This window comes from Rhodococcus sp. IEGM 1381 (assembly GCF_030056795.1).
Classification (GTDB): Bacteria; Actinomycetota; Actinomycetes; order Mycobacteriales; family Mycobacteriaceae; genus Rhodococcoides.
In genome coordinates this window covers 1-54,515 of record NZ_JASHKQ010000022.1, presented here as the reverse complement: position 1 = coordinate 54,515, position 54,515 = coordinate 1, and the positions used below count along the sequence as shown (strand labels likewise).

Sequence of the window (54,515 nt, the reverse complement as noted above, 5' to 3'; positions counted from 1 at the left end):
CCACTCGAGGAGTACAACAAACGACTGCTCGTTGCGACGACCACGTGAACCCGTCTCGAGTTTCTACTCACGACCCGCGGCTATCCACAGCCTGTGGATAGATTCTGACGCGGAGGTCGCAAACCGAGCATCCTCAGGTCCATGAGGACCAGACCGGCGGGAACCTGGCAGCGACTGCTCGACGCTCAGCACGGAATCATCACTACGAAGCAGATGTACGAGATCGGCGTTAACAAGGACTCGATCAACCACTGCGTGGAAAACGGGCAGTGGCTGAGGGTGTTTCGAGGCGTCATCTCGGTGACAAACGGTCCGCTGACACGTGAGATGCAGCTGTCGGCTGCGTTGCTGTACGCGGGTCGGGGCGCACTGCTCAGTCACACCACCGCCGCTGAGGAGTGGGGGTGGCAGCGGGTGGGTTCTGGGCCGGTACACCTCACCGTTCCCTACGGATGCTCGGCCACCAGCCAGCCGCCGACGCTGAGGCACGCCAAGCAGAACTGCACCTCGGAGAGCAACGCGCAAATCCATCCCGGCGTGGTCGTGCATCGTTCCCGAGCCATGAGCCACATCGGAGTCGAGACGAATCCGTCGCGAACGAGCACCGCCGACACGGTCCTCGATCTCGTTGTCGCAGAGTCGACGTCGAGGCAAGCGACGATCACGTTGGTCTCGGCGATGTCCTCGGGTGGTGTGAACGTTGCGGCCATGACGCGCAAGGTCGACGCTCGGCGACCGATGCGTTACCTGAAACCGATTCGGCACACACTGGCTCTCATGCGCGACGGGGTCCATTCTGCGCTCGAGCACCGCTACGTGCTCGACGTCGAGCAGGCGCACGGGCTTCCGGCCGGCCAGCGACAGGCTCCGGTCTTCGTCGACGGCAGGCAACTCTTCGAGGATATTCGTTACGCGATCTGCGACCTCATTGTGAGGCTGGACGGCCAGGCCTTTCACTCTGCCAAGCAACGACGTTTTCGCGATCGGCGTCGCGACAATGCCGCGGAGCTGAGGAACCTGCCGCGGTTGATGTACGGCTGGCACGAAGTGACCGAGGACCCGTGCGGTGTTTACCGCGAGGTCCGCGAGGTGCTGGTCAGAGAGGGATGGAGAGACTCGTCGTACCCGTGCGAGCGCTGCATCCTTGTGAGTGGAAATTCGTAGTGGGCTACGAAGTTTCGTTCACGTGCGGCGGAGCCGCTCCTTGCGAAGCTGCGCGACCTCGGGCAGCTCGAGAGGGGCGAGAGTGGTGCCCAAGGCACGCTCCAGCAAGTAATCCGCCAACTCCGGGTTTCGGGCGAGTACGGGCCCGTGCATGTAGGTGCCCAGTACCGAGCCTTGCACGACGCCTTCGCGTCCGTCGCCGACGCCGTTGCCCACTCCGTGGGTGACCTTGGCGAGCGGGGATGCATCGAGACCGAGAGTCGTTCCGCCTCGGTGGTTCTCGAATCCGGTGAGTTTCTGAGTCAGGCCGTCGAGTGCGGGCTCGGTGACGACCTCACCGATCGACCGTGTGGCCTGCGGGGCGGTGGTGACGTCGAACAGCGAGATGCCGTCGACACGTTCGCCGGCGGAGGTCTCGTACCAGTGGCCGAGTACCTGGATCGCGGCGCAGATCGCCAGCACGGGCGCACCGCGGGCCGCGGCGTTCTGCAATCCGGGATATCTGGTGAGGTGACGCGTCGCCAGGCGCTGGGCCGAATCCTCGGCTCCACCAAGGGTGTATACGTCGAGTGAATCGGGAACCGGATCGCTGAGGGTGATCTGCACGACCTCGGCGTCTATATCGCGCATGCGCAGCCGCTGTCGCAGAATGAGCGCGTTGCCGTTGTCGCCGTACGTGCCCATCACGTCGGGCAGGACGAGGCCGATGCGAACGGTGGACTCAGACATCTTTCACCTCACGTGCCAGCGCGCGACCGAGATCACGGAACGCGGTGTAGTTGGCGAGTACCTCGATGCGTCCCGGCGGGCAGGAAGCAATGGCCTGCAACGGATCTGCAACGGTCGTGTGCTGTGAGCCCGCGTAGAGCAGTCGTACCCCGAGGTCGGTCGCACGTTCACCGGCGGCGACCACGGCGACGTTCTCGAAGTGCTCGAAGCGAACGTCCCACAGCCACGACAGGTCTTCGCCGTCCGGTACCTGACCGTTGACGGCGATGACGAGTCCGTCGCAGGTGGGGTCGATCATCGACAGCGCCTCTTGCCAGCCGGCGGGGTTCTTGGCGAGAAGCATTCGGACGGAATGAGATCCGTATTGGATGGTGGAGTAGCGCCCGGCCACCTCGTCGACGCTCGACGCGGCCGCGACGGCATCTTCTGCGCTCGCGCCCAGCGTCACTGCTGCGGCTACTGCTTGAGCTGCGTTGCCGCGGTTGGCTTTTCCTGGCAGCGACAACGTCATCGGCAGGACGAGTCCGTCGGGTCCGTAAAGATTCTCGTCGTCGAGCCACCAATCCGGCGTCGGACGCTTGAAGTCACTGCCGGTGCTGTACCAGTGCTCGCCCTCCCAGAGGATGGGCTCGCCGGTGCGGGGGCAGCTGACCGAGTCGCCTGCCCACCCGCCACCGGCGGCGACCCAGACGACGTTCGGGGCGTCGAATGCGGCCGAGGTGACCAGAACGTCGTCGCAGTTGGCGATGACGACGGTCTCGGGGTGCCGGGCCAATCCGGCCCGCAGCTTGCGTTCGATCATGTTGATCTCGCCCACGCGGTCGAGCTGATCGCGACTGAGGTTGAGCAACACGATGGCCGCCGGGTCCACAGCGTCGGACACGTGCGGGACGTGCAGTTCGTCGACTTCGAGGGCAGCGAGCTCGGCATCGAAGTGCGCGTGCAGGGCCGCGACGATCCCCGCGTCCATGTTCGCGCCGTCTGCCTGGGTGGCGACGTCGCCGAGAGTGGCCAGGGCTGCGGCGGTCATTCTGGTGGTGGTGGATTTGCCGTTGGTGCCGGTGACGATAACTGTGCGTCGGCCACGCCCGAGCCCGCCGAGGATGTTCGGGTCGATCTTGAGTGCGACGAGTCCGCCGATCATCGAGCCCTTACCCCGGCCTGCCTTGCGAGACGCCCAGGTCGCCAGCTCCGCCGCGCGCAGTGCCACGCGGCCCCGTGCGCCGATACGCCTGCGCTCACCCACTTCAACCATCCGCCGAGTCTGGCACAGAACAACGTGCAGTCTCACGTCGGCGGTTTCTACCCCTGGGTCGTTTCGCGGGCTCCACTCCCGCCCCACTTGGTCATTCCGCAGGCTCCACTCCCGCCCCACTTGGTCATTCCGCAGGCTCCACTCCCGCCCCTCATACCGGTGCTTTCTCCAGCACATCGGCGGGCCGGCGGACGACCATACCGCCGAGGCAGCCGCCGATCACGACGACGCCACCGATCAGAGCCAGCACGGACGGGTTCTCGCCGAGGAAGATCCAGGCACCCGCGATGCCCACCACGGGAACCAGAAGTGAGAACGGTGCGACCAGTCCGGCGGGGTTGCGACTCATCAGAATGCTCCAGAGTCCGCTACCGATGATGGTGGCCGGAATCACGATGTAGGCCAACGCGACTAGGCCGGGCCAGCCCGTCGGACCGAACGCCTCGGCGAGGGCGTGCCAGCCGGTGCTCGGACCCTCGACGATCGCTGAGAGCGCCAGCATCGGCACCGGCGGAATGACGGTCATCCACAGCATCAGCGTCATCGGGGAATCGGACTTGGCGAGTCGATTTCCCAGGTTGCCGAAGGCCCAGCCGAGGCCGGCGAGGAGAGTGAGGATCACCGGGAGCAGGGTGGCGTTCTGGGCACGGTCCCATCCGATGAGCACCATGCCGACCACGGCGATCGCAATGCCGATGGCCTGCCTGCGGGAGACGTGTTCGCGCAGCAGAACCGCGCCGAGAACGACGGTGAACGGCGCCGACGACTGCAGCACGAGCGATGCCAATCCGGTGGGCATGCCTGCGGCCATCGCTGCGAACAGGAAGGCGAACTGAAGGAATCCGAATCCGAATCCGTAGAGCAGCAACCACTTCAGTGGGACGTTCGGACGTGGGACGAACAACACGACCGGAATGGCGATGACCAGGAACCGCAGCGCGGCGAAGAAGAAGGGTGGAAAGTGATCGAGCCCGACGCGGATGGCGAGGAAGTTGAGCCCCCACAGCACGGCGACGGTCAATCCGAGCAGGCGGTCGCGAGTGGTCATGCCGTCAATCGTGACGGGTGCAAATGATGAGCACAATCGAATATATCCGTATCAACAGTTAAGATTTTCTGCATGAATGTGGAGCGGCTCCGGATACTCGCAGAACTTGCCGACCGCGGAACCGTTGCAGCGGTCGCCGACGCGATGTCGATGACTCCGTCGGCAGTGTCTCAACAGCTCAAGTTGCTGGCCCGCGAGGCGGGGGTGAGACTCCTCGAACCCGACGGTCGTCGCCTTCGTCTCACCGACGCGGGACGCGCATTGGTGCTCAGAACCGACGAGGTGCTCGCGGCCCTCGCCCGCGCCACGGCAGAGATGGATCGATACCGGGCGTCCCCGCGGGGACGCGTCCGAGTCGCGCTGTTCCCGCGTCCGGTGCCGCGCTCCTGCTGCCCGGGCTACTGACGCGGATGGCGAATTCGGACGTCGACATCGACGCCCGTGACGAGGACCTGCCCGCATCCTCGGTACCCGAATTGCTGGCGGACTACGACGTGGTGCTCACGCACCGGGACGAGCGAGCGCCGTCGACCGCGGGCCCGCGCATCGAGGTGGCCACCCTGATGCGTGAACCCATCGACCTGGTGCTGCCGCCGGATCATGCTCTTGCGCAACATGAATCGATATACCTCCGGGACCTGGTCGACGAACGGTGGATCAGTGTGCGCGGAGGATTCCCAGTGGACGACGTGCTGCTCTCGGTGGCTGCGGCCACGGGCGTCGAACCGCGGGTGGTCCAGCGAGTGAACGACTTTCGCGTCACCGAGGTATTGGTGGCGGGCGGGCACGGCGTGGCCCTGATGCCGCGCTATGCCGTCGTCCATCCGGGCCTGGTGCGGCGAGAACTGTCCGGGGTGCGGGCCGGCCGCATCTACGAACTCGCAACGAGGCCCGACGCGCGGCGACTACCGGCGATCGCCGCTGTGCTCGACGCATTCCGAGTGGAAGCGGAGTTCAGGACAGCGCTTTGGCCTTCAGCGTCCTGAACTCGTCCTGATCGATGGTTTCGTTGTCCAGTAATGCTTTTGCGTGTGCGATCTCTTCGGATGCGGATCGACCTGCGACGTGCTTGATGTAGTCCTCCTGCTGGTCCTTCGCGTGCTGAAGGGCAGCGACCTGACGCTTCGTCGTACTGCTGCCGTTCACGATGAGGTACACCAGCGCGGTGAGGAACGGCGCAACGATGAGGAAGAACACCCACACGGCCTTGAGAACCCCGGATGTCTTGTGGTCACGGAAAAGGTCTCCGATGATCGAGAACATCACCATCAGGTAGGCCACGAACGCGAATCCGACGATGAGAAGCCAAAGAAAATCCCAGAACGAGTCCATGGCGAATTTCCATTCCCTACAGTGCCCCGACGGCAGAACTATTGCCGCACGGGGCGTAGCTGGACGAGTGGTTCCCCTTACGCGGGATTTGAGTTAGCCTGGGTAACGATCCTGATCGACGAGAAGCAGGGGAGATGTGATGATCGTCTTCGTGCGTAGTGGTCTGTTCACAGTCCTGATGTTCGCCGCGTTCGTCCTATTCGACGACGGAGCGGTGTGGGAATCGCTGATCGGCGCGGGTGTCGCGGGTGCGATGTTCACTGTGCTGTTGTGGCTCTATGAGCGACGTGCTCCCGACGCCGAATCCATCCAATAGCGCCCCGACACACGGAAAAGCCGCCCATTCATGACGAATGGGCGGCTTCTCGGTGGTGCACGTCAGTTCAGTGCGCGGTTCACTGCCGAGACCACGGCACGCAGTGATGCGGTGGTGATCGATGTCGCGATTCCGACGCCCCAGACCGTGGTGGCGACTCCCGCGGGTGACGTGACCGAGGCTTCGACGTAGGCGGCAGCCTGGGCGTCGTCGCCCGCGGACATGGCGTGCTCCGAGTAGTCGAGGACGCTGACGTCGTATCCGATGGTCGACAGCGCGTCGACGAAGGATGCGAGTGGACCGTTGCCCGAGCCGGAGATCTCCTGCTCGACGCCGTCCACCTTGACCGTCGCGGTGATCGTGTCGGTGCCGCCGTCGTGCTCGGCCGCAACCACCGACTGCTTGATGCGCTCGAGCGGACGGATCGGCGTCAGGTACTCCTCGGCGAAGCCGTCCCACATTTCCTTGGGCGAGACCTCGCCGCCCTCACCGTCGGTGATGCGCTGCACGGCCTGGGAGAACTCGATCTGCAGGCGACGCGGCAGGTTCAGTCCGTGGTCGGACTTCATGATGTACGCGACGCCACCCTTGCCGGACTGTGAGTTGACGCGGATGACGGCCTCGTAGGTGCGACCGACGTCCTTGGGGTCGACGGGCAGATACGGCACCTGCCAGGTGATGTCACCGATGTCCGTACCCTGCTCGTCCGCAGTGACTTTCATTGCGTCGAGACCCTTGTTGATCGCGTCCTGGTGGCTTCCGGAGAAGGCGGTGTAGACCAAGTCTCCGCCGTAGGGGTGACGCTCGGCGACGGGAAGTTGGTTGCAGTACTCCACAGTTCGGCGTACTTCGTCGATGTTGGAGAAGTCGATCTGCGGATCCACGCCGCGGGTGAACAGGTTCAGGCCCAGCGTGACGAGGCAGACGTTGCCGGTGCGCTCGCCGTTGCCGAACAGGCAGCCCTCGATGCGGTCTGCGCCGGCCTGGTAGCCGAGTTCTGCTGCGGCAACACCGGTTCCGCGGTCGTTGTGCGGGTGAAGCGACAGCACGATGCTGTCGCGGCGATCGAGGTTGCGGCTCATCCATTCGATCGAGTCGGCGTAGACGTTCGGTGTCGCCATCTCGACGGTGGCCGGCAGGTTCAGGATCAGAGGCTTCTCGGGGGTGGGATCGATGATCGCGGTGACCGCGTCGCACACCTCTTTGGCGTAGGAAAGTTCTGTGCCGGTGTAGGACTCGGGGGAGTACTCGTAGCGCCAGTCGGTATCGGTGAACTTGGCTGCTTCCTCGAGAACCTTGCGGGCACCGTCGGTGGCGATCTTCTTGATGGTGTCGCGTTCGGCCCGGAACACCACGCGGCGCTGCAGGATCGACGTCGAGTTGTAGAAGTGCACGATGACGCTCCGGGCACCCTCACAGGCGACGAAGGTGCGCTCGATCAATTCGGGACGGCACTGCGTCAGAACCTGGATGGTGACGTCGTCGGGGATCGCGCCGTCCTCGATGATCTCGCGGACGAAATCGAAGTCGGTCTGGCTGGCCGACGGAAAGCCGACCTCGATCTGCTTGTAGCCCATCCGGACCAGCAGATCGAACATGCGGCGTTTGCGGGCCGGGCTCATCGGGTCGATCAGAGCCTGGTTGCCGTCGCGCAGGTCCACTGCACACCACTGCGGCGTCCGGTCGATGATCTTGTCCGGCCACGTGCGGTCGGGGAGGGTGACGGGCTCCACTTCCTCGGCGAACGGCCGATAACGGAATGTGGGCATCGAGGAGTTCTTCTGGGTGTTCCAGGCAGGCTGGTCGCTGGGCGCGGGCCGCGAGGGCGGGGTGATGGTTCGAGATCCCGAGGTGAATGCGTCGGCTGGTGACATGGTGTTCGTCTCTCCGTACAGCTCAAAACAATGTGTTCGACCGGCGCAACGAACCCCGCGACGGGAAGCCAGTCTGGTCTCAGACCCCGTCGCGGCTGTTAAGAAGGAGAGCTCGCAGCATGGGCTGAGTGTACTACCGCAGACCGACTGCCTACCCCAGGGTTCGGGAGTCGACTTTTTCGGCGACGGTGTCGTGCCTGCGCTGCCACTGGTCGATGTCGTTCAGTCGTCCGACATCGGCCGCGGTCCAACACCGTGCAAGCAGTTCGTATCCGAGGTGATCGACCTCTGCATGCCTGGCCCACACGCGATGCGCCCAGCGGCGATCGTTGTGCGCCGCTTCGGCTCCCGCGAGCGCTGCGCCGACCAGCTCGAACTGCACGTCCCGTCGAAGCGTCAGAGATGCTGCCGCCGTGACCTTCTCGGTTCGCAGAGTCGTCAACAATCGGGCGGTCAGGTCCAGAACCCGCCGATCGGACCACTGCAGTGCACGCCGAAAAGCGCCCGGCAACAACAACCACAGGGCCGCTAACGCGAGAGCAACCCCCACCGCGGTTTCGACCACCCGATCCACCACGATGCCGCCGAGAGGGGCACCCGGATGCGAGATGGTGCCCATCAACAACGCGAGCGGGGTGATGAACGTGACGGCGAGGCCGTAGTTGCGCGCAACGCTGATCTCTATCGCGAACTGCAGCACCATCAGCACCACGATCACGGCGAGACCGGTCAGCGGCGAGAGATAGATCGCCGAGAACAACACCACCCCGGCCAGAGTGCCGCCGAGTCGCTGCATGCCGCGGTACGTCCCGTGTACGCGATCCGGCCCCTGCTGGAGCACCAGGACCGCGCCGAGGATCGCCCAATCCGGCCTGCTCAGACCAAGCGCCACACTGATCCCGCCCGCAGCTGCCGCCGCGCAGAACACCCGGATTGCCGTGGACGCCGCGTGTGAATCTCGATGCAACGACCGCTTCAACCGATAGCCGATGCTCGGACGAGCCAGCGGCAGCTGATCCCGTGGGGATTCGACCTCATTCTCGGGATTCGGAAGGGTACCGGCGCGCGCCGACGTGGCAGCCGCGAACGCGAGATGGGCGTCGAACAGCGTCTGTACCAGCGCCGGGCGGGAGGCCAAGCGCGCCGCTCCGGCCTCGTACACCGCGGCCCACGCCGCATGCAGACGCGAGGCAGCGGTGTGCCGATCGGCCACGGAGGCCGTCGGCGAACTCGTGTATTTCTCGATCGCGGTCACCGCCGCACCGACCGCCGCCCGTTCGGGTCCCCTCGGATCGCGCACCACCCCGCACATCGCGACCACCAGCGCCGACGCGACGCCGATAGCCGCACAGACGGCGCCACGGGTCGCGCTGATGGCTGCAGCAGGGAGATACGACGCCACCGCGCACACCAGCACGAAGAAGAACGCGCCCGGTGGTCCGAGTCGAAGCGCCGCCACGACGTAGACCGCGACAAGGGCGAGAACCGACAGCACGGCCACCGGAATCATCCGTGCCCACCCGGTCTCGCCGAAGTCGAGGGCGAGCTGCCCGGCCGTCGCGCCGAGCCACACCGAGGCCACCAGCGCGCCGCCTGCGATCAGTACTACCCACCAGCGCGATCGATAGGGGCGGCCCTCGCCGTAGATCACCGCGAAACTGCCCGAGACCACCAGTAGCGCCTCGGTGTGGAAGCCGAGCAGCCACGCCAGGATCGCCGGAACACCGAACGCCAGCGCCGAACGCAGACCACCCGGCCAGCGACGGCCGACAGCGGGCAGACCGAAGAGCACCCGCAGACCTCGGGCCGGCGGTGGTGGGAGATGTTCGGGAACGGTCACTCGCAACATGTTAAGGCAGGCGAGAGGCCCTAAAGCCCCAGCTCGGAGCTACCCGGCCCACTGCTCGGGGCATTCGCTCGGTAAGGTGACCCGCGGACAATCGAACGATTGTCGGCTATCCAGCGGAGGTAAAACGCGTGGCTCTCATCGTCCAGAAGTACGGTGGATCGTCGGTGGGAACCGCCGAACGTATCCGACGCGTCGCTGAACGAATCGTCGAGACCAAGAAGGCGGGCAACGACGTCGTCGTCGTCGTATCGGCCATGGGCGATACCACCGACGAACTGCTCGACCTGGCCCAGCAGGTGTGCCCGGCCCCGCCGGCGCGCGAGATGGACATGCTGCTCACCTCGGGTGAACGCATCTCCAACGCGCTGGTCGCGATGGCCATCCACTCGCTCGGTGCCGAGGCCCGGTCGTTCACCGGCTCACAGGCAGGCGTCGTCACCACCAGCGTGCACGGCAACGCCAAGATCATCGACGTCACCCCCGGCCGCGTCCGTAGCGCACTCGACGAGGGCTCGATCGTTCTCGTCGCCGGATTCCAGGGCGTCAGCCAGGACAGCAAGGACGTCACCACTCTCGGCCGCGGAGGGTCCGACACCACCGCCGTTGCGCTCGCCGCAGCACTGAACGCCGACGTCTGCGAGATCTACACCGACGTCGACGGCATCTTCACCGCCGATCCGCGCATCGTGCCCAACGCCCAGAAGCTCGACACCGTCTCGTTCGAGGAGATGCTCGAGATGGCCGCCTGCGGCGCGAAGGTGCTCATGCTGCGCTGCGTCGAATACGCCCGTCGCTACAACGTTCCCGTTCACGTGCGCTCGTCGTACACCACGAAACCCGGAACGATCGTCTCCGGATCTATGGAGGACATTCCAGTGGAAGAAGCAATTCTCACCGGCGTCGCACACGATCGCAGCGAGGCGAAGGTCACCGTCGTCGGTCTGCCCGACACCCCCGGATACGCCGCCAAAGTCTTTCGCGCCGTCGCCGATTCGGAAATCAACATCGACATGGTGTTGCAGAACGTCTCGAAGATCGACACCGGCAAGACCGACATCACCTTCACCTGCCCCAAGGCCGACGGCCCGACGGCAGTGGAGAAGCTCACCAAGCTGCAGGCCGAGATCGGCTTCGCGCAGGTGCTCTACGACGATCACATCGGCAAGGTCTCGCTCGTCGGTGCCGGCATGAAGAGCCACCCCGGCGTCACCGCGACGTTCTGTGAGGCTCTCGCCGATGCAGGCATCAACATCGATCTCATCAGCACCTCCGAGATCCGTATCTCGGTGCTGTGCAGCGATACTCAGCTCGACGACGCTGTACGTGCGCTGCACGCCGCCTTCGATCTCGGCGGCGACGAAGAAGCCGTCGTACACGCGGGAACAGGACGATAACGATGACCACAGTTGCAGTCGTAGGAGCCACCGGCCAGGTCGGTGCCGTCATGCGAACCCTGTTGGAGGAGCGAAACTTCCCCGCCGACACCGTTCGATTCTTCGCCTCCGCTCGCTCGGCAGGCAAGAAGCTGCCGTTCCGCGGCGAGGAGATCATCGTCGAGGACGCGTCGACCGCCGATCTCACCGGCATCGACATCGCGCTGTTCTCGGCGGGTGCCACGCTCTCGCGTGAGCAGGCACCGCGGTTCGCTGCAGCCGGCGCGGTCGTCATCGACAACTCGTCCGCGTTCCGCAAGGACGCCGACGTGCCGCTGGTGGTCAGTGAGGTGAACCCCGAAGCGGCGAAGAACCCGCCCCGCGGCATCATCGCCAACCCCAACTGCACCACCATGGCCGCCATGCCGGTGCTCAAGGTGCTGCACGACGAGGCCGGCCTGCAGCGACTGATCGTCTCGAGCTACCAGGCCGTCTCCGGTAGCGGCCTCGCCGGCGTCGACGAGCTCGCCACCCAGGCGCGCGCCGTCATCGACGACGTCGAAAAATTGGTGCACGACGGTTCGTCGGTCGATTTCCCGGCCCCGAACAAGTACGTCGCGCCCATCGCCTTCAACGTCCTGCCGTTGGCCGGTGCGTTGGTCGACGACGGATCCGGCGAGACCGACGAGGACCAGAAGCTCCGCAACGAATCGCGCAAGATCCTCGGACTGCCGGACCTGCTGGTCAGTGGCACCTGCGTGCGCGTGCCGGTGTTCACCGGGCACTCGCTGTCGATCAACGCCGAGTTCGATCGTCCGCTCTCTGTCGAGCGGGCCCGCGAACTGCTCGCATCAGCACCGGGAGTCTCGCTGGTCGACGTGCCGACGCCGCTCGAAGCCGCAGGCAAGGACGAGTCCCTCGTCGGCCGTATCCGTCAGGACCCGGGCGTCCCCGAGGGCCGCGGACTGGCCCTGTTCGTCTCGGGCGACAACCTGCGTAAGGGTGCCGCGCTCAACACTATTCAAATCGCCGAGCTGCTGGTCTGAGCTCGTGCGCGTTGTGCGTAGCCGCAGCTACGCACAACGTGCACGACGGGGGTGATCAGTTCAGGCGAAGGCCTTCAGTGGAGGCGTCGAAGATGTGCGCGTGCGCATCGTCGATGCGCACGTGAACCCGGTCGCCCTTCTCGGGTGGGCTGCGCCAATCGGCCCGAGCGACAATGGTTTCGGACTTCCCGTTGATGTCCGCTCGTCCGAACACGAATGCTTCGGAACCGAGTTCTTCGACGACGTCGATCTCGAGGGCAATTCCGCTGTCGGCAATCTCGATGTGCTCGGGCCGAATACCGAACATCACCTCGGTCGCGGAACCGAGAGTCTGACGGGCCACCGGAATCACCTGATCGGCCAGGCGGACGCCGCCGTCGGTGACGGGGGCGCGGAACAGGTTCATCGACGGTGAGCCCATGAACCCGGCGACGAATGCATTGACCGGGGTGCGGTAGAGCTCGCGCGGGGTGGCGCACTGTTGCAGCACACCACCTTTGAGCACGGCGACGCGATCGCCCATCGTCATGGCCTCGACCTGATCGTGGGTGACGTAGACCGTCGTCGTGCCGAGCCGGCGCTGCAACTGCGCGATCTGCGTCCGCGTCTGCACCCTCAGTTTGGCGTCCAGGTTGCTCAAAGGCTCGTCCATCAGGAACACCTGAGGCTGCCGAACGATGGCGCGGCCCATGGCAACTCGCTGCCGCTGGCCGCCGGAGAGGGCCTTCGGCTTGCGGTCGAGGTACGGTTCGAGGTCGAGCAGCTTCGCGGCCTCCTCGACGCGAGTGCGAATGTCTTCCTTGTTCGCCTTCGCCAGCTTGAGCGCGAACCCCATGTTCTCGGCGACGGTCATGTGGGGGTACAGCGCGTAGTTCTGGAACACCATCGCGATGTCGCGATCCTTGGGTTCGGAATTGGTGACGTCCTTGCCGCCGATGAGGATGCGACCGGAATTGACCTCTTCGAGTCCTGCGAGCATCCGGAGCGACGTCGACTTGCCGCAGCCGGAGGGGCCGACCAGAACGAGGAATTCACCGTCCTCGATGTGCAGTTCGAGCTCGTTCACCGCGGGGGTGTCGGAGCCGGGAAAAAGCCTGGTCGTGCGCTCGAACGAGATTGTTGCCATGACGAAAAGATCCCTCCACCGGCAGGAACGTGCCGGACGATCCGAGTGTGGGGTGACGGCGGGAGCCGACCAGCACATAGTATGGGCCCAATCACAATCAGGAGGAAGGTGGCCGGGTGAGCGGCGCTGTATCCAGACGAACCGCCCTACGGGGGCTGGCGGCCGTCGCAGTGGCCGCCGGTGCAGCAGCACTACCGGTTGCGTCGACGACGCGTCGAGCACTGGCCGACGACTTCCTCCGTGGGCAGAGCCCGCTGCTGTTCCATTCGCCGCCGCTGACGCCGTTCCGCGACGAACTGCCGCGATTGCCGCTGATCAGCGGCACGGAGATTTCGCTCGACGCGCACAGCTCCAGTCATGTCTTTCACGCCGACCTGCGACCCGGTCCGACGTTCGGCTACGGCCAGTGCGACTACCTCGGGCCCACCATCGAGTCGCAGCAAGGCCAGCCCTGGACCCTGAAGTACTCGAACACCACCGCCGGTAATCCTCTCGCCGCCGACATCGACACCTCGCTGCACGGCATGAGCGAGATGGATCGCACGATGACGCCGACGTCGCTGCACCTGCACGGGAGCATCACCGAACCGGCGAGCGACGGGCACTCCGAGATGCTGGTGCGACCGGGTGAATCGATGACGCACAACTTCCCGGGGCTCAACGATGCCGCGGGACTGTGGTACCACGACCACGCCATGTCGATGACGCGCATCAACGTTTACGCAGGCCTGCTCGGCATGAACCTCGTCCGCGACCGTTGGGATACCGGCACTTCCGACAATGCGCTCGGTCTGCCCTCTGGCGAGTTCGAGTTGCCGTTGGTTCTGCAGGAAAAGATCATGAACCCGGACGGCAGCATGAGTATCCGCTCCAACGTAACTGTGCCGCAGGGTAAGTGGGAAGGCGGCGGCACCGGAGACGTCGGCGTCGTCAACGGCAAGATCTGGCCGACGATGGAGGTCGCCCGCGGTATGTACCGGCTGCGCCTGGTCAACGCCGGGTCGTACAGCGTGTGGAACCTGTTCTTCACCAACCGCTTACGGTTCTGGGTCATCGGCAACGACGGCGGATTGCTCGACGCCCCGGTGGAAACCACCAGCATCAGACTCGCACCCGCCGAACGCGCCGACATCCTGGTCGACTTCGGTGCAGTAGAGCCGGGCGCACTGATCGAGCTGCTCAACGACGAGCCTCCGCCCGCTCAGGCCGCGTCGCTCGGAGCCGTCCCGATGCCGATGTTCTGCCAGTTCCGCGTCGCGTCCGCGGCGGGGTTCCGGGGCGGGATGCCGTCGTTGCTGCGCGGAGGGAAGGGCCAGCCGGATCTGTTGCCCGCGTTGCCGACCCCCACTTTCACCCGCACCGTCACCGTGAACCAGCCGTCCGGTGGGCTGAACCTCGACATGACGCTGATGAACCTGAACAACCTGCGGTATTCGGACCCGGACATCGAGATGCCCAAGCAGGGCACCGTGGAGATGTGGAACATCGTCAACACGACGGTCGAGCCGCACCCGATTCACTTGCACCTGGCTCACTTTCGGACGTTGGGCCGTATTCCGATCGACCTCGCGGCGTACCAACGCGACTTTCCGCGGCCCACGTTCGGTACCAGATGGGCTCCGCCCGTGGAGAAGTTCCTCACTGGTCCATCGGTGCCGCCGGCTACCTGGGAAGCCGGGTGGAAGGACACCGTCAACACGTACCCGGGCACCGTCACCCAGATCCTCGTCCGATTCCCGACGGCCGACGAGCTCGGTTTCGACCCCGACGCCACCTTCGCGGGACCGGCTGCGCACCACGGCGGTAGCGATATGAGCGGCCACGATATGGGCGGGTCCAGTGAGTTGCAGGGGTACATGTGGCACTGTCACATGCTCGACCACGAGGACCACGAAATGATGCTGCGGTACCGCACCGTCGCTCCGTGACGCACATACCCGAACCTGTCCGGGGTCGGGAGTTGGTTGCGTTCACCGTCCGGTCGGCCCACACTGACCGAGCCGTGTAAGGCAATCGACAACGGAACGGACCCCCGCCATGTCCAGCGGAACCACATCCGACCCGTGGGCTCTCACCACCGCCCCCGGCACCTCGGCTTACAGCATGTACCGCGATCCCGACCACGAGCCACCTGCCCTCGTATGTCAGGTGGGGTCGACGACATTGCGATACCGCATCGAGGCAATCGAGGATTTGCACGGCTGGCTCACCGAACGTGCCGACTGGGTATTGCTCGGTGCCGCGGACGAGAAGAAGTCGGCCGCTCCTGACACGGTCGAAGCGTGGGGGCGCTCGGAGGACAACCCGGTCGGCGGTTGGTACGGGCTCAGGAACGGATACCGCGGCCGGTTCGGGATGTACCTGCCGCCGCTCCTCGAAGAGCTCGGTCTGGCAGAGCTCACCCACAATGCCCGGAACAACAGCATGCGTGCGTTGTAGCGGAGTCATCGAGAAAGTTTGTCGGTGGGTGGGTATAGCTTTCGTGGTGTGAAGACATGGGGGGATGTGTTCGGGCTCGGGAACCAGGAATTGGTCTCCGAGCTCGCCGACGTGAACTCCCTCGAAAATGCCCTCGCTGCAACGAGATTGACGTTGCTCGCCGAGATCGACCGACGCGGCTTGGCGATGAAACTCGGGCACTCGTCCGTCACCCGCTGGTACGCCCGATCGGTCCGGATCACCGACGGATCAGCCGCTCGCCAGAACGCACTGGGGTACTGGCTGCGCGATCACCACTCCGTGCTCGACGCCCTCGCCGATGGTCGGATCCATGCCGCGCACGCCGCAGCGATCGCCGAGGGATTCGACGTCGTTCTGGTGGCCGATTCCACTCTCGACGAGCAACGACGCGAGGCCATCGTCGCCGAACTCCTCGACACCGCGATGCGCAGTACCGCCGGCCAGGTCTCCTCCCGCGCCCAAGCACTGGCACATTCTGCGGCGGACGACGCCCGAGCTCGACACGAGAACGCAGAGAAACGCCGCGAGCAAGAACGGCAGGAACAGGAACGGCGGGAACAGGAACGACGGGATCAGACGGGTTCGAGCAACCATGCAGCGACTTCCACCGCCAGCCTGCCCTATCCAGAACCGCCTGCACCCGAGCCTGTTCCGCCGACTCCCGCACCGCGGCCGGTGTCGGAGAACCCGAACCTGAACCGATTCGACGTCCACCCTCTGGCCAACGGGCGCTTTCAATTCGGCGGCGACGTCGACCGGCTGCTGGCGGAGAAGCTGCTCACCGCCCTGTCGCCGTTGACTGCGCCGCGACCAGGTCCCGGTGGCGAACGCGATCCACGTAGCCCGTCGAAGCGGCGAGCCGACGCACTCGATCAGATCCTCGACCGGCACCTGCGCGGCGGTAGCCGCGGGTCGGCCAGCGGGTCGCGGGCGTCGGTGCACCTGATCGTTCTGCTACGAGATCTGCTCGCCCACGGCGGCAAGGAGCAAAATGTAAGTGCAACAACGGATTCAATGGGAACGAGGGGGGTCGCCACGAGCTCCTCGAATGGCGGCGCCGGCCGCGACACGGTCGGTTCTGGCGGCGACGCTGTGCGTCACGAAGATAACGACAGAATCGGTGGCACTGGCGCTCGTCCTGACGGCACTGGCGCGCGTCCTGACGTCGCAGCCCGCGGCAATATGGATGCTCTCGGCGACGCAGCAGCCGGTGGTAACTGTGCCGGGCAGAGGTCTGCGCCCGAGCCGGGCGATGCCAGTGCTTGCGGCGAAGCGGCAGCAGCCGGTGGTGGTGCCGGGCCGAAGTCTGCGCCCGAGCCGGGCGACGCCGACTGGCCGTTCAACCTCGACTGGACCGGCCCGATCAGTCGCACCCTCGCCGAGCTCCTCACCTGCGACGCCGACCTGACCCCCGTCATCGTCGACGACCACGGCGTCCCCCTCGCGCTCGGGCGCACCACCAGACTCGCCAGCGACGACCAACGCATCGCCCTGACCATCCGCGATACCTGCTGCGTGATGTGCGGCCGCCCCGCACAGTGGTGCCAAGCCCACCACGTGAAATTCTGGGAACACGGCGGCAGAACCGATCTGAACAACCTCGCGCTGGTCTGCGGGGAATGCCACCGCCTCGTTCACCACGGCGACTGGAAACTGATCATGGGAGACGACGGACACCCCTACTCCATCCCACCCGAATCCATCGACCCCCGAAGGCAACCCATCCCCAGCTACCACCGACGAAAACGACGCGCAGCCTGATTGCACCGGTCGCTCCACTCGACCGCCCAAGCTATTCCCTAGCAACCCCGCGCCGGCCGTGCGGCCATCGGCCTGGGCTTCGTCGCGCGGCCTCCCCGTGAGCACGATGTTGTCGATCGGCACGGACAGGCCCGGCATCGCCTGTATCCGCGGTTCTCTCACTCACCCGCTCGCCATCGCCGGGCTGGCTTCGGCGGGGCACGACCGGCATGCATGGTCACTCGGGCCAACGCCGCGTCGACCAGAGAACTGAGCACCTCGCCAGTCGGTAGCCGCTCACGGGACTAGGGCGCTGGCCGCCCCAGCGGTGGACTATCCGTCGTCTACCCGTCGCTCGGTGGTCGACGACCGACCTAGGGCGGAGGTACCAGCTCTCGATAGTGCGCCGCGATCTCGCCCGGAGTGGTGAACCAGACGCCGTCACCGTTCCCGGTCATGTGCTTCAGAGCCGCGCGGAACCGTCGAAGTCGGTAGGGCTGTCCGGTGAGGAACGTGTGCAGAGAGATCGCCAGCACTACCGGTTGGCGGATCGAGTTCTCCTTCAGTTCGTCGAAGCTGTCGATGATGTTGTGCTCGAACGTTTCTGCGGTCTGATGGTGATGGACGAACACTGGGAGATCGTTGACTTCGTGCGGATACGGGACGCTCAGCAATGGGCCGCCCCGGGTTTCGAGCCACACAGGCTGATCGTCGATGGGCCAATCCAAGGTGTACTCGTAACCGCGTTCGGCGAGCAAGTCCTCGGTCACGCGGCTGGGGTTGGCACCCGGACTCATCCATCCGCGAGGCGGGACGCCTTCGTGACGCTCGATAGCGTTCGTGACCTCGTCGATCGAGCGGCGCTCGGCGTCCTCATCCAGATCGTTCGGTTGAACGCCGTTAGTTCGGCCGTGCGCGACGATCTCCGCACCGAGCCCGCGGAAAGCGTCGATCAACTGCGGGGCATGGTCGTACACCTCGGTGTTCACGAGGAGAGTCGGGCGAACTCCGCTCTGCTGCAATGTCTCTGCGATCCGAAACCCACCCACGCGGTTGCCGTATTCACGCCAGCCCCAGTTGTAGGTATTGGGCTGATCAATCGCAGGCGTGTATCCGAGGCCGGGTTCGCCGTCGTCGTACGGAAAGTGTTCGCAGTTGACGGCGACGTACACCGCGAGGCGCGCGCCACCCGGCCAGTCGAATTGTGGCCGATCGACGATGGGGGAATAGTCGAAGCGTCCGTGGGAGGCGAGTGGCATGGCAGCAGAGTTGCCCGCGGCTCGTCGGCGCAAACTGCCGCACGGTCGATCGACTCACACGGAATTTCGACGCTGATTGGCAACGAACCGCGCCTTCTTCTGACGGTTCCCGCACGTATTCATGTCGCACCACTTGCGGCTACGGCTCTGGCTGGTGTCGAAGAACGCGGCCCGGCAGCTGGGTGATGCGCACAGTGCCAACTTTCCGTCCCGCTCGCCGGCGATGATGCTGATGGCGTCGGCAGCGATCACCCCCAGGGCGTCTTCGACGGCTGACTCCGAGTTCAACTTCCATCGTCTTGTGCCCTCTGGTGTCAGGACCGCCGACTCGCTACCCCGAACGCTGTGGTCGTTGACGATCTGAATGGCCGACGTGGGCAGAGCCTCGTGGACTGCTGCCGCCGTCGCGGCGAGGTGTATCGCTTCTCGCAGTTCCAGGGCCAGGTCCAGTTGGGCCGCGGTGCAGGTGTCCACGGGGAGTCCGTTCAGTGCCAACCAGTCGACGAACCGATGCGGCACCGGGATTCGTTCCACCGCGTCGCCGCGTCGTTCGGTCAACGTCCCGGTGAACGCGGTGGACAGGACGCTTCCGGGCCGGAATTCGGGAAACTCTGCAGCCATAGGAACCAGCTTAGCCGGTTGCGCATAGGTCGCCGTCCGGGGTAGAACTGGCTGAGCCGGTTCCAGCTATGAGATCCCATGACGACACTCAGCTCCTCCGATGTGCACGCATTCGAGTTCCGCGCGTCCGGCGCGGACCTCGACGACCTTCGTGCGCGATTGGAGGCGGCGCGCCTCCCAGAAGCCGAGACGGTGTCGTCCGGCGTGGGTCGATGGGAACAAGGCGTGCCTCTGGCCGACCTCGTCGAGACCGTCGACTATTGGCGTACCGAGTACGACTGGCGGTCGTTCGAGGAACGACTCGATCGAGTGGGCCAATGGCGTACGACGATCGACGGCCTCGGAATTCATTTCCTGCACCGCCGATCCGCACGCGCAGATGCCACTCCGCTGATCATGACCCATGGCTGGCCGGGCAGTTGCGTCGAATTTGTCGACATCGTGGACGAGTTGGCGAATCCCCGAGACGCCGACGCGCCGGCGTTCCATGTGGTGATCCCGTCGCTGCCCGGCTTCGGTTACAGCGACAAGCCGGCGGCCACCGGGTGGGGAACCGAGAAGATCGCGGCCGCATGGGTGCAACTGATGGAGCGACTCGGATACCCCAGATTTCTCGCTCACGGCGGTGACTGGGGAGGGGTGATCACCACGATCCTCGGTGGCCGGTTTCCGGAGCAGGTAATCGGAATCCACACAACTCTCGCGCAGGCACCGCCCGGGCTGACCACCGAAGGGTTGACGGCCGATGAGCGCCGCTGGACCGAGGACACCGCAAACTTCCGGCGGCACCACTGTGCGTACGCGAAGCAACAGGCGACCCGGCCGCAAACGACCGGGTACTCACCCGTCGATTCCCCGGTGGGGCTACTCGCCTGGATTCTCGACAAGTTCGCCGAATGGACGGATACCGAAGACAGTCCGTTCGAGACGATCTCCAGGGACGCCATCCTCGACAACGTCACCCTGTACTGGCTCACGCGCACCGGTGCATCGTCGGCTCGGATCTATTACGAGAGCCACAACTCTCTCGATCCGGACCTGCGGGTGGACGTTCCTGCGGCGATCACGACGTACCCCCACGACATCGAGAAGAATCCTCGCGCGTGGGCTCAGCACCGCTTTCGGCAGATCGTCCGATGGAGGACTCCCGAGAATGGGGGACACTTTCCTTCGCTGGAAGATCCCACCTACTTCGTCAGGGATCTGCAAGAGGGCTTCGCGGCCGTACTTTCGGCCGCGGGTATTCGATGAAACCAGCTACCGAGCAATGATATTCGGCAATGGACGATCGTGTCAGGGAAGTCGACGCGCTTGTGCTCTGGCGTAGTCCTCGGGGTGGTTTTTCTTCTGATTCGCGCGGACGCGGTAGAGCATCAGCCAGAACGCGAAAAAGCAGACCGCGCGGATCAGCACCCACACGAACCATACCGGCCACACGATGAGCAGCCCCAACTGAAGGATCTGTTTCAGCACCACGGGTGTGCCGTTCGCCAGCGCCAGCAAGCGCAGCAGGCTCAGTTTGCGGAGAAAGCGTTTTGGCTCCGAATACGGCTCATCGGGTCCGATGCTCAGGGGTGAGACACGGCTCGGCGGTGCTGTAGACATTGGCAAACCTGTCTCACGGTGATCGGAGCGTGCAAGCTCCGATCACCGTGCTCGGCAACGGATTACGGGGTGATGGTGGTCTGATCGTCCACCTGGGTGGTGGCGTCGACCAGTAGGTCGAACTGATCGACGCTGCCGTCGACGTTGATCTGCAGGATGTAGTAGCCGTCCTGCCCGGTGATGATCGCCGTCTTCTGCGCCGAGACGACTTCTGCTCCCGTGTCGTCGACGTAGGTTCCGGCGATCTGGTAAGCCGGGAAGCCTGATAGCGTCGACACGGCACCCTCGCCGGATGGAGTGAACTGGGGAAGGTTCATCAATTCGCCTGGGGCGTAGTCGATGATGGCCTGCGGATCGACGTCGCCTTCGAGCTTGGAGACGATGGCGATCATGCTCGGGGTGCGTTCGTCGGCGGCGACCTCCGGGTAGATGATCGCGCCGTAGGCCCACTCGGGGGTCTGTTCGGCCGCGTCCACCCAGCCGTCGGGGATGGCCAGGTTGATGGTGGGCGCGGTGGGATCGTCACGGGTGACGGGGATTTCGGTCAGGCCCGCGTCGACGATGTAGTCGGCGATGGTGGGGTTGGGGCCGGCGGGGGCTTCGGTGGTGGTGGCGGGAGCCAGTTTCTTGACCGTCGTGGTCGCGGCTGCTTCCGTTGTCGTGGTTGCGGCCGCCGAGGTGGTGGCCGTTGCCGTGTCGGAGCTACTGCTGCATCCGGCGGCGGTGAGCCCGAGTATCACCACGGCAGCGCATGCGGCCCCACGAACACCAGTAGTAGAGAGTGTCATCGGTCCTCTTTCGTTCGTTCGGATACAGCATTCAGGTGGCTACAGCAGGGATCGAACCGACCGGATCGTAGAACCGTGACATTGGATATGGATTGGAAAGTTGGGTGCACCTTCCAATCGATTTCCAATCCTTGCTGGTTAGCGTCTGCAGCCATGAGGTCAGTACTGAAGACGGTCGCCGCGGTCGGGGTAGTAGCGTTGACCTTGTCCGCATGTGGGGGTTCGGCGCAATCCGGAACCAGCACAACAGAATCGACGCCGCAGGCGGTCGCCGACGATGCGCCCGCAACCGCCGGAATGGTGGGCGATGCGTCCGATCCGGTGAACGAAATTGTCGCGGCCGCGATCGATGATCTGCAGTCGTATTGGGCCGAGCAGTTCCCCGCTGTGTACGGCAGCGACTACACACCCGTCAGCGGTGGCTTCTATGCCGTCGTCCCGTCTTCCGGCGATGTGCCGCCTTGCGCGTCGTCGGCAGACGATATCGCGGGCAACGCCTTCTACTGCCCCAGTGCCGACGTAGTGGCTTGGGACAGCGAGGGACTACTTCCCGATCTTCGGCAACGGTTCGGCGACTTCGTGATTCCCGTGGTGATGGCCCACGAATGGGGACACGCGATCCAGGCCAGAGCCAACTTCGAGGGCATGACCGTCACCAGTGAAATTCAGGCCGACTGCTTCGCCGGAGCGTGGGCGGCCCATGCGGTGTCCGACGCCACTGCCTTCGATCCGTCGCAGGCCGAACTCGACAGTGCTCTGGCCGGTTTCCTGTATCTACGTGATGAGCCGGGCAGTTCGGCCGAGAGCGATTCCGCGCACGGCAGCGGGTTCGACCGTGTCAGTTCGTTTCAGACCGGGTTCGACGGCGGCCCGATGGACTGCAAACCGTATGTCGACGGCTCGCCTCCCGTCCTGCAGTTGCCGTTCAGCAGCCAGTCCGACGCCGATCGGGGCGGCGACGCTCCGCTCGAGCAGATCATCGACGGTGTTCCGAAAGATCTCGAGGACTACTGGAGCGTGCTCTTTCCGGAGCTGACGGGCCGGCCGTGGGAGCCACTGAAGCCGGTCGTTGCATTCGACCCGTCCGATGCTCCCGAGTGTGGCGGCCAATCTGCCTCCGGTTATGTGCTGTTCTACTGCGTGCCCGACGACTACGTGGGGTTCGATGCCGTCGATGCGATGCCGCGGTTCTACGAGCAGGGTGGTGATTTCGCCGTCGCGGCGCTCATCGCGACGCAGTACGGGTTGGCGGGGATGGCCCACGCCGGGATCGACGCCGACACCCAGGACACGTCCTTGCAGGGCGATTGCTTTGCCGGGAGTTGGGCGGCCAGCGTACTGCTGCAGAACCGTCCCACCAGTGGATACACCCTCTCGCCCGGCGACCTGGACGAAGCGATCGCGTCGCTACTGCTCTTTCGCGGTGACGGGGACGAATCTCGTCAGGGCAGTGGGTTCCTGCGCGTCGAGGCGTTCCGGCACGGAGTGATGGACGGGGCCCAGGCCTGCATCTGACGACCCGAACGGAAACTTAAAGTCAGGCTGGACTGTTTGTTGTTTTACCGCTACTGTGCGAAGTGTGACTACCGACACAAGATTGAACGACGCCGAGCCGACCGGGCGTCGTACGCAGGCCGAGCGCACCGCGGGTACCCGCGCGAAGTTGCTCGACGCCGCGATCGACTGCCTCGTCGAACTGGGCTTCGCCAAGACCAGCACGCAGGAAGTAGCGCGGCGCGCCGGCGTTTCTCGGGGAGCGCAGCTGCACCATTTCCCGTCCAAGGAGTCGTTGCTGATCGCGGCCGTCGAGCACCTGGTCGACCGCCGACTCTCTGAGATCCTCGAAGCCGAACCCGATCCGGCGCGAGGGCCCGAGATTCTCGCCGACGCGTTTTCGGGGCCCCTGTTCTACGCCGCCCTCGAACTCTGGGTCGCGGCCCGGACCGATCCGGCGCTGCACGAGGCAATGATCCCCCTCGAACGACGCGTCGCCGAGGCAATTCAGGGTGGTGCCCAGATCGTCATGGGTAGCACGATGTCGCCCGAATCCATCGAGCTCAGTGTCGAACTCGCCCGCGGCCTGGCCGTCTCGGCATTGTTCCGTACTCCCGAGGCCGACGCGCAACTGCGCGAGCGGCTCCTTCCGATCTGGTCCGAAAAGGTGATGACGTCATGAGTCTCGAACAGCGCGTAGATATCCTCGTCGTCGGAGCCGGGTTCGCCGGTCTGGCGGCGGTGGCGAAGATACTCGCCGCAGACCCGGCCGCCGACGTCACCGTCATCGAGCGTGCGTCCGATGTGGGCGGCACGTGGCGAGACAACACGTACCCGGGGTGCGCGTGCGATGTGCCTACCTCGCTGTACTCGTTCTCGTTCGCGCCGAGCCCCGAGTGGAGTCACACGTTCGCGCGCCAACCGGAGTTGTTCGCCTACCTGAAATCGGTGGTGGAGCGGCTCGGATTGCAGCGCAGGATCATCACCGACTGCGAATTGCACAGTGCCACCTGGGATTCGAGCACCTCGCGGTGGTCGGTGCAGACGTCGAAGGGCGCAACGAGCGCGCGGGTGCTGGTTGCCGCCACCGGAGCGCTGTCGACTCCGAAGATTCCGGACGTACCCGGTATCGACACGTTCGGCGGCACAGTGTTCCATTCCGCCACCTGGAATCACGAGCACGACCTCACCGGTGAGCGGGTCGCCGTCATCGGCACCGGAGCGTCTGCGGTGCAGTTCGTCCCCGAGATCGTCGACCGCGCGCAACGGCTCACCGTCTTCCAGCGCACCCCCGCCTGGGTGATCCCGCGACTCGATCGCACCATCGGCCGGTTCGAAAGAACGCTGTACAAGAGGATTCCTGCGGCCCATCGCGCAGTGCGCGGCATCATCTACGGCTATCGCGAGGCCTACGTGACGGTTCTGGCCGACAACCCGTGGATGCTGCCCGCGGTGAAGGTCTTCGCGAAGGCGAACCTGAAGCGGCAGGTGAAGAACCCCGCGACGCGGGCCGCGCTGACTCCGGACTATGCCCCCGGCTGCAAAAGGCTTCTGCTGTCCAATGATTGGCTCCGGACGCTCGACCGTCCGGACGTCGATCTCGTGACGTCGGGCCTGACGTCGGTGACCGAGAACGGCGTGGTCGACGCTGCGGGTCGCAATCACGAGGTGGATACGATCATCTTCGCGACGGGGTTCACTCCTACCGAGCCGCCGGTGTCGCACCTGTTGCGTGGCAGCGACGGTCGCACCCTCGCGGAGCGCTGGGGCGGTAGCCCGCAGGCGCACCTGGGTACCACCGTCGCCGGGTTCCCGAACCTGTTCTTGATGTACGGCCCCAACACCAACCTCGGGCACAGCTCCATCGTGTACATGCTCGAGTCGCAGGCCAACTATGTGGTCTCGGCCCTCGCCGAGATGAAGGCACGGTCTGCAGTCGCGGTCGAGGTCGACGAATCGGCTCAGCGGCAGCACAATTCGTGGGTCGACTCCGCGCTGGACGGCACCGTGTGGAATGCCGGCGGCTGCTCGAGCTGGTACCTCGACGCCAACGGTCGCAACTCCACGATGTGGCCTACCTACACATTCCGGTTCCGCAACAAGACGCGAGAGTTCGATGTGTCGAACTATCGGATCGTCCCCGACACTCTCGAATCAGACAGCCCCGAATCAGACCACGAGGTGGTATCCGCATGAGCGACTACGACGTATTGATCATCGGCTCCGGTTTCGGCGGCAGCGTTGCCGCGCTGCGGGCCACCGAGAAGGGTTACCGGGTTGCGGTTCTCGAATCGGGTCGCCGGTTCGAGGACCACGAGCTCCCCAAGACCAGTTGGCGGTTGCGTAAGTACCTGTGGGCTCCGGCGTTGGGTTGCTATGGCGTGCAACGTATCCACCTGCTGCCCGATGTGCTGGTGATGGCAGGGGCCGGCGTGGGCGGTGGCTCGCTGAACTATGCGAACACGCTGTACCAGCCACCGGCGAAATTCTTCGAGGACCCGCAGTGGGGTTCGATCACCGACTGGCAGCGCGAGTTGAATCCGTACTACGACCAGGCGCGCCGGATGCTGGGCGTCGAGACCAATCCCACCATCACCCCCTCGGACAAGGTGATGAAGGAAGTGGCCGAGGACATGGGGGTGGGGGATACGTTCACCTCGACCCCGGTGGGCGTCTACTTCGGCGACCGCGGCCGGACGGCACCGGATCCGTTCTTCGGCGGTGCCGGGCCCGAGCGCACCGGGTGCACCGAATGTGGATCGTGCATGACGGGCTGCCGCGTCGGCGCAAAGAACACGCTCGTCAAGAACTACCTCTACTTGGCCGAACACGCCGGTGCGCAGGTTCTTCCGTTGACCACGGTGGTGGACGTGCGGCCGAACGGGTCGGGCTACGACGTGGTGACGCGTCGGACCGGCGGGAAGCTGCGACGCGGCGAGAAGACGATCACCGCCGATCAGGTCATCTTCTCGGCGGGCACCTACGGCACGCAGAAGCTGATGCTCGCGGCCAAGGAGAAGGGATCGTTGCCGCGGTTGTCGGACAAGATCGGCTCGCTGGTTCGCACCAATTCCGAGGCGGTGCTCGCCGCGACCGCGCGCGGCCGTGAGGTCGACTACCACGAGGGTGTGGCGATCACCTCGTCGTTCCATCCCGACGATCACACTCACATCGAGCCGGTGCGATACGGCAAGGGCAGCAACGCGATCGGACTGCTGCAGACGGTGCTGAGCGACGGCGGCGGCAAGATGCCCCGAGTGCTCAAGACCCTCGGAGTCGCCCTGCGCCATCCGGGCGCTGCGGTGCGGAGCCTGTCGGTGCACCGGTGGTCGGAGCGAACCGTCATCGCGTTGGTGATGCAGACCGACGACAACTCGCTCGAACTCGGATCGAAGAAGGGCCCGTTCGGTCGCCGGCTCACCAGCAGGCCCGGTGCGGGCGATCCACCGCCGCAGTGGATTCCGCAGGGGCACACGGCGATCAGGTTGCTCGCCGACAAGATCGGCGGCGATCCGGGCGGTTCGATCGCGGAGATCGTCAACATTCCGATGACCGCGCACTTCCTCGGTGGCTGCGCCATCGGTGACTCACCGAAGACCGGTGTGATCGACGGCTATCAGCGTGTCTACGGCTACGACGGATTGCATGTGCTCGACGGCTCGGCCGTCAGCGCCAATCTCGGCGTCAATCCGTCGCTGACCATCACTGCGCAGGCCGAGCGTGCAATGGCGTTGTGGCCCAACAAAGGTGAGCCCGACAAGCGACCGACTGCAGGGTCCGGTTACGTGGAGGTGGCACCCACTCAGCCGGTCCGCCCGGTGGTACCGGTGTCTGCGCCGGGTGCGCTGCGGCTTCCGCTGACCGTGGTGGGGAGGGATTCGTGATGTGGAGCGTGCCCGAGTCCGAGACCGAGCGCACCGACTGGCCGGTCAGCCCTGCGGCCCCATGGCCGGCCAACGTCCGGGCCACGATCTGGTGGCATCGAGCACGGTCGTCGGAGTTCGGTCCGTCCGGCGTCGCAACCCTGCCGATCGCAATGGCCATGGTGGTCGATTACCTGACGTCACCCGTCGGTCCGTACCGCGAGATTCTGGCGAGTCCCGTTCTGCGCCGAGACGTCGGCCGCACTCCTCGGATGGCGGTTCCGTTCATAGCCGTCGATTCCGCTAGGTCCGTGCACGGCGGTAGAACCAACTGGCATCTGCCCAAGGTGCTGGCCGAGTTCGACGGCGATGTATTGGGCAAGGCCGGAGTGAGTAGCGGCGAATGGTCGGTGCATACCGATGCTCGCGGTTACGGGCCGCAGTTTCCGATGGCCGGCTCCATCGGGTTCGCGCAACCGGTGGCCGGCGGTTCTGCGGTCGGGGTCTCGAGCTTGAAAGGAAAGGCCAGGTTGGCGAGGGTGCAGGTGGAGGCCTCGGGGCCGACGCTGAGCCGCTGGATGCCGTCGGGCACCTATTTCGGCCTGCAGATCGTGTCGGGTTCGATGCGGACCGGTGAAGCGCGGTTGGTGCCCTTTTCTTGACTTAGTCCAGATTGATGGCATGCTCGAAGGGACAGACGTCGTCGCGCAAGGGGTTTATCTCGCAGCCGTGCGAGGCATCCCATCAGGGAAACGGTCCAGCGTCCGGCCGTGCAGCGTCGTTCCCGGGACAGCCCTCCCGGTTTTACTTCAGCCATCAGGAGGCTTCGTATGACCAAGCCGATCACCAATAAGCCCACCACCAGCAACTCGGGCATCCCCGTGCCCAGCGACGACCAGTCGCTCACCGCCGGAACGCAGGGGCCGATCCTCCTGCACGATCACTACCTGATCGAGAAGATGGCGCAGTTCAACCGCGAGCGGGTACCGGAGCGCGTCGTCCATGCCAAGGGCGCAGGTGCGTTCGGTGAGCTCGAAATCACCGGCGATATCAGCAAGTACACCAAGGCCAAGGTGTTGCAGCCCGGAGTCAAGACCGAGATGCTGGCACGCTTCTCCACCGTGGCCGGCGAGCAGGGCAGCCCCGATACCTGGCGCGACCCACGCGGCTTCTCGCTGAAGTTCTACACCGACGAAGGCAACTGGGACATGGTGGGCAACAACACCCCGGTCTTTTTCGTCAAGGACCCGATCAAGTTCCAGGACTTCATCCGCAGCCAGAAGCGCATGCCCGATTCCGGCCTGCGCGACAACAACATGCAGTGGGATTTCTGGACTCTTTCGCCCGAGTCGGCACACCAGGTGACCTGGCTGATGGGTGACCGCGGCATCCCGAAGTCGTTCCGCCACATGGACGGATTCGGTTCGCACACCTACCAGCTGATCGCCGAGGACGGCACGAAGACCTGGGTGAAGTTCCACTTCAAGACCGATCAGGGTATCGACTTCCTGACGCAGGACAAGGCGGACGAGGTCGCGGGTACGTCCCCCGACCATCACCGTCAGGACCTTTTCGGATCCATCAAGAACGGCGACTTTCCCAGCTGGACCCTCAAGGTGCAGCTCATGCCGTACGACGATGCCGAGAACTACAAGTACAACCCGTTCGACCTCACCAAGGTCTGGTCGCAGAAGGACTACCCGCTGATCGAGGTCGGCAAGATGACGTTGAACCGCAACCCGGAGAACTTCTTCGCTCAGATCGAGCAGAGCTCGTTCGAGCCGTCGAACACCGTGCCCGGCGTCGGCTTCAGCCCCGACAAGATGCTGCTCGGCCGGGTCTTCTCCTACGCCGACGCGCACCGATACCGCATCGGAGCGAACTACGCGCAGCTGCCGGTCAACGCCCCGAAGTCCGAGGTCAACTCGTACTCCAAGGACGGCAACATGCGGTACTCGTTCAACTCCCCGGAGACGCCCGTCTACGCACCGAACTCGTTCGGCGGCCCATCGGCGGACACGAACAAGTACGGCGACGACGGAGCGTGGGACTTCGAGCCACGCTTCGTACGCACCGGGTACATCGAGCACCCCGAGGACGGCGACTTCGTGCAGGCGGGAGCCTTGGTCCGCGAGGTCATGGACGACGCTCAGCGTGAGCGTCTCGTCGGAAACATCGTCGGGCACGTCCTCAACGGCGTCAGCGAGCCCGTCCTGAGCCGCGTGTTCGAGTACTGGACCAACGTCGATCCAGAGCTCGGCAAGAAGGTCGAGGAAGGTGTTCGGTCGCAGCAGGACGAGACCGCGCCGACCACGGGTGCAGGCGCGATCGACGATCCTGCCGACGAGGCCGCGAAGGTCTGATTCGATTGAACCTGGGATCGGCGTCACAGCGATGATGGCGTCGAATCGGAACAACGTGGGCCCACGTGCCGTTGTGTAGTACAGACGAAAGAACAATAATGGTGTGCGATGCATACCGTCGTCCAACGGCAGGGAGGCCACATCATGACGAACCCCATCACCAGCACCCTCGACGCAGGTCAGCAGAAGATTGCCGGCGACGCGCTCCAGGGAACCGTGGTCGATCTCATCGACCTCTCGCTCATCGCCAAGCAGGCGCACTGGAACGTGATCGGCAAGAACTTCCGTTCCGTGCACCTCGAGCTCGACGAATTGGTCACTGCTGCACGTGAGTTCACCGATCAAGCTGCAGAGCGTGCAACCGCCATCGGAGTAAGCCCCGACGGCCGTGCAGCGACCGTCTCCTCGACGGCAGGCACCAAGGGCTTCGGTGCCGGATGGACTCAGGACAGTGAGGTAGTCTCGGCCGTCGTCGACAACCTCGCCGCGGTCGTCGAGCGTCTTCGTGGACGCATCGCCGATACCGGCGAAGCCGATCCGGTGACGCAGGACCTGCTCATCGGCATCACGGCGCGGCTGGAGCAGCTGCACTGGATGTGGCAGGCCCAGGCCAGCTGACGTTTTCCACCCGACAGGCCCCTCGCACTCAGCGGGGGGCCTGTTGTTTGCCTGCATCACCCACGGGTATTCGAAGGGCATGCCTGCTTTCACACCGACGGTCGATGCGGTTCTGCTCGACATCGACGGCACGCTCGTCGATTCCAATTACGTGCATGTGTACGCGTGGTCCCGCGCATTCCGTGACGCCGGGCGCGAAGTGCCGTCGTGGCGCGTCCATCGGAGCATCGGGATGGACGGGTCGAAGCTGCTGGAGACGCTCGTCGGGTCGTCCGACAGTGCGGTGGCGCAGGAAGCGAAGAAGCTACACGGCGAGTACTACGCAGATGCCTCGTCCGATCTCGAAGTGCTCCCGGATGCCCGTGAACTGTTGGCGGACTTGAATACCCGTGGACTCACCGTCGTGTTGGCCACATCTGCCCCCGAGAGCGAGCTCTCGACACTGCGTGATCTGCTCGACGTCGAGGACTCGGTTGCCGTCGTGACGTCCGGTGAGGATGCGGAGGTGGCCAAGCCCGAGCCCGATATCGTCGCGGTGGCGCTCGAGCGCGCCGGTGTAGTGGCAGAGCGTGCCCTGATGGTCGGCGACAGTGTGTGGGACATCGAATCGGCCGGACGGGCGGGAGTACGCGCCATCGGTGTGCTGAGCGGCGGGATCTCACGCAGCGAATTGCTCGACGCGGGAGCAGTAGCAGTGTTCGACGACCCCGCCGATCTGCTGGCGAACATCGAGACCAGTCCCGTCTACTCCGATGACAAGGCAAGTGCTTGAGCGAGTTCCGCAAGCCGCACCCCAGGGTCGACGGTTACGTCCCCATCGAGAGCTACGGCGCGATCGGCGACGGCCGGACCGTGGCGATGATCGCCGACGACGGCCGCATCGATTGGTTCCCGGTTCCGAATCTCGATTCACCGCCTCCGTTCGCGGCGCTGCTCGACGCGCCACACGGCGGTTACATCGAACTCGCGCCGCGAGACGAATTCACCGTCGAGCGTGAATTCGTCCCCGGCACCAACGTTCTGAGCTCCACGTTTCGTACCGACGCCGGCACCGTGCGGATCACCGACTCGCTCAACACCGGTGTGGCCGGACGGTTGCCCTGGGTGGAGTTGGCGCGTCGCGTCGAGGGCCTCGACGGCAGCGTCGAGTTGACGTGGGCGGTCGCGCCGGGCACCATGCTGGGGATTGCCTCGCCGTGGGCGTACGACACCGAACACGGTACCGTCCTGCGCGTCGACGGATTGACCTTGGCGGTAAGGACATTGGGCATAGAGGACGTGCAGCTCGCGGACCGCGACATCAGCGGTGCCCTCACCACACACCCGGGCTCTCGGCACGTACTCGGCGTAGTGGGCACCGAGAACGAACCGCTGCCGCTGCCGGATCCGCAGCACCTCGACGAGGGAATCGACCGGACCATCGACAATTGGCGTGTGTGGTCCGACGAGTTCTCGTACGAGGGGCCATGGGCGGAGCATGTCGCTCGCAGTGCGCTGGCGCTGAAGTTGTTGCTGCACAGCCCGTCCGGTGCCATTGCTGCCGCCGCGACAACCTCACTGCCCGAGAACCGCACCGGTGGTAAGAACTGGGACTATCGCTACGCGTGGGTTCGCGATGCTGCGTACACGATTCGCGCCTTGCAACGTTTCGGGCTTCGTGAGGAAATCCATGCGGCGGTGGCGTGGCTCCTGAAAGTCATCCGATCCAACGATCCCCTGGTCAACGTCTTCTACACCCTCGGCGGCGAATTGCCCGGCGGGACCAAGCAGCCCGACGTACCCGGCTGGCGAGGCATCGGGCCTGTGGTGAACGGTAACGCTGCGGCAGATCAACTGCAGCTGATGATCTTCGGGGATCTGTTCTCGATCATCCGGCAGTACGTGGACGCGGGGAATATCCTCGACGCGCAGACCGGTCGACTGCTGGCCACCATCGCGGACGAGGCGTGCGATTCGTGGCAGCGCAAGGACGCCGGAATTTGGGAGCTCGAGGACGAGCAGCACTACACCAGCTCCAAGCTCGGGTGCTGGCAGGCGCTGGACTGCGCGGTGCACTTGGCGGAGGCCGGCGAGATCCCGGGCATCCCGGATCGATGGAAGGCCGAGAAGGAATGCATTCGGCGCTACATCGAGACGCAGTGCTGGTCGGAGGAACGGCAGGCCTACCTGGCCTACCCGGGAGCCGACGGACTCGACGCGTCGGTGCTGCTGGCGGCCGAGATGGATTTCGATCGCGGAGAACGTCTTTCGTCGACCATCGATGCGCTCGTCGACGAGCTGGGTGCCGGACCGTTGATGTACCGCTACAGCGGAGTCGCCGAGGAAGAAGCGACCTTTGTGGCCTGCGCCTTCTGGCGGGTGTCGGCGTTGTCGTGCGTCGGCCGAGACGACGAAGCCACAGCTCTGATGGACCAGCTGGTGGAGCTGTCCAACGACGTCGGGTTGTACAGCGAGATGATCGATGCTTCGGATGGGTCGTTTCTGGGTAACTTCCCGCAGGGCTTGAGCCACCTGGCCCTGGTGAACGCGGCGCTGACCATTGCGCGCTCGCACGACGCCACAGCCTGACAGCAATCTCTTGGACAAGGTGGGATTTCATGGATTTGGGAATCGACGGTAGGACAGCACTGGTGACCGGAGCAGACTCCGGTATCGGCTGGCACACCGCGAAAATGCTGCTGGCCGAGGGTGTTCGGGTCGTGATCAGCGACAAGGATCAGACCTCGCTCGACGACGCAGCAGCGCAGCTCGAAGCACCCGATGGGCAGTTGTTCGCGTTCGCTGCGGACGTGACCGACACTCAGGCCGTCGAAAACTTGGCGGCGCAGACACAGCGTGCCGTGGGCGACATCGACATCTTCGTCCAGTCATCGGGGGTGACGGGCGCGCAAGGACTGTTTCACGAGATCGACGAGGAGGGGTGGAGTTCCACCCTCGACATCGACCTGATGGGTCCCGTCCGGCTACTGCGGGCATTTCTGCCCGCACTCCGCCGCGGCGGCTGGGGGCGCATCGTCTTGCTGACCTCCGAGGACGCCGTGCAGCCGTACGACGACGAATTACCCTACTGCGCAGCCAAAGCCGGGGTATTGGCCCTCGCCAAGGGACTCTCGCGCAGCTATGCGTCGGAGGGGTTGCTGGTCAACGCAGTCTCTCCCGCGTTCATCCACACCCCGATGACCGACGCGATGATGGACAAGCGCGCCGACGAGAAGGGCACCGACCGTGACGGTGCCATCGAGAGCTTCCTCGACGAGGAGCGTCCGTACATGGAACTGGGACGTCGAGGTGAGCCCGAGGAAGTCGCCGCGGTGATCACATTCCTGTGTTCGGATCGTGCGTCCTTCGTCAACGGATCCAACTACCGAGTCGACGCCGGTTCCGTCGCAACTATCTAGGAGACACATATGACCAATTTCGGATACACGCTGATGACCGAGCAGAGCGGCCCGAAGGAGCTGGTTAAATACGCCGTCGGTGCCGAGAAAGTCGGCTTCGACTTCGAGGTCAGCAGCGACCACTATTCACCGTGGCTCTCGTCCATGGGTCACTCGCCCTACGCCTGGACGACGCTGGGTGCGGTGGCGCAGGCCACCGAACGCGTCGAGCTGATGACGTACGTGACCTGCCCGATCATCCGGTACCACCCGGCCGTCGTCGCGCAGAAGGCGGCCACGCTGCAAATTTTGGCCGACGGGCGCTTCACCCTCGGCCTCGGCAGCGGAGAGAATCTGAACGAGCACGTCGTCGGCGAGGGATGGCCGTCCATCGACAAGCGGCAGGACATGTTCGTCGAGGCACTCGAGATCATCAGGGCACTGCACGCCGGCGGCTTGGTCACCTATGAGGGCAAGCACTTTCGCGTCGACTCCGCGCGGATCTGGGACCTGCCCGAAGGCGGCGTGCCGATCGGTATCGCGGCCGGCGGTGAGAAGGCAGTGGCGCGGTTCGCCGAGTACGGCGATCACCTCATCGCCACCGAGCCGGACGCCGATCTCGTCAAGGCCTGGTCGGACAACCATGACGGCCCCGCACGGTCCATCGGCCAGATCCCCATCTCCTGGGATCCCGACAAGGACGCCGCCATCGATCGCGCACACGATCGATTCCGCTGGTTCGCCGGTGGCTGGGCCGTCAACGCCGATCTTCCGACCACGGCAGGATTCGCCGGAGCCACCAAATTCGTACGGAAAGAAGATGTGGCCGAGACGATTCCGTGTGGACCGGACCTGGACGCCATCGTCGAGGCCGTGAAGCCGTACTGGGAGGCCGGGTACACCGACATCGCCCTGGTGCAGGTGGGCGACGAGACCCAGGAGCGCTTCTTGGCCGAGGCCGCAGGCCCGCTGCTGGAGAAGCTGCGCGCAGCGTCCAGCTGAGCACAACCGACGAGACCCCGGTCGAGACCGTCGATCGGGGTCTTGCGCTGTCACTGAACGTGAATGTCCTTGCGGTCGAGTGCCCTGCCGGTCAGTGCGACGACTACGACAGTGAGCAGTGCCGTGGCCGTCAGGACCGACAGTGCGGCCCCGGTGGTCAGCGAACCGGAGTCATCGAAGGTTCCGGAGGCCATTTGGGTTGCGCGAGTTGCCAGTGCATAGGGCAACACGAAAATTGCCCCGGTCACCTCGGCGGTGAGGAGGAACACCGATATGCCGGCCCCGACGAGAGCGATGGCGATCGGCACCGCGAACGATCTGATCGCCATCGACAGACCGGATTGCAGAGCCGCCACCGGTAGCGAACCCACCACGGCCAGTGCACTGGTCGCGAAGAGCTCGGAAGGGAGCATGCCGTCGAGCGCGAAGACCACCTTGCCGAGAACGACGACGGCTGCCAGCATCACTATGTTCATGACCGCGGTCAGCGTCGCCACCACAGCCGTCTTGGCGATCACGATGCGCGCCGACGGAACCGGCCCACTCATCAGGGCATTCCAATTCCCTCCTCGGTGTTCGAATTTCCAGGCCAGCGAGGCAATTACGGCAACGCCGAGTGCGAGTGGGAACAGGCCGTAGAACACGACTGTGCGCAACCACAATGTGCGCCATCCCTCTGCCAACTCTGCGCCCGACGCGATCGTGTTGAACGTTCCGACCCCGGCGATGATCAGCGGGAGGAGAACGACGACTGCCCATGCCTGCGAGCGCCTGAGCTTGATCAGTTCGGCCGAGAACGCGTTCATGCTCGTACCTCCTGTCGATCGAGTCGAACGGTCATGAGCCAGAACAACACTGCCCCGACGGCGCCGAGGGCGGCGATGCTGGCGTAGGACGGGTTCAGCGTCACCACCTGCTCGCCTCGGTAGTCGGCGGCAGATGCCAAGGAGTAATACCCCCACGGCGTCAGGTGGGCTGCCCAGGACGGGAATCCGGAGGCGCAGATCGCGATGACGGTACCCACGATGCCGATTCCCAGCGCGACCAGTTGGTTGTCCACTCGCGCCGAGATCAGCAGGTGCAGAGCGAGTACCACGAGGTTGGCCGTCACTGCCGCCGCCGTGTAGCCCAACCACAGGCCGGCAGGCAACGGTTGGGTCACTCCGATGGCGGTCCCCAGAAATACACCTGCAGCACTGGCCGCCACCGTCGCGCCGCCGACAACGAGGCCCGTGGAGACGAGCTTCGCGCGAACGAGTGCCCCGCGGTCGGCTCCATTGGTCTGGTTCAGCAGCCAGCCGTTGGACTGGTGCTCGACTTCCACTGTGCGGCTGGCCATCACCGCGATCAGCAGCGGCGACGCGATGGGGATGGCAAGGGACAGACCGGCCAGTGGCAGTGCCCAGGACACTGCTGTCGAATCGTTCGACGTCGCCGCGGTGAGAGCGCCGACGACGGTCAACCCTACGATCGCGGCGACCAGCAGTGCGGCGATCGCGCCGATGTGCAGGTGCTTGAGTTTGGCGAATTCGTTGCGTACCGTAGTCACAATCGGCCGCCCTTCGTCAGATTCCTGAACACGTCTTCGAGCGATTGATCGTCGCGCCGAACGCCGTAGACGCCTGCGTTTGCGCCGACGAGTTCCGCCACCACCTGTGCGGTACCTCGATCGTCGATGCCGGACAGTCTCAACGTGTGGTCGTCGATCCGAACCGGGAACCTTTGCTGCAGAACCGAACTCGCGCGATTCGGATCGATCGCGTCGATAAGTACGTCCGGAGTGGAGGCAGCGAAGAGCTCGTCGCGGGTGCCTTGGAAAATCAAGCGGCCCTGGCTCAGGATTCCCAGCATGTTTGCCGTTTTATCGATCTCGCCGAGCAAATGGCTCGAGACCATCACTGTCACACCGTGTTCGGCGAGGTGACGGAGCAGGCCGCGGATCTCCTCGATGCCGGCCGGGTCCAATCCGTTGGTGGGCTCGTCCAGGATCAGAAGCTGTGGTTCGCGGGCGAGCGCCATCGCGATGCCGAGGCGCTGTTTCATCCCCAGCGAGTAGTTCTTCACCTTCTTGTCCAGGTGTTCCTGCAGCCGGACGGTGGCCACTGCCCGGTCGATCTGTTCGGCGTGCAGTCCGAGCGAGCGTTGCACGATGCGAAGGTTTTCCGCACCCGTGAGATGTCCGTATCCGGGTGGGGCTTCGATGAGTGATCCGATGTGTGAGAGCAATTCGCGGCGGGTGCCGTGATTCATCGGTCTACCGAGGATCTCCACCTCACCGGAGGTCGGTCGAATCAGTGACAGCAGCATTTTCATGGTCGTCGACTTGCCCGATCCGTTCGGACCGAGAAAGCCGTAGACGCAGCCCTCAGGAATGCGAAGGTTCACGTCGTCGACGACGGTGTGTGTGTCGTAGCGCTTGCCGAGGCTGTGAGTTCTGACGATGTCCATGCTTCGACTCTGGCGCGTCGATCATGGAGAGTCGTCGCACGAGAGTATCGAGATCGTCATACTCGAGGATGACGCCGCATGCCCCTCTACGGAGCGAGTCGCGGCAAGTTCTTCGAGATGCTCGACGTCAATGCCTTACCGACGATCGCGGCGAGTCCGGGGACGGGCGCGTCGAATCCGATCGTGTAGTCGAGTTCGGTGCCGCCGTCGGTGGTGGGGGTGAACTTCTGCACGCCCCAGTGGCCGCGTAGCGGGCCGCCTTTGGTGATGCGGTACTCGATCAGCGAGTTCGGCTCGGACGTGATCGTGGTTTCCTCGAACGCGGGCAGCGGTCCGAGCTTCAGGCTGCGCACGGAGCCGACCCCGTTGCGAGATGTCTCTCCGTCCCGAACTCGGACGACCTTCGCCATGAACAGCGGCCCGAGGTTCTCGTGCTCGGACAGCGCCGCGAACACGACCTCAGGCGGAGAAACGAACCGGTGGGTGACGTGGACGCGGGTGGGGGTCGGCATTGTCGTGAGATCCGTTCGCTCGGGGTCGGCAGAGTCGACTCACAGTAGCGTCGATAGGGCAAAGAAAAGGGACCCACTCGATTGAATCGAGTGGGTCCCTTTTCGTGGTCCAACTGTCGGGGTGGCGGGATTCGAACCCACGACCTCTTCGTCCCGAACGAAGCGCGCTACCAAGCTGCGCCACACCCCGTGTACCGCTGGAGAAGTCTAACTCACGACTGCCTCGGAACGCGAAACGCCCTCGTCGGAGACGTTTTTCGGACCCATTCTGGGGGCCGGAGTCAGCGTGATCAGGGTGGCCTCGGGCCGGCAGCAGAAGCGTGCGGGCGCGTAGGGCGAAGTTCCTACGCCCGCAGAGACGTGCAGCTGGGTGTGCGCACCCCACTTGGACGGACCCTTGACCCGGGAACGGTCGATCGCGCAGTTCGTCACCAGGGCGCCGTAGAACGGCAGGCACAGTTGCCCACCGTGGGTGTGACCGGCGAGGACGAGGTCGTAACCGTCCTGGGCGAACTTGTCCAAGACCCGCGGCTCCGGCGAATGCGTGATGCCCAGGCGCAGGTCGGCCAAAGGATTGGGCTGGCCCGCGATGGTGTCGTATCGATCTCGCTTCAGGTGAGGGTCGTCGACCCCGGCAGCCGCGATGCGTACCCCGGCGACTTCGAGCTCACGACGCACGTGCGTGACGTCGAGCCAGCCGCGCTCGGAGAACGCCGCCCGCAGATCGCGCCACGGCAGCGATTCACCCGTCGTGCGCTTGTGGTTCTTGTCGAAGTACTTGAGCGGGTTCTTCGGCTTGGGTGCGAAATAGTCGTTGCTGCCGAACACGAACAGGCCCGGCCGGCCGAGCATCGGCCCCAACGCTTGCACGACGCTGGGGACGGCGCGCTGGTGGGAGAGGTTGTCGCCGGTATTGACGACCAGATCGGGCTCGAGCCGGTCCAGTTCACGTAGCCAGTTCTGCTTCATCCGCTGGCCCGGCATCATGTGCAGGTCGCTGATGTGCAGCACCCGCAGAGTCGCCGAACCCGGCTCCAGCACGGCCATGGACGTCTCGCGCAGCGTGAACGCATTGCGTTCGATGAGGGTGGCGTATCCGAGCCCCAACGCTGCCGCGCCTGCAGTCCCGATCACGGAACTCTTCAGCGGCGCTGCCCTGACGGCATCGCGAGCCTGTTCGGCAGCATTGCGCAGTTGCGTGGAGGCGCTGCGAAGTTGCGTAGAGGTACGGAGAAACGAGGGACTGAATTGTGCGGACACGCTCTCCACGATACGGCAGCAATGGGATATGGACGTGCGAGCCGACGACTGCTCCGCGTAGCGTTTCCGCCATGTCCGAACTCAAGGCCCGTCTCCGTACCGACCTGACCGCATCGATGAAGGCGAAGGACAAACTCCGCCTGGCAACGCTGCGCATGATTCTCGCCGCCATCCAGACCGAGGAGGTCTCCGGGAAGGAGGCCCATGATTTGACCGATGACGACGTGCTGAAAGTGCTGGCCAAGGAAGCGAAGAAGCGCGGCGAATCGGCCGAGATCTACACCCAGAACGGGCGCGGCGAGCTCGCCGCTAACGAGCACGCGGAAGCGCAGATCATCAACGAGTATCTGCCGACCCCGCTCACGGACGAGGAGCTGGCCACCATCGTCGACACCGCTATCGCCCAGGTGGCCGAGGACCTCGGTGAGCGACCGGCGATGAAGCAGATGGGTCAGGTCATGAAGATCGCGTCGGGCCTCGCAGCCGGCAAGGCCGATGGTTCGCGACTGTCGAAGGCAGTCAAAGACCGCCTGTAGTGCGCTCCGCGCAGTGGTGCGGTCAGGTCCCCTCTGGGGCACACAACCGCACCACTGCCGCAGGCACTATCGAGGTGCCGTCAACCCGGGGATCGCCGGTATCTGGATGCCCGGCGGTAGTTCCGGTATCTGAATGTTCGGCAGTAAAGGGGCCGGAGCCGGGGCCGGTCGAACCGAGCCGTCGCTGACGTAGAGCGTGATGTTGGATCCGGGAACCGCCGAACCCGACGGCGACGTGGACACCACGGTGCCACGGGCAGCCTGGTCGGCCGTCGTGGCCACCGTCACCTGGAAGCCTGCGCCCTGCAGTGTGGCTGTTGCCGACGACTGGCTCTGCCCGGTGACATCGGGAACCTGACCGTTGGCGGAGCCGCGGACGTACTTCTGGTCGACGGGTGGCAACGCGATGGGACCGTAGTTGTTGGCGATCGGGGTCATGGCGTCGAACCACGTCCGCGCCGGCTCGTTACCGCCGTACAGGTTGCCCGAGCCGCAAGGCCGCAGCGGGAACGAACAGATCTCGCTGGGCGTCGGCGAATCGCCGTAGGTGTACACGGCGGCGGCGTAGTTGTTGGTGAACCCGAGGAAGCCCGAGGATCGGTTCGACTCGGTGGTACCGGTCTTACCGGACATCGGCAGGTTCCAGCCGGCGGATCCGGCCGCGGACGCGGACGTGCCGCCTGCCTGGTCGTCCTTGCTCATCGCGTTGGCGAGGGTGTTCGCCAAGCCGGGCTCGACGACCTGCTCGCAGGCCTGGTGAGCGACCGGAACGGGCTTACCGTCGCGGTCGAAGATCGAGTCGATGGGGGTGGGCGGGCACCATTTGCCGCCGGAGGCGAGCGTGGCAGCCACGTTGGACAATTCCAGTGGGTTGACCCAGGTGGGTCCGAGGGTGAACGAGCCGAGGTTCTGACTCTTCTGGAAATCGGCCATCGACTGCTCCGTGCCCGACGAACCCGGATCGGTGTACGAGCGGAGGCCGAGGCGAACGGCCATATCGACCGTCGGCGTGACGCCCACCGACTCGATCAGCTTGACGAACGCAGTGTTGGGGGACTGAGCCAGCGCGTCGGTGATGGACAGCGCGGGCGGGTAGTTGCCCGCGTTCTCCACGCAGTACGTGGACGCGGGGCAGTTTCGGGCACCACCGTCGCCGACGCCCTTGACCTCGACACGCTTGGGAACCTGCAGCGTTGCGCTGGTGCCCAGTCCGCGTTCCATGGCTGCGGCCGTGGTGAAGATCTTGAAGATCGAGCCCGCTCCGTTGCCAACGAGGGAGTGCGGTTGCGGCTGCACGGTCTCGTCGTCGTCGGCGTTGAGGCCGTAGGTGCGGCTGCTGCCCATCGCGAGAACCCGGTGCTGGTCCTGCCCGGGTGCGACGACATTCATCACAGTGGCGACGCCGTCGAGGGTCGGGCTGGTGTTCTCGACCAGCGCGGCCTTGGTGGAGTTCTGCACTGCGGGGTCGAGCGTCGTGCGGATGAGGTACCCGCCCTTGTCGATCTGCTCCTGGCTGATTCCGGCCTGGGCGAGGTATTGCAGTGCGTAATCGCAGAAGAATCCGCGGTCGCCTGCCGCGATGCATCCGCGGGGCAGGGTCTGGGGGACCGGCAGCACACCGAGCGGCTCGGCCTTCAGGGCAGTAAGTTCTGCAGCGCGCTCGGGGAGGTTCTGAATCATCGTGTCGAGCACGGTGTTCCGGCGCTCGAGCACACCCTCCTCGTTGGTGTAGGGGTTGAGGGCCGAGCTGGACTGCACCATTCCGGCGAGCATCGCGGCCTGGACGGCGCTGAGCTGGCTGGCGTCGATGCCGAAGTAGGTCTGGGCCGCGTCCTGGATGCCGAAGGACGCGTTACCGAACGGCACCAGGTTGAGATACCGGGTGAGGATCTCGTCCTTGGTGAGCTCTTTGTCGAGCGTCAGCGCCATCCGGATCTCGCGGATCTTGCGGGCGGGGGTCGTCTCGATCGCGGCACGACGCTCGGCGTCGGTCTTGGCCACCACCAGCAGTTGGTAGTTCTTCACGTACTGCTGATCGAGCGTGGACGCGCCCTGCTGCACTTGGCCGCTGGTGGTGTTGGTCAGGAACGCGCGCAGCGTGCCTTGCCAATCCACACCGCGGTGTTCGGCGAATCGACGGTCCTCGATCGAGACGATGGCGAGCTTCATCTCGTTGGAGATCTTGTCGCTCGGTACTTCGAAACGGCGCTGCTCGTACAGCCAGGCGATGGGTGTGCCGTTGACGTCCGTCATCGTCGAGACGGCAGGTACTGCGCCCTCGACCAATTCGGCCGACACGTTGTCGACGGTATCGGCGGCACGATTCGAGGCGTACCCGAATCCTCCGGCCATGGGGAACATCACGCCGGCGAGCAACGCACCGGCGAGTGCTGAACATCCGGCGAGCTTCGCCACGGTTTTTCCGACTGACACAGAGCACAGCGTACGTGGGTGCCGCTCGGACCGGCATCAGGCCCGCACGCGCTGTGTGCTGCGCCCCTGCTCGGGACGGCCGTACCAGAAATGTGACCTCGCCGTCTTGCATTCGCGGCTCGCTTTACCTAAATTATGAGCACGGTGTGATTCACGTAACACTTGATAATGATTGTGGGGCAGCTCTTAGAATCTGTGCTTCGCCAGCGAGGTACAAACTTTCTTGGAGCCTCCGGGGCGTCCAGCGAGGACGACCGACACGCAAAGGGGTATCCGCATGCACACGACAACCGCGCCGACGCGACTCGATGTAGAAGAAGCAGAAGCACGCATCGCCTGGGTGTCGCACGCCCGCTGCAAGGGCACGGACCCGGATCAGCTCTTCGTCCGGGGCGCAGCGCAGCGCAAGGCCGCGACGATCTGCCGGCACTGCCCGGTGCTGATGCAGTGCGGTGCGGATGCACTCGACAACCGAGTGGAGTTCGGCGTGTGGGGCGGCATGACGGAACGCCAGCGCAGGGCGCTGCTCAAGCAGCACCCTGAGGTCGACTCCTGGTCCGAATTCTTCGAGACCCAGCGCCAGCAGCAAGCGGCTATCTAGCCCCTGCCGGGCCCGGCTGGTCCGAAGGCCTGCCGGGCGCGGCCGATCTAACCCTTGCGGGTCAGCTGATCGGCCACCGCACGTAGCGCGGCGAGGTCGGAGACCTCGAACGGCAGGGAGGGGACACCGACGATGGGCACTCGAGGGTGCGCACCGGTGAAGCGCCGCAGCAGCCGCACTTCACGCGCTGCCGTCACAGCGCGTTGCGCGTGAATTCGTAGAACCGCAGCGGTCAGCGTCGAGCCCGGGTCGTCGATCCGATCGAGCAGGTCTGCGGCGGTGGCAGCATGATCGGCTTGCACCGACGACAGAGTCGGGTGCGTCCGGTTCACCACGAGGCCGGCCAACGGCATCTTCTCCGCCGAGAGGCGTTCGACGAAGAACGCCGCCTCTCGCAATGCGTCGGGCTCCGCGGCAGCAACGACGAGGAAGCTGGTGCCGTCCTCGCGTAGCAGCTGGTAGGTGCGCGTCGCACGCTCGCGAAATCCGCCGAACATCGAATCCAGTGATTGAACGAAAGCCGATGCGTCCGAGAGCATTTGGCTTCCGATGACGGTGGAGACACCGCGCATCGCCAAACTCATCGCGCTGGTGACCACCCGGGTGATGCCACGGCCGGGAGCGGTGAGAAGCCGGATGAACCGGCCGTCGAGGAACGAGCCGAGCCGCTGCGGTGCATCGAGGAAATCCAGTGCATTGCGCGACGGGGGCGTATCCACCACGATCAGATCCCACGACGGATCCAGGGACAACTGCCCCAGCTTCTCCATCGCCATGTACTCCTGCGTACCCGAGAACGACGACGCCACCGTCTGATAGAACGGGTTGGCGAGGACCTGCTGGGCCTTCTCCGGCGTCGAATGTTCGATGACCATCTCGTCGAACGTGCGCCGCATGTTCAGCATCATCGCGTGCAGCTCGCCCTTGGCACCGGCACCCAACTTCACCGGCTGCGGGCTGTTGTCGAGATCGCCGAGCCCCAGAGCCTGAGCCAGACGGCGGGCCGGATCGATCGTCAACACCACCACACGCCTGCCCTGCTCGGCGGCACGTAACGCCATCGCGGCTGCCGTCGTCGTCTTACCGACCCCGCCTGCCCCGCAGACCACGACGATCCTCGACGTGGGATCGGTCAGAATGCGATCGACGTCGAGTTCGGTTGCTACTGGTCGAGTCATCGGACACCCTGTTCTGCCAGCTTGGCGGCGAGCTCGTACAAGCCGCCGAGATCGACACCGTCGGCCAACATCGGCAACGACATGCGTGCGACGTCGAGTTCGTCGAGTTGAGTCGCGCTCTCCACCTGAGCCGAGAGCGTCGACGCGTGCTCGATCGATTCGGTGAGCAGACCCGCAAAGTCGGCCTCGGAGAGCGTGATTCCGGTCTTGGCGAGGCCGTCCTGGATGGCAGCGGCGTCGATGTCACCCTCAGCGATGGCCTCGAGCGAGTCGTCCGGCAGGAATGTCGGTTCGGTGCGGTTGACGATGACCGTGCCCAGCTGCAGATCCGCCGCTTCGAGTTCACGTACCGCGTCGGCGGTCTCCTGAACCGGCAGAGCTTCGAGCAGTGTGACGAGATGCACGACGGTGTCCGCCGAGTGCAACAACCGAACCACGCCCTCACTCTGCGAACGCACCGGGCCACCCTTGGCCAGATCGGCCATGGCCTTGGTGACATCGAGGAAGTTCCCGATGCGACCGGTCGGCGGCGAGTCGACGACGACCTCGTCGTAGGCGCGATTTCCCTTCTTGTCCGTCCGCACCACACATTCCTTGACCTTGCCGGTCAGGAGAACGTCGCGCAGACCTGGCGCGATGGTCGTCGCGAACTCGATGGCACCGATCTTGCGCATCGCACGGCCGGCGAAACCGAGGTTGTAGAACATGTCCAGGTATTCGAGGAACGCGGTCTCGATGTCGATGGCCAGCGCGTAGACCTCGCCGCCGCCGTCGGCCGAGGCCACGCGCGTCTCGACCGGAGGCAGCTGCGGCACGTCGAACAGCTGCGCGATGCCCTGCCGTCCCTCGACCTCCACCAGCAGTACGCGTCGGCCGCCTGCGGCGAGCGCGAGCGCCAACGCGGCGGCGACCGTCGACTTGCCGGTGCCGCCCTTGCCGGACACGAAATGCAGCCGCGCGGCATCTGCCTTCGCCGGCCATCCCTCTTCGTTCGATGTACCCACGACTCGACCATATAGAGACTCGATGCCGGTCGTCCGACGGAACCGGCAATCCCGTGTTCGCAGTGACGCACCCCTCGTGTTCGGCCGGACGATAGGCTCACCAGTCATGAGCGAAAAGATCATCTGGGAGTACTTCACCGCACCGGTCCTGATTCATGCCACCAAGCAGATTCTCGACAACTACGGTTCCGAGGGCTGGGAGCTCGTCACGATCATGGCGGGACCGAACGGCGGCGACACGCTGGTCGCGTACTTCAAGCGTCCGAAGGCCTGAGCGCAGATGGCCGACTGGAGCGAACGGCTGTCCGAGCTGGGCATCGAGCTGCCCGACGTGGTTCCGCCGTTGGCGGCGTACGTCCCGGCGGTACAGGTGGGTTCCCTCGTCTACACCTCGGGTCAGCTGCCGATCGTGGACGGAGATCTGACGTCTGCGGGCAAGGTCGGCTCCGACGTCTCGGCGGAGGACGCCACTGCAGCGGCGCGCATCTGTGCGTTGAACGCGCTCGCCGCGGTACACGGGCTCGTCGGTATCGACTCGATCGCACGCGTGGTCAAGGCCGTCGGCTTCGTGGCGTCCGCACCGGGGTTCACCGGTCAGCCCGGGGTGATCAACGGGGCTTCGAACGTCATCGGTGAGATCTTCGGCGACGCAGGCAAGCACGCCCGTTCGGCTGTAGGGGTTGCTGAACTGCCCCTCGGTGCTTCGGTTGAAGTGGAGCTCATCGTCGAGCTGCGTTGATCACCTTCTGGAGGTGCAGTCCTCGGTGCACCGAGCATTCGTGATCGACACCCGACTCGACCGACTCGAGGAATTCGTCCAGCAACACGGCGAAGCAATCGGTCGACGAGGTGGATCGATCGGTGAGGGTCTCGACTCCGTCGGTACCGCTCAGCTCGATGCGCATGAGCGACGGCATGATCGGCGTCCGTAGTGACAATTGCACCGTGCTGCGGGCGCCGCCTTCGTGCTCGAGCAGCACCGTCCAACTGTCCGACGCCACCTCGCGGTGCGAGTAGGCAACGCGCGCAATGGTTCCCAGTGCAGCGTCGAGTAGGTCGAACACGTGTGGCCCGATGTCGAGTATCGCCCCGTCGTCGTGTCGCCACTGCGAATTGGCGTATGCCCCGCCGAGGATCGCTCCGGAGAACCAGGTTCCCGATCCTGCTGCCCACGTACGTCCGGCCGCCGCGTCGAGGAATTGTCTTGTCTCCGGGGCGAATCGGAGAGTCAAGGTCACCATCGACCGCACTCCGGCTGCCGTGACGGCCGCCGCAAGTTGCTCGGCCTCGGCCACGGTTGCCGCAATCGGCTTGTCCAGCAACACATGTTTGCCTGCCTCGACTGCGCGCAGCGCCAACCCGGCCTGCACGGCCGGCGGCACTGCGAACGCCACCGCGTCGACAGCGCCCAACAATGCGTCGAACGAGTCGAAGACCGGCGCTCCCAGTTCGGCCGCGGCATCCGGTCTGCGTGCCCACACTCCGGTGAAGTCCGCTCCCGGATGAGCGGCCAACGAGGGGGCTTGAGTCTTGCGAGCCCAGGGGCCCGCTCCGACGAGTCCGATCTTCATGAGAGTCGACGGTAGTCCTCGTCACCACGGCCTGGAGCGGGCGACCTACAGTACTTTCATGGCCGTCTCGAACCCACAGCATCCCGCGTACGGACTTCTACGGCAGGTGACGCCGACCGCGTCGGTTCTGCTCGCCGACAACCCGGGCAAGATGACTCTCGACGGAACGAACACCTGGATTCTGCGGGCTCCCGGGTCCGAGGAGTGCATCGTCGTCGATCCGGGTCCGAAGGACCGAGCCCATCTCGATGCCGTCGCCGCGTCGGGCACGGTGGTTCTGACGCTCGTGACCCATCGCCACGCGGATCACACAGGCGGAGTGAAGCGGTTCCACCGTAAGACGTCCGCTCCGGTGCGGGCGATCGGCGAGAAGTTTCTGCACGGGGACGGTGCGACATTGGCCCACGGCGAGATCATCGAAGCGGCCGGATTGCGCATCGAAGTTCTGCACACGCCCGGGCACACGGCAGATTCGGTGAGTTTCGTGCTCGATGACGCAATTCTGACGGGAGACACGATCCTCGGCCGCGGCACCACGGTGCTCGACCCGAAGGACGGCTCCCTCGCGGATTACCTCGACTCGTTGGACCGGCTGGAAGCGGCAGGTGCCGGAAAGATGGCGCTGCCTGGGCACGGACCCGAACTGCCGGACGCTGCCGAGGTGGCGCGAGCGTATCGCGCTCACCGTCGGCAGCGGTTGGATCAGGTTCGCGCGGCGCTCGTCGAGATCGGCGAGAACGCGAAACCGATGCAGGTGGTACGCCACGTCTATTCGGACGTGGACAAGAAGCTGTGGCCGGCTGCGCGGATGTCGGTCAAAACGCAGCTGGCCTACCTTCGAGAAAACTAGCGAGCTGCTGTCTCGACGGAACTCGGCCTAGCGAGCTCGGCGGGCCAGACGCTCGGAGTCCGAGATCAGCACGGACTTGCCCTCGAGGCGCAGCCATCCGCGGTGTGCGAAGTCGGCCAGAGCCTTGTTGACGGTCTCGCGAGAGGCTCCGACGAGCTGAGCGATCTCTTCCTGCGTCAGGTCGTGGGTCACGCGAAGCGATCCCGCTTCCTGCGTACCGAAGCGCTGCGCGAGCTGCAGCAGCGCCTTCGCGACACGTCCGGGGACGTCGGTGAAGATGAGGTCGGCCAGGTTGTTGTTGGTGCGGCGCAACCGGCGGGCCAGCACGCGCAGCAGCTGCTCGGCGATCTCGGGGCGCTGGTCGATCCAGTCCTTGAGCGCAGCGCGGTCCATGCTGACCGCGCGCACCTCGGTGACCGTGGTGGCCGAGGACGTACGGGGGCCGGGATCGAAGATGGAGAGCTCGCCGAACATGTCCGACGGACCCATGATCGTCAGCAGGTTCTCGCGGCCGTCGGGGGAGCGTCGTCCGAGCTTGATCTTGCCGGAAACGATGATGTAGAGCCGGTCTCCGGGCTCACCCTCGTTGAACACAACGTGTCCGCGGGGGAAATCGACAGGCTGCAGCTGCTTCGTCAGGGCCGCAACCGCAGAGGGCTCGACTCCTTGGAAGATGCCGGCCCGTGCCAGGACGTCGTCCACTTGCGCTCCTTTAGGGATGTCGACGATGCGGCAAACCCGCACCACCGAAGGCGTTTGTACACAGTCGTGCCACCCACCGAACTGCGTGGGCAGTTCAGGCGTCGAAGCCGGTGCAATGTTCAAACACAACAATTACCTCAGGGGAGTCTACTTCGACTCGGTCGAAACCGAGTGATCGACGCCACCACAGGTTGCCAGAGCGATTGCGTGCGTGTCCCCGTTCACCGAATATTCATCGAAAATACGGCCTAACGGACGAAACGGATGCTCAGCTGGCGCGTCGGTCGACCATGCCGTCGCGCGTGTCGATGGTTCGCGGCGGGGTCTGTCGACGCTTGCGGGTGTTGAACCGAGCCAGCGCGTGCGGGAAGCCTTCGTTGGCCAGTGTGGCGACCTCGGACCTGCTCGCCTGATCGAGGAATTCCTCTACTTCGTGCTCCCGGACGCCGAGCTTGCTGAGCCGGAACTCGAAGCGCTCCATCGCGAGTGCGAAGAGCATGAGTAGTACCGGAAAGAGCACCACGGCGAGTCCTTGCATACCGGCCAGTTAACACCGAAAAGGTCTCGATACAAACACAGCTCGGTGCGGTCGCGTAGTTCGTTACGCATTCTTGTCCGTACAGTTGTGGAGTGGATTCGACAGCTCCGAAACGCCCCGACGTGCGCAAACGCGAGGAGACGCACCTCGGGCTCGTGCGTCGAGCTCGGCGAATGAACCGGACGCTAGGGGTCGCCTTCCCGCACGTGTACTGCGAACTCGACTTCACCACGCCCCTCGAACTGGCCGTGGCGACCATCCTGTCCGCACAGTGCACCGACAAGCGCGTCAACGTGGTCACTCCGGCACTGTTCGTGAGATACCGCACAGCCCGCGACTACGCCGAAGCGGACCGCACCGAACTCGAGGAGTTCATCCGCACCACGGGCTTCTACCGGAACAAGGCCAACTCGCTGATCGGGCTAGGGCAGAAGTTGCTGGAGAACTTCGACGGCGAAGTGCCGTCGACGCTGAAAGACCTCGTCACCCTGCCGGGAATCGGCCGCAAGACGGCCAACGTCGTTCTCGGCAATGCGTTCGACGTACCCGGCATCACGGTCGACACCCACTTCGGTCGGTTGGTGCGGCGCTGGCAGTGGACGGAGGAAGAGGACCCGGTCAAGGCCGAGCACGCGGTCGGCGCGTTGATCGAGCGAAAAGAGTGGACTCTGCTCTCGCATCGCGTCATCTTCCACGGCCGACGCGTCTGCCACTCCCGTACTCCGGCGTGCGGGGTGTGCGTGCTCGCGAAGGACTGCCCGTCGTTCGGCCTCGGTCCGACCGATCCGGCCGCCGCTGCGGCCCTGGTGAGGGGCCCCGAGACCGAACACCTTCTCGCTCTTGCCGGAATCGTGTCGTGAACAAGGCCGCTCTTCGCTGGTCTCTGGTTGCGCTCATTCTCGTCGTCGGGATGGTCTATGCGCTGTGGCCCCGCAGTGAACCTCCCGGCGCGCAGGTCTCGGACGGCCCCGGCCTCGGTCAGGCAGGACCGTCGACGGCCGAGCGCCGGGCCGCCGACACGCCCGAAGCGCTCGCACCGCTGCGGCGCAGCGCCGGTCTCGCCGCATGTCCGACTCCGTCGGGCAATTCGGCGGGCCCGTTGACGGGCATCACACTCGAATGCATCGGCGACGGCTCGTACATCGACCTGGGCCAGGCCCTGGCCGGTCGACCCGCGCTGGTGAACATCTGGGCCTACTGGTGCGGACCCTGCGCGGAGGAATTGCCGTACCTGCAGCAATACGCGGAGCGGGCGGGTGATGCCGTCACGGTCCTCACGGTGCACAACGACGCCAACGAGGCGAACGGCCTCACTCGGCTCACCGACTACGGGGTCACCCTGCCCGGAGTTCAGGACGGCGGCGGCCGCGTCGCGGCCGCGGTGGGAGCACCGAACGTTCTGCCCGTATCCGTTTTGATATCTGCGGATGGCACTGTCGCCAAGGTGCTCCCTCAACCCTTCACAGGCGTCGACGACATCGCCGACGCCGTGCGCGAGAACCTCGGAGTCGCGTCGTGAGCGCACCCGAGTGGCTCGGGCGCATGCTCGACGTCGCCGGCAGCGCGAACGGACTGACCGACACCACCGGCATCAACCCGGTGCTGCAGCGGCACGCGCAGCCGGCCGACCAAACCCGTTCCGCGGCGGTGTTGGTGCTGTTCGGTGGGCCGGCCGCCGCTGATCCGACCGCTCCCGGTGGGCTACCAGCCGATGCCGACGTGCTGCTGACCCAGCGCGCGTCGACGCTGCGTGATCACAGCGGACAGATCGCCTTCCCCGGTGGTGCCACCGATCCCGGTGACGACGGTCCCATCGGTACCGCGCTGCGTGAGGCGCAGGAGGAAACCGGTCTCGACCCCGCCGGCGTCGTACCGCTGGCAACGATGCCGGGGATCTATGTGCCGCCGTCGCGCTTCGACGTGGTTCCGGTGCTTTCGTACTGGCAGTCCCCGAGTCCGGTTCGGGTGGTCGACGCGGGCGAAACCGAGCGGGTGGTGCGAGTTCCGTTGCGAGAGTTGCTCGATCCGGACAACCGATTCCAGGTGCGCCACCCCGCCGGCTACCAGGGCCCGGCCTTTTCGGTACAGGGAATGCTGGTGTGGGGATTCACGGGCGGTATTCTGGCGGGCCTGCTCGCTGTGTCGGGCTGGGAGTCCGAGTGGGACACGGGGGACATACGCGATCTGGAGGCCAGCTTGACTGCGGTAGGAGCGAGGCTCGATCGGTGACGGGTTCAGGGTGGGTCGATATCGCGGTGGTCGCCATCGCATTGTTGGCGGCAACATCGGGATGGCGGCAGGGTGCGGTGGCGTCGGCGCTGGCGTTTCTCGGCGTCGTGCTCGGGGCCGTTGCCGGCATTCTGGTGGCACCGCACGTGCTCGAACACGTCGACGGTTCGCGAATGCGGGTATTCGTCGGCATCGCGTTGATCGTGGTGTTGGTGATCGTCGGCGAGGTAGCCGGCATGGTGCTGGGTCGCGCGTTGCGTAGCGGAATACATTCGCGCGCAGCGAGATCCGTGGACAGCACGATCGGGGCGGGTCTGCAGGCCGCGGCCGTTCTTGCTGCCGCGTGGCTGCTCGCCATCCCGCTGACGTCGTCGTCGCAGCCCGAGGTCGCCAGTGCGGTGCGTGGCTCGACGGTCCTGGGCAAAGTCGACGAGGTGGCACCCGACTGGTTGCGTCAGGTGCCCAAGGAATTCTCGGCGCTGCTCGACACCTCCGGATTGCCGGACGTCATCGGACCGTTCGGTCGCACGCCGGTTGCCGACGTCGCGGCTCCGGATTCGGGCATCGCAGCGGGTCCGATTCCGGTGGCGCTGCAGTCGAGCGTCATCAAGATCAACGGCATCGCGCCGAGCTGCCAGAAAGCCCTCGAAGGCTCCGGCTTCGTCGTCGGGTCCGACCTGGTGATGACCAACGCGCACGTCGTGGCAGGGACGTCCGAGGTGACCGTCGATTCTCCCAACGGCCCGCTCGACGCCGACGTCGTACTGTTCGACCCCGAAGAAGACGTTGCGGTGCTTCGTGTTTCGCAGCTGCAGGCACCGGTGCTCGATTTCGCTCCGACGCCGGCCGAATCGGGATCCGACGCCATCGTGCTCGGTTACCCCGGCGGCGGTCCTTACACAGCGAGCCCGGCCCGGATCCGCGAGATCATCAACCTCAGCGGCCCCGACATCTACCGCACCGGAACCGTCCAACGCGAGGTCTACACGGTGCGCGGATCGGTGCGACAGGGCAATTCCGGTGGACCACTGGTCAACTCGTCCGGTGAGGTTCTCGGTGTCGTGTTCGGTGCCGCTGTCGACGACCCCGACACTGGATTCGTTCTGACCGCCTCAGAGATCGCGGACGAGCTGGCACAGAGCTTCGATGCACCGGTCAGCGTGGGTACCGGCGACTGCATCGTCTGACCCTGTCGTCTGGCCCTGTCGTCTAGTTCTCGCGGACGACGCGCAGGATCTCCTCGGACACCACGTCCGGTGCTTCCTGGTGCACGTAATGCCCCACGTCCCGCACTGTTCGACGCGTCAGCCCCGGGGCCCAGTGCCGATCCCGATCGAGGGTGGTGGGCAACACGTACGGGTCGAGGTCACCGCTTATCTGCGCAACGGGGATGGAGGTGCGTACGTCCACGGCGTCCATGAAGCGGCGTCCGTCGGAGCGGAACTGGCTGCGGAACGCCCAGCGCTGATATTCCAGCGCGCAATGTGCGGCACCGGGAATGCGGATGGCAGAGCTCATCTTGGCTGCGGTGTCTGCAAAATCCTCGGTGCTCTTCCAGGCGGACCCGGCTCGACTACGCATCAGTTCTTCCACCGCGCCGCCACCTCGACGGGTCAGCAGCCTTTCGGGCTGCAGCGGAACCTGGTAGCGAACGAAGTGTGGCAGCAGAGCCGCGCGTTGTGCAGAATCCTTCAACACTGCACGGCGCAGAGAGATGGGGTGCGGGGCGTTGATAAGCACCATCGAGCGCACCAGACGTGGATGCAGAGCCGAGCTGGCCCAGCAGACCAGTCCGCCGTCGGCGTGGCCGACGAACGTGGCATTCGGGTAACCGAGGGCGCGAATCAGGCCGACGATGTCGCCCGCCAGGGTCCACCCGTCGTATCCGCGTGGGGGTTTGTCGGAATCGCCGTACCCGCGCAGGTCGACGGCGATGGCGCGTACACCGGACCGAGCGAGTGCATCGAGTTGGTGTCGCCACGAGTACCAGAAATCGGCGAAGCCGTGCAGTAGGACCACCAGCGGCGCGTTCGGTTCGTGTTCGCCGACTTCGACGATGTGGAACCGGATTCCGTTGGCGTGGATATCGCGATGGATCCACTGTCCCGGATAGCGGACCGTGGACGGATCGGGTTGATTCATACTGCTCGACTCGCCGGGCGTCGACTACTTCTTGTAGCCGGGAATTCCGGGGATGGAATCGTGCTGGTTCGGCAGCACCGTCGACGCCTGCTTGAGCGAGTCGATGGTCTTCTCGGGCTTGCGCAGCTTCTTGACCCTGCGATAGCCCAGGAAACCGAACAGCGCCGCGGCCAAGACCATGACCGCGAACACGATGAGGAAGGCGGCCCAGCGGTAGAGCCACACGTCGAGCAGTTCGGCGGCGAAGAAGAAGAAGAAGAACGTGCTGAACAGCAGCACCGTCAGCGCGATGATGAAGAAGACGCTGCCCTGCAGACCCTTCTTGACCTCGCCGGTGACCTCGGCTTTGGCGAGGGCGACTTCGGCGCGCACGAGCGTCGAGACTTGGGTGGTGGCGTCCTTGACGAGATTTCCGATGCTGGCGCTACCCGGGGTGCGGGCATCGACATCGGTCAGAGGTATCGACGAAATCGTGTTCGGGACGCCGTTGCCGTATCCCTTGTCATTGCTGACGCTCAACTCTCGACCCCTTGTAATCGCTCTGCTCGGTGTTATGCGAATCGTATCGACAGTAGTGCCTAGGTAGCAGATTAACCGCTACGCGGCGGCCGAGCGATGCTCGGCCCGCCGATGGTTACCTCCCCGCCCGTCGAGACAAACACGGAAATGTTGCACGAATCGGCAACGAACGGACCGGGGGCGTGAAATTCTCAGGTGTTCATCAGGTAATTTTCAGGGAACTTCCCTCTTCAGGAGCAATTCGTGAGTTCAGCACACGCCGTCACGGACGACGGCGCAATTCCCGCACCTCAGGTGCCTCGGTCACGCATCGTGATCGCCTCGATGGTCGGCACGTCGATCGAGTTCTTCGACTTCTACATCTATGCCACCGCCGCAGTGCTCGTCTTCCCGCGGCTGTTCTTCCCCGCGGGCAACGACACGACCGCGCTGCTGGCGTCGTTTGCGACGTTCGGTTTGGCGTTCGTCGCCAGGCCCATCGGCTCGATTCTGTTCGGCCACTTCGGTGATCGCATCGGACGCAAGGCGACCCTCGTCGGGTCCCTGCTGACGATGGGTGTCGCGACGTTCGCGATCGGACTCCTGCCGACGTACGCCGCGGTGGGTCTGTGGGCTCCGGCTCTGCTGGCGATCATGCGCTTCACCCAGGGCGTCGGCCTCGGCGGTGAGTGGAGCGGTGCGGCGTTGCTGGCCACCGAAACCGCCAAGCCGGGCAAGCGAGCCTGGGCGGCGATGTACCCGCAGCTGGGCGCGCCGATCGGCTTCTTCTTCGCCAACGGCATCTTCTTGCTCATCGTCATCGCGACCGGCTACGACTCCGCGACTGCCGGCACCGACCACGCGTTCCTCACGTGGGGCTGGCGAATCCCGTTCCTGCTCAGCGCGATCATGGTGATCATCGGCCTGTACGTCCGACTCAAGCTCGAGGAGACGCCGGTGTTCAAGCTGGCCGTCGAGCGCGGCCAGAAGGTCAAGACCCCGCTGGCTCAGGTGTTCAAGACCAGCTGGCGTCAGCTGATCATCGGTACCTTCGTCATGCTCGCCACGTACACGCTGTTCTACATCATGACCACGTGGGTGGTCAGCTACGGAACGGGCAAGGTGTCCGACGTCAACGGCCCCAAGCTCGCGATTCCGTACACCGACTTCCTGGAGCTGCAGCTCATTGCGGTGCTGTTCTTCGCGGCACTGATTCCGGTCGCCGGACTGCTGGCAGACAAGTACGGCCGTCGCCCCACGCTCATCGTCATCACCGCGGCGATCGTGCTCTTCGGTCTGTCGTTCCATTGGTTCGCCGACCCGTCGTCCGCGTCGGCAGGCAAGATGCTGGTGTTCATGTGCGTCGGCCTCGGGTTGATGGGCCTGACGTTCGGACCTATGAGTGCCGTTCTGCCCGAGCTGTTTCCGACCAACGTGCGCTACACCGGCTCGGGAATCTCGTACAACACCGCGTCGATCCTCGGAGCCGCAGTGGCACCGTTCATCGCAACCTGGCTGGTGAGCAGCTACGGCGTCGGCTGGGTTGGCGTCTACCTCGCCATCGCTGCAGCGTTGACCTTGATCGCGTTGATCATCATGAAGGAAACACGAGACCAGTCGCTCGACAGCGTCTGAGCGGCTTCGCCGCACGTGAGCGGAAATTCGTGACGGGTTCACGTGGTCGTCGCAACGAGCAGTCGTTTGTTGTACT

53 protein-coding genes, 1 tRNA gene and 1 pseudogene are annotated in these 54,515 nt (G+C 64.9%); 30 read left to right on the top strand and 25 right to left on the bottom strand.

Annotation, left to right across the window (positions count from 1 at the left end; genetic code table 11):
- The first annotated feature begins 141 nt into the window (after window positions 1–141).
- Window positions 142–1,164, top strand: a complete 1,023-nt coding sequence (locus tag QM797_RS24940; protein ID WP_283278381.1) for a type IV toxin-antitoxin system AbiEi family antitoxin domain-containing protein — start codon at window positions 142–144, stop codon at window positions 1,162–1,164.
- Window positions 1,165–1,182: 18 nt separating this feature from the next.
- On the opposite strand, the gene QM797_RS24935 is transcribed toward QM797_RS24940, so the two are convergent.
- From QM797_RS24935 to QM797_RS24925, 3 genes are all read right to left on the bottom strand, one after another.
- The gene (locus tag QM797_RS24935; RefSeq protein WP_283278380.1) at window positions 1,183–1,893 is read right to left on the bottom strand and encodes a type 1 glutamine amidotransferase; all 711 of its coding nucleotides are present in this window, start codon (window positions 1,891–1,893) and stop codon (window positions 1,183–1,185) included.
- Complete coding sequence (locus QM797_RS24930) at window positions 1,886–3,148, bottom strand: Mur ligase family protein (RefSeq protein ID WP_283278379.1); 1,263 nt, start codon at window positions 3,146–3,148, stop codon at window positions 1,886–1,888. The genes QM797_RS24935 and QM797_RS24930 overlap by 8 nt, the downstream gene beginning before the upstream one ends.
- Before the next feature lie 151 nt (window positions 3,149–3,299).
- Window positions 3,300–4,196, bottom strand: coding sequence for an EamA family transporter (locus QM797_RS24925; protein ID WP_283278377.1), 897 nt, complete (start codon window positions 4,194–4,196; stop codon window positions 3,300–3,302).
- A 72-nt stretch (window positions 4,197–4,268) separates the two neighbouring features.
- Here QM797_RS24925 and QM797_RS24920 point away from each other — a divergent pair.
- Window positions 4,269–5,182: pseudogene (locus QM797_RS24920) on the top strand (LysR family transcriptional regulator).
- On the opposite strand, the gene QM797_RS24915 reads toward QM797_RS24920, so the two are convergent.
- The gene (locus QM797_RS24915) at window positions 5,151–5,528 is read right to left on the bottom strand and encodes a PLDc N-terminal domain-containing protein (RefSeq protein ID WP_283278375.1); all 378 of its coding nucleotides are present in this window, start codon (window positions 5,526–5,528) and stop codon (window positions 5,151–5,153) included. The pseudogene QM797_RS24920 and the gene QM797_RS24915 overlap by 32 nt on opposite strands.
- A 139-nt stretch (window positions 5,529–5,667) precedes the next feature.
- Here QM797_RS24915 and QM797_RS24910 point away from each other — a divergent pair, with 139 nt between their 5' ends.
- Window positions 5,668–5,844 carry a hypothetical protein gene (locus QM797_RS24910; protein WP_283278374.1) on the top strand — a complete coding sequence of 59 codons (177 nt, stop codon included), beginning with the start codon at window positions 5,668–5,670 and terminating at the stop codon, window positions 5,842–5,844.
- 62 nt (window positions 5,845–5,906) lie between these two features.
- On the opposite strand, the gene leuA is transcribed toward QM797_RS24910, so the two are convergent.
- Window positions 5,907–7,718 carry a 2-isopropylmalate synthase gene (gene leuA / locus QM797_RS24905; protein WP_283278373.1) on the bottom strand — a complete coding sequence of 604 codons (1,812 nt, stop codon included), beginning with the start codon at window positions 7,716–7,718 and terminating at the stop codon, window positions 5,907–5,909.
- 151 nt (window positions 7,719–7,869) lie between these two features.
- Window positions 7,870–9,558 (bottom strand): FUSC family protein, encoded by a 1,689-nt coding sequence (locus QM797_RS24900; protein WP_283278371.1) that lies wholly within the window; start codon window positions 9,556–9,558, stop codon window positions 7,870–7,872.
- Window positions 9,559–9,695: 137 nt separating this feature from the next.
- On the opposite strand from QM797_RS24900, the gene QM797_RS24895 reads away from it, so the two are divergent.
- Window positions 9,696–10,961 carry an aspartate kinase gene (locus tag QM797_RS24895; protein ID WP_057477162.1) on the top strand — a complete coding sequence of 422 codons (1,266 nt, stop codon included), beginning with the start codon at window positions 9,696–9,698 and terminating at the stop codon, window positions 10,959–10,961.
- Window positions 10,962–10,963: 2 nt separating this feature from the next.
- A complete protein-coding gene (locus tag QM797_RS24890; RefSeq protein WP_283278368.1) occupies window positions 10,964–11,986 on the top strand; it encodes an aspartate-semialdehyde dehydrogenase in 1,023 nt (340 codons plus the stop codon).
- Between the two features lie 55 nt (window positions 11,987–12,041).
- Here QM797_RS24890 and QM797_RS24885 read toward each other — a convergent pair whose 3' ends face one another.
- Entirely contained in the window at window positions 12,042–13,112 is a 1,071-nt protein-coding gene (locus QM797_RS24885) for an ABC transporter ATP-binding protein (RefSeq protein WP_283278367.1), read from the bottom strand.
- Between the two features lie 116 nt (window positions 13,113–13,228).
- Here QM797_RS24885 and QM797_RS24880 point away from each other — a divergent pair, with 116 nt between their 5' ends.
- From QM797_RS24880 to QM797_RS24870, 3 genes are all read left to right on the top strand, one after another.
- On the top strand, window positions 13,229–15,040 hold the full coding sequence (locus QM797_RS24880) for a multicopper oxidase family protein (RefSeq protein ID WP_283278365.1): 1,812 nt from the start codon (window positions 13,229–13,231) through the stop codon (window positions 15,038–15,040).
- A 109-nt stretch (window positions 15,041–15,149) separates the two neighbouring features.
- A complete protein-coding gene (locus tag QM797_RS24875) occupies window positions 15,150–15,551 on the top strand; it encodes a DUF6855 family protein (protein ID WP_283278363.1) in 402 nt (133 codons plus the stop codon).
- Between the two features lie 48 nt (window positions 15,552–15,599).
- The gene (locus QM797_RS24870; protein ID WP_283278362.1) at window positions 15,600–17,333 is read left to right on the top strand and encodes an HNH endonuclease signature motif containing protein; all 1,734 of its coding nucleotides are present in this window, start codon (window positions 15,600–15,602) and stop codon (window positions 17,331–17,333) included.
- Between the two features lie 353 nt (window positions 17,334–17,686).
- Here QM797_RS24870 and QM797_RS24865 read toward each other — a convergent pair whose 3' ends face one another.
- Complete coding sequence (locus QM797_RS24865) at window positions 17,687–18,571, bottom strand: polysaccharide deacetylase family protein (RefSeq protein ID WP_283278361.1); 885 nt, start codon at window positions 18,569–18,571, stop codon at window positions 17,687–17,689.
- A gap of 54 nt (window positions 18,572–18,625) precedes the next feature.
- Complete coding sequence (locus tag QM797_RS24860; RefSeq protein WP_283278360.1) at window positions 18,626–19,192, bottom strand: CGNR zinc finger domain-containing protein; 567 nt, start codon at window positions 19,190–19,192, stop codon at window positions 18,626–18,628.
- A gap of 78 nt (window positions 19,193–19,270) precedes the next feature.
- Between QM797_RS24860 and QM797_RS24855 the strand changes: the two genes are divergently transcribed.
- The gene (locus tag QM797_RS24855; RefSeq protein ID WP_283278358.1) at window positions 19,271–20,443 is read left to right on the top strand and encodes an epoxide hydrolase family protein; all 1,173 of its coding nucleotides are present in this window, start codon (window positions 19,271–19,273) and stop codon (window positions 20,441–20,443) included.
- Window positions 20,444–20,485: 42 nt separating this feature from the next.
- Here the strand turns inward: QM797_RS24855 and QM797_RS24850 are convergent, their stop codons facing one another.
- Together QM797_RS24850 and lpqN are read right to left on the bottom strand one after the other, a co-directional pair.
- Window positions 20,486–20,797: a hypothetical protein gene (locus QM797_RS24850; RefSeq protein WP_283278356.1), complete on the bottom strand. Its 312-nt coding sequence runs from the start codon at window positions 20,795–20,797 to the stop codon at window positions 20,486–20,488.
- Window positions 20,798–20,859: 62 nt separating this feature from the next.
- Window positions 20,860–21,585: an envelope biogenesis lipoprotein LpqN gene (gene lpqN / locus QM797_RS24845; protein WP_283278355.1), complete on the bottom strand. Its 726-nt coding sequence runs from the start codon at window positions 21,583–21,585 to the stop codon at window positions 20,860–20,862.
- 153 nt (window positions 21,586–21,738) lie between these two features.
- On the opposite strand from lpqN, the gene QM797_RS24840 reads away from it, so the two are divergent.
- The 11 genes from QM797_RS24840 (at window position 21,739) to QM797_RS24790 (ending at window position 34,302) form a co-directional block, all read left to right on the top strand.
- Complete coding sequence (locus QM797_RS24840) at window positions 21,739–23,100, top strand: neutral zinc metallopeptidase (RefSeq protein ID WP_283278354.1); 1,362 nt, start codon at window positions 21,739–21,741, stop codon at window positions 23,098–23,100.
- 55 nt (window positions 23,101–23,155) lie between these two features.
- Window positions 23,156–23,761 carry a TetR/AcrR family transcriptional regulator gene (locus QM797_RS24835; protein WP_283278353.1) on the top strand — a complete coding sequence of 202 codons (606 nt, stop codon included), beginning with the start codon at window positions 23,156–23,158 and terminating at the stop codon, window positions 23,759–23,761.
- The gene (locus QM797_RS24830; protein ID WP_283278352.1) at window positions 23,758–25,275 is read left to right on the top strand and encodes a flavin-containing monooxygenase; all 1,518 of its coding nucleotides are present in this window, start codon (window positions 23,758–23,760) and stop codon (window positions 25,273–25,275) included. Before QM797_RS24835 ends, QM797_RS24830 begins: the two co-directional genes overlap by 4 nt.
- Window positions 25,272–26,963 (top strand): GMC oxidoreductase, encoded by a 1,692-nt coding sequence (locus QM797_RS24825; protein WP_283278351.1) that lies wholly within the window; start codon window positions 25,272–25,274, stop codon window positions 26,961–26,963. Before QM797_RS24830 ends, QM797_RS24825 begins: the two co-directional genes overlap by 4 nt.
- A complete protein-coding gene (locus tag QM797_RS24820; protein ID WP_283278391.1) occupies window positions 26,963–27,604 on the top strand; it encodes an acetoacetate decarboxylase family protein in 642 nt (213 codons plus the stop codon). The genes QM797_RS24825 and QM797_RS24820 overlap by 1 nt, the downstream gene beginning before the upstream one ends.
- A gap of 168 nt (window positions 27,605–27,772) precedes the next feature.
- Entirely contained in the window at window positions 27,773–29,305 is a 1,533-nt protein-coding gene (locus QM797_RS24815; protein ID WP_283278349.1) for a catalase, read from the top strand.
- Between the two features lie 144 nt (window positions 29,306–29,449).
- Window positions 29,450–29,923: a Dps family protein gene (locus QM797_RS24810; protein WP_283278347.1), complete on the top strand. Its 474-nt coding sequence runs from the start codon at window positions 29,450–29,452 to the stop codon at window positions 29,921–29,923.
- A gap of 79 nt (window positions 29,924–30,002) precedes the next feature.
- Window positions 30,003–30,695 (top strand): HAD family hydrolase, encoded by a 693-nt coding sequence (locus tag QM797_RS24805; protein WP_283278345.1) that lies wholly within the window; start codon window positions 30,003–30,005, stop codon window positions 30,693–30,695.
- Window positions 30,692–32,491: a glycoside hydrolase family 15 protein gene (locus tag QM797_RS24800; protein ID WP_283278344.1), complete on the top strand. Its 1,800-nt coding sequence runs from the start codon at window positions 30,692–30,694 to the stop codon at window positions 32,489–32,491. Before QM797_RS24805 ends, QM797_RS24800 begins: the two co-directional genes overlap by 4 nt.
- 29 nt (window positions 32,492–32,520) lie before the next feature.
- On the top strand, window positions 32,521–33,321 hold the full coding sequence (locus tag QM797_RS24795; RefSeq protein WP_283278343.1) for an SDR family NAD(P)-dependent oxidoreductase: 801 nt from the start codon (window positions 32,521–32,523) through the stop codon (window positions 33,319–33,321).
- A gap of 9 nt (window positions 33,322–33,330) precedes the next feature.
- A complete protein-coding gene (locus tag QM797_RS24790; RefSeq protein WP_283278341.1) occupies window positions 33,331–34,302 on the top strand; it encodes an LLM class F420-dependent oxidoreductase in 972 nt (323 codons plus the stop codon).
- Between the two features lie 50 nt (window positions 34,303–34,352).
- On the opposite strand, the gene QM797_RS24785 is transcribed toward QM797_RS24790, so the two are convergent.
- From QM797_RS24785 to QM797_RS24760, 6 genes are all read right to left on the bottom strand, one after another.
- Complete coding sequence (locus QM797_RS24785; protein ID WP_283278340.1) at window positions 34,353–35,108, bottom strand: ABC transporter permease; 756 nt, start codon at window positions 35,106–35,108, stop codon at window positions 34,353–34,355.
- Entirely contained in the window at window positions 35,105–35,851 is a 747-nt protein-coding gene (locus QM797_RS24780; RefSeq protein WP_283278339.1) for an ABC transporter permease, read from the bottom strand. Before QM797_RS24780 ends, QM797_RS24785 begins: the two co-directional genes overlap by 4 nt.
- Complete coding sequence (locus QM797_RS24775) at window positions 35,848–36,750, bottom strand: ABC transporter ATP-binding protein (RefSeq protein WP_283278338.1); 903 nt, start codon at window positions 36,748–36,750, stop codon at window positions 35,848–35,850. Before QM797_RS24775 ends, QM797_RS24780 begins: the two co-directional genes overlap by 4 nt.
- An 86-nt stretch (window positions 36,751–36,836) precedes the next feature.
- On the bottom strand, window positions 36,837–37,262 hold the full coding sequence (locus tag QM797_RS24770; RefSeq protein WP_283278337.1) for an SRPBCC family protein: 426 nt from the start codon (window positions 37,260–37,262) through the stop codon (window positions 36,837–36,839).
- Between the two features lie 116 nt (window positions 37,263–37,378).
- Window positions 37,379–37,452: transfer RNA gene (locus tag QM797_RS24765), tRNA-Pro, on the bottom strand.
- A 17-nt stretch (window positions 37,453–37,469) separates the two neighbouring features.
- On the bottom strand, window positions 37,470–38,408 hold the full coding sequence (locus tag QM797_RS24760; protein WP_283278390.1) for a metallophosphoesterase: 939 nt from the start codon (window positions 38,406–38,408) through the stop codon (window positions 37,470–37,472).
- Between the two features lie 185 nt (window positions 38,409–38,593).
- Here QM797_RS24760 and QM797_RS24755 point away from each other — a divergent pair, with 185 nt between their 5' ends.
- Window positions 38,594–39,058: a GatB/YqeY domain-containing protein gene (locus QM797_RS24755; RefSeq protein ID WP_283278335.1), complete on the top strand. Its 465-nt coding sequence runs from the start codon at window positions 38,594–38,596 to the stop codon at window positions 39,056–39,058.
- Window positions 39,059–39,124: 66 nt separating this feature from the next.
- Here QM797_RS24755 and QM797_RS24750 read toward each other — a convergent pair whose 3' ends face one another.
- Window positions 39,125–41,473 (bottom strand): penicillin-binding protein, encoded by a 2,349-nt coding sequence (locus tag QM797_RS24750; RefSeq protein WP_283278389.1) that lies wholly within the window; start codon window positions 41,471–41,473, stop codon window positions 39,125–39,127.
- 295 nt (window positions 41,474–41,768) lie between these two features.
- Between QM797_RS24750 and QM797_RS24745 the strand changes: the two genes are divergently transcribed.
- Window positions 41,769–42,092, top strand: coding sequence for a WhiB family transcriptional regulator (locus tag QM797_RS24745; protein ID WP_008712729.1), 324 nt, complete (start codon window positions 41,769–41,771; stop codon window positions 42,090–42,092).
- Between the two features lie 47 nt (window positions 42,093–42,139).
- Here the strand turns inward: QM797_RS24745 and bagB are convergent, their stop codons facing one another.
- Both bagB and bagA read right to left on the bottom strand, forming a co-directional pair.
- A complete protein-coding gene (bagB, locus tag QM797_RS24740; protein WP_283278334.1) occupies window positions 42,140–43,270 on the bottom strand; it encodes an ATPase BagB in 1,131 nt (376 codons plus the stop codon).
- On the bottom strand, window positions 43,267–44,274 hold the full coding sequence (bagA, locus tag QM797_RS24735; RefSeq protein WP_032380028.1) for an ATPase BagA: 1,008 nt from the start codon (window positions 44,272–44,274) through the stop codon (window positions 43,267–43,269). Before bagA ends, bagB begins: the two co-directional genes overlap by 4 nt.
- A gap of 106 nt (window positions 44,275–44,380) precedes the next feature.
- On the opposite strand from bagA, the gene sp36 reads away from it, so the two are divergent.
- Both sp36 and QM797_RS24725 read left to right on the top strand, forming a co-directional pair.
- A complete protein-coding gene (gene sp36 / locus QM797_RS24730) occupies window positions 44,381–44,548 on the top strand; it encodes a Sp36 family protein (RefSeq protein ID WP_094609297.1) in 168 nt (55 codons plus the stop codon).
- Between the two features lie 6 nt (window positions 44,549–44,554).
- Window positions 44,555–45,013, top strand: a complete 459-nt coding sequence (locus tag QM797_RS24725; protein ID WP_283278333.1) for a RidA family protein — start codon at window positions 44,555–44,557, stop codon at window positions 45,011–45,013.
- On the opposite strand, the gene QM797_RS24720 is transcribed toward QM797_RS24725, so the two are convergent.
- Window positions 44,994–45,845, bottom strand: coding sequence for a Gfo/Idh/MocA family protein (locus QM797_RS24720; protein WP_283278332.1), 852 nt, complete (start codon window positions 45,843–45,845; stop codon window positions 44,994–44,996). The two genes, QM797_RS24725 and QM797_RS24720, sit on opposite strands and share 20 nt — an antisense overlap.
- Before the next feature lie 58 nt (window positions 45,846–45,903).
- Here QM797_RS24720 and QM797_RS24715 point away from each other — a divergent pair, with 58 nt between their 5' ends.
- A complete protein-coding gene (locus tag QM797_RS24715) occupies window positions 45,904–46,695 on the top strand; it encodes an MBL fold metallo-hydrolase (RefSeq protein WP_283278331.1) in 792 nt (263 codons plus the stop codon).
- A 27-nt stretch (window positions 46,696–46,722) separates the two neighbouring features.
- Here QM797_RS24715 and QM797_RS24710 read toward each other — a convergent pair whose 3' ends face one another.
- Window positions 46,723–47,397 carry a Crp/Fnr family transcriptional regulator gene (locus QM797_RS24710; RefSeq protein WP_027494494.1) on the bottom strand — a complete coding sequence of 225 codons (675 nt, stop codon included), beginning with the start codon at window positions 47,395–47,397 and terminating at the stop codon, window positions 46,723–46,725.
- 268 nt (window positions 47,398–47,665) lie between these two features.
- Window positions 47,666–47,935: a hypothetical protein gene (locus QM797_RS24705; protein WP_283278330.1), complete on the bottom strand. Its 270-nt coding sequence runs from the start codon at window positions 47,933–47,935 to the stop codon at window positions 47,666–47,668.
- Window positions 47,936–48,108: 173 nt separating this feature from the next.
- Here QM797_RS24705 and nth point away from each other — a divergent pair, with 173 nt between their 5' ends.
- The 4 genes from nth to marP are packed head-to-tail and all read left to right on the top strand — an operon-like array spanning window position 48,109 to window position 51,351.
- A complete protein-coding gene (nth, locus tag QM797_RS24700) occupies window positions 48,109–48,795 on the top strand; it encodes an endonuclease III (RefSeq protein ID WP_283278387.1) in 687 nt (228 codons plus the stop codon).
- A 50-nt stretch (window positions 48,796–48,845) separates the two neighbouring features.
- The gene (locus tag QM797_RS24695) at window positions 48,846–49,454 is read left to right on the top strand and encodes a TlpA family protein disulfide reductase (RefSeq protein ID WP_283278385.1); all 609 of its coding nucleotides are present in this window, start codon (window positions 48,846–48,848) and stop codon (window positions 49,452–49,454) included.
- Window positions 49,455–49,477: 23 nt separating this feature from the next.
- A complete protein-coding gene (locus QM797_RS24690; protein ID WP_283278383.1) occupies window positions 49,478–50,164 on the top strand; it encodes an NUDIX hydrolase in 687 nt (228 codons plus the stop codon).
- Window positions 50,161–51,351: an acid resistance serine protease MarP gene (gene marP / locus QM797_RS24685; protein WP_283278329.1), complete on the top strand. Its 1,191-nt coding sequence runs from the start codon at window positions 50,161–50,163 to the stop codon at window positions 51,349–51,351. The genes QM797_RS24690 and marP overlap by 4 nt, the downstream gene beginning before the upstream one ends.
- A 22-nt stretch (window positions 51,352–51,373) precedes the next feature.
- Here marP and QM797_RS24680 read toward each other — a convergent pair whose 3' ends face one another.
- Together QM797_RS24680 and QM797_RS24675 are read right to left on the bottom strand one after the other, a co-directional pair.
- A complete protein-coding gene (locus QM797_RS24680) occupies window positions 51,374–52,306 on the bottom strand; it encodes an alpha/beta fold hydrolase (protein ID WP_283278328.1) in 933 nt (310 codons plus the stop codon).
- A 24-nt stretch (window positions 52,307–52,330) separates the two neighbouring features.
- Window positions 52,331–52,825 (bottom strand): phage holin family protein, encoded by a 495-nt coding sequence (locus QM797_RS24675; RefSeq protein WP_057477131.1) that lies wholly within the window; start codon window positions 52,823–52,825, stop codon window positions 52,331–52,333.
- Between the two features lie 243 nt (window positions 52,826–53,068).
- Between QM797_RS24675 and QM797_RS24670 the strand changes: the two genes are divergently transcribed.
- Entirely contained in the window at window positions 53,069–54,439 is a 1,371-nt protein-coding gene (locus tag QM797_RS24670) for an MFS transporter (protein WP_283278327.1), read from the top strand.
- The last annotated feature ends 76 nt before the right edge of the window (window positions 54,440–54,515 follow it).

Bases quoted from the DNA above. Each gene is read 5' to 3' on its own strand.
- QM797_RS24940 (WP_283278381.1), top strand. From the start codon at position 142: ATGAGGACCAGACCGGCGGGAACCTGGCAGCGACTGCTCGACGCTCAG.
- QM797_RS24935 (WP_283278380.1), bottom strand. From the start codon at position 1,893: ATGTCTGAGTCCACCGTTCGCATCGGCCTCGTCCTGCCCGACGTGATG.
- QM797_RS24930 (WP_283278379.1), bottom strand. From the start codon at position 3,148: ATGGTTGAAGTGGGTGAGCGCAGGCGTATCGGCGCACGGGGCCGCGTG.
- QM797_RS24925 (WP_283278377.1), bottom strand. From the start codon at position 4,196: ATGACCACTCGCGACCGCCTGCTCGGATTGACCGTCGCCGTGCTGTGG.
- QM797_RS24915 (WP_283278375.1), bottom strand. From the start codon at position 5,528: ATGGACTCGTTCTGGGATTTTCTTTGGCTTCTCATCGTCGGATTCGCG.
- QM797_RS24910 (WP_283278374.1), top strand. From the start codon at position 5,668: ATGATCGTCTTCGTGCGTAGTGGTCTGTTCACAGTCCTGATGTTCGCC.
- leuA (WP_283278373.1), bottom strand. From the start codon at position 7,718: ATGTCACCAGCCGACGCATTCACCTCGGGATCTCGAACCATCACCCCG.
- QM797_RS24890 (WP_283278368.1), top strand. From the start codon at position 10,964: ATGACCACAGTTGCAGTCGTAGGAGCCACCGGCCAGGTCGGTGCCGTC.
- QM797_RS24885 (WP_283278367.1), bottom strand. From the start codon at position 13,112: ATGGCAACAATCTCGTTCGAGCGCACGACCAGGCTTTTTCCCGGCTCC.
- QM797_RS24875 (WP_283278363.1), top strand. From the start codon at position 15,150: ATGTCCAGCGGAACCACATCCGACCCGTGGGCTCTCACCACCGCCCCC.
- QM797_RS24865 (WP_283278361.1), bottom strand. From the start codon at position 18,571: ATGCCACTCGCCTCCCACGGACGCTTCGACTATTCCCCCATCGTCGAT.
- QM797_RS24860 (WP_283278360.1), bottom strand. From the start codon at position 19,192: ATGGCTGCAGAGTTTCCCGAATTCCGGCCCGGAAGCGTCCTGTCCACC.
- QM797_RS24855 (WP_283278358.1), top strand. From the start codon at position 19,271: ATGACGACACTCAGCTCCTCCGATGTGCACGCATTCGAGTTCCGCGCG.
- QM797_RS24850 (WP_283278356.1), bottom strand. From the start codon at position 20,797: ATGTCTACAGCACCGCCGAGCCGTGTCTCACCCCTGAGCATCGGACCC.
- lpqN (WP_283278355.1), bottom strand. From the start codon at position 21,585: ATGACACTCTCTACTACTGGTGTTCGTGGGGCCGCATGCGCTGCCGTG.
- QM797_RS24840 (WP_283278354.1), top strand. From the start codon at position 21,739: ATGAGGTCAGTACTGAAGACGGTCGCCGCGGTCGGGGTAGTAGCGTTG.
- QM797_RS24830 (WP_283278352.1), top strand. From the start codon at position 23,758: ATGAGTCTCGAACAGCGCGTAGATATCCTCGTCGTCGGAGCCGGGTTC.
- QM797_RS24825 (WP_283278351.1), top strand. From the start codon at position 25,272: ATGAGCGACTACGACGTATTGATCATCGGCTCCGGTTTCGGCGGCAGC.
- QM797_RS24820 (WP_283278391.1), top strand. From the start codon at position 26,963: ATGTGGAGCGTGCCCGAGTCCGAGACCGAGCGCACCGACTGGCCGGTC.
- QM797_RS24815 (WP_283278349.1), top strand. From the start codon at position 27,773: ATGACCAAGCCGATCACCAATAAGCCCACCACCAGCAACTCGGGCATC.
- QM797_RS24810 (WP_283278347.1), top strand. From the start codon at position 29,450: ATGACGAACCCCATCACCAGCACCCTCGACGCAGGTCAGCAGAAGATT.
- QM797_RS24805 (WP_283278345.1), top strand. From the start codon at position 30,003: ATGCCTGCTTTCACACCGACGGTCGATGCGGTTCTGCTCGACATCGAC.
- QM797_RS24795 (WP_283278343.1), top strand. From the start codon at position 32,521: ATGGATTTGGGAATCGACGGTAGGACAGCACTGGTGACCGGAGCAGAC.
- QM797_RS24790 (WP_283278341.1), top strand. From the start codon at position 33,331: ATGACCAATTTCGGATACACGCTGATGACCGAGCAGAGCGGCCCGAAG.
- QM797_RS24785 (WP_283278340.1), bottom strand. From the start codon at position 35,108: ATGAACGCGTTCTCGGCCGAACTGATCAAGCTCAGGCGCTCGCAGGCA.
- QM797_RS24775 (WP_283278338.1), bottom strand. From the start codon at position 36,750: ATGGACATCGTCAGAACTCACAGCCTCGGCAAGCGCTACGACACACAC.
- QM797_RS24770 (WP_283278337.1), bottom strand. From the start codon at position 37,262: ATGCCGACCCCCACCCGCGTCCACGTCACCCACCGGTTCGTTTCTCCG.
- QM797_RS24755 (WP_283278335.1), top strand. From the start codon at position 38,594: ATGTCCGAACTCAAGGCCCGTCTCCGTACCGACCTGACCGCATCGATG.
- QM797_RS24745 (WP_008712729.1), top strand. From the start codon at position 41,769: ATGCACACGACAACCGCGCCGACGCGACTCGATGTAGAAGAAGCAGAA.
- bagB (WP_283278334.1), bottom strand. From the start codon at position 43,270: ATGACTCGACCAGTAGCAACCGAACTCGACGTCGATCGCATTCTGACC.
- sp36 (WP_094609297.1), top strand. From the start codon at position 44,381: ATGAGCGAAAAGATCATCTGGGAGTACTTCACCGCACCGGTCCTGATT.
- QM797_RS24725 (WP_283278333.1), top strand. From the start codon at position 44,555: ATGGCCGACTGGAGCGAACGGCTGTCCGAGCTGGGCATCGAGCTGCCC.
- QM797_RS24720 (WP_283278332.1), bottom strand. From the start codon at position 45,845: ATGAAGATCGGACTCGTCGGAGCGGGCCCCTGGGCTCGCAAGACTCAA.
- QM797_RS24715 (WP_283278331.1), top strand. From the start codon at position 45,904: ATGGCCGTCTCGAACCCACAGCATCCCGCGTACGGACTTCTACGGCAG.
- QM797_RS24705 (WP_283278330.1), bottom strand. From the start codon at position 47,935: ATGCAAGGACTCGCCGTGGTGCTCTTTCCGGTACTACTCATGCTCTTC.
- nth (WP_283278387.1), top strand. From the start codon at position 48,109: ATGAACCGGACGCTAGGGGTCGCCTTCCCGCACGTGTACTGCGAACTC.
- QM797_RS24695 (WP_283278385.1), top strand. From the start codon at position 48,846: ATGGTCTATGCGCTGTGGCCCCGCAGTGAACCTCCCGGCGCGCAGGTC.
- QM797_RS24690 (WP_283278383.1), top strand. From the start codon at position 49,478: ATGCTCGACGTCGCCGGCAGCGCGAACGGACTGACCGACACCACCGGC.
- QM797_RS24680 (WP_283278328.1), bottom strand. From the start codon at position 52,306: ATGAATCAACCCGATCCGTCCACGGTCCGCTATCCGGGACAGTGGATC.